At 69.8% G+C, this 55,083-nt stretch carries 59 protein-coding genes and 1 tRNA gene (2 of these 60 running past the window's edge); 30 read left to right on the top strand and 30 right to left on the bottom strand.

Going from position 1 to position 55,083, the window contains the following annotated elements; all coding sequences use genetic code 11:
* The 11 genes from tilS to B7L05_RS12830 all read right to left on the bottom strand — a co-directional run.
* Positions 1-67: the beginning of a tRNA lysidine(34) synthetase TilS gene (tilS, locus tag B7L05_RS12880; protein ID WP_085810677.1), read on the bottom strand. It extends 917 nt beyond the left edge of the window; 67 of the gene's 984 nt are visible here — the first part of the coding sequence; it begins with the start codon at positions 65-67; its stop codon lies beyond the left edge, outside the window.
* A 4-nt stretch (positions 68-71) separates the two neighbouring features.
* On the bottom strand, positions 72-1,016 hold the full coding sequence (locus B7L05_RS12875) for a tetratricopeptide repeat protein (protein WP_085810676.1): 945 nt from the start codon (positions 1,014-1,016) through the stop codon (positions 72-74).
* 82 nt (positions 1,017-1,098) lie between these two features.
* Positions 1,099-1,962: a helix-turn-helix domain-containing protein gene (locus B7L05_RS12870; RefSeq protein WP_085810675.1), complete on the bottom strand. Its 864-nt coding sequence runs from the start codon at positions 1,960-1,962 to the stop codon at positions 1,099-1,101.
* A gap of 105 nt (positions 1,963-2,067) precedes the next feature.
* Positions 2,068-4,341, bottom strand: coding sequence for a phosphoenolpyruvate--protein phosphotransferase (gene ptsP / locus B7L05_RS12865; protein WP_085810674.1), 2,274 nt, complete (start codon positions 4,339-4,341; stop codon positions 2,068-2,070).
* Between the two features lie 71 nt (positions 4,342-4,412).
* Complete coding sequence (locus B7L05_RS12860; protein WP_085810673.1) at positions 4,413-4,772, bottom strand: hypothetical protein; 360 nt, start codon at positions 4,770-4,772, stop codon at positions 4,413-4,415.
* 103 nt (positions 4,773-4,875) lie between these two features.
* Positions 4,876-5,898 (bottom strand): Holliday junction branch migration DNA helicase RuvB, encoded by a 1,023-nt coding sequence (gene ruvB, locus B7L05_RS12855; protein ID WP_085810672.1) that lies wholly within the window; start codon positions 5,896-5,898, stop codon positions 4,876-4,878.
* Positions 5,895-6,635 (bottom strand): ParA family protein, encoded by a 741-nt coding sequence (locus B7L05_RS12850; protein WP_085810671.1) that lies wholly within the window; start codon positions 6,633-6,635, stop codon positions 5,895-5,897. The genes ruvB and B7L05_RS12850 overlap by 4 nt, the downstream gene beginning before the upstream one ends.
* A gap of 17 nt (positions 6,636-6,652) precedes the next feature.
* A complete protein-coding gene (locus B7L05_RS12845; RefSeq protein WP_085810670.1) occupies positions 6,653-7,051 on the bottom strand; it encodes a GFA family protein in 399 nt (132 codons plus the stop codon).
* On the bottom strand, positions 7,048-7,644 hold the full coding sequence (ruvA, locus tag B7L05_RS12840; RefSeq protein WP_085810669.1) for a Holliday junction branch migration protein RuvA: 597 nt from the start codon (positions 7,642-7,644) through the stop codon (positions 7,048-7,050). Before ruvA ends, B7L05_RS12845 begins: the two co-directional genes overlap by 4 nt.
* A gap of 71 nt (positions 7,645-7,715) precedes the next feature.
* Positions 7,716-8,222 carry a crossover junction endodeoxyribonuclease RuvC gene (ruvC, locus tag B7L05_RS12835; RefSeq protein ID WP_085810743.1) on the bottom strand — a complete coding sequence of 169 codons (507 nt, stop codon included), beginning with the start codon at positions 8,220-8,222 and terminating at the stop codon, positions 7,716-7,718.
* Complete coding sequence (locus tag B7L05_RS12830) at positions 8,219-8,962, bottom strand: YebC/PmpR family DNA-binding transcriptional regulator (RefSeq protein ID WP_085810742.1); 744 nt, start codon at positions 8,960-8,962, stop codon at positions 8,219-8,221. Before B7L05_RS12830 ends, ruvC begins: the two co-directional genes overlap by 4 nt.
* 77 nt (positions 8,963-9,039) lie before the next feature.
* Between B7L05_RS12830 and B7L05_RS12825 the strand changes: the two genes are divergently transcribed.
* Positions 9,040-10,500, top strand: coding sequence for an ATP-binding protein (locus B7L05_RS12825; protein WP_085810668.1), 1,461 nt, complete (start codon positions 9,040-9,042; stop codon positions 10,498-10,500).
* A gap of 42 nt (positions 10,501-10,542) precedes the next feature.
* Here the strand turns inward: B7L05_RS12825 and B7L05_RS12820 are convergent, their stop codons facing one another.
* From B7L05_RS12820 to B7L05_RS12805, 4 genes are all read right to left on the bottom strand, one after another.
* Positions 10,543-10,944, bottom strand: coding sequence for a hypothetical protein (locus B7L05_RS12820; RefSeq protein ID WP_085810667.1), 402 nt, complete (start codon positions 10,942-10,944; stop codon positions 10,543-10,545).
* Positions 10,945-10,975: 31 nt separating this feature from the next.
* Positions 10,976-11,242 carry a DUF2312 domain-containing protein gene (locus tag B7L05_RS12815; protein WP_085810666.1) on the bottom strand — a complete coding sequence of 89 codons (267 nt, stop codon included), beginning with the start codon at positions 11,240-11,242 and terminating at the stop codon, positions 10,976-10,978.
* Positions 11,243-11,402: 160 nt separating this feature from the next.
* Positions 11,403-12,761 carry an amidohydrolase family protein gene (locus tag B7L05_RS12810; RefSeq protein WP_144037268.1) on the bottom strand — a complete coding sequence of 453 codons (1,359 nt, stop codon included), beginning with the start codon at positions 12,759-12,761 and terminating at the stop codon, positions 11,403-11,405.
* Positions 12,762-12,895: 134 nt separating this feature from the next.
* A complete protein-coding gene (locus B7L05_RS12805; RefSeq protein ID WP_085810665.1) occupies positions 12,896-13,186 on the bottom strand; it encodes a DUF1244 domain-containing protein in 291 nt (96 codons plus the stop codon).
* 73 nt (positions 13,187-13,259) lie between these two features.
* On the opposite strand from B7L05_RS12805, the gene pyk reads away from it, so the two are divergent.
* Positions 13,260-14,714 (top strand): pyruvate kinase, encoded by a 1,455-nt coding sequence (gene pyk / locus B7L05_RS12800; protein ID WP_085810664.1) that lies wholly within the window; start codon positions 13,260-13,262, stop codon positions 14,712-14,714.
* A gap of 21 nt (positions 14,715-14,735) precedes the next feature.
* Here the strand turns inward: pyk and B7L05_RS12795 are convergent, their stop codons facing one another.
* Together B7L05_RS12795 and ykgO are read right to left on the bottom strand one after the other, a co-directional pair.
* On the bottom strand, positions 14,736-15,350 hold the full coding sequence (locus B7L05_RS12795) for an HAD family phosphatase (protein ID WP_085810663.1): 615 nt from the start codon (positions 15,348-15,350) through the stop codon (positions 14,736-14,738).
* 16 nt (positions 15,351-15,366) lie between these two features.
* Positions 15,367-15,492: a type B 50S ribosomal protein L36 gene (ykgO, locus tag B7L05_RS12790; RefSeq protein WP_003046794.1), complete on the bottom strand. Its 126-nt coding sequence runs from the start codon at positions 15,490-15,492 to the stop codon at positions 15,367-15,369.
* 135 nt (positions 15,493-15,627) lie between these two features.
* On the opposite strand from ykgO, the gene B7L05_RS12785 reads away from it, so the two are divergent.
* The 3 genes from B7L05_RS12785 to B7L05_RS12775 are packed head-to-tail and all read left to right on the top strand — an operon-like array spanning position 15,628 to position 17,803.
* Positions 15,628-16,227 carry a DUF4136 domain-containing protein gene (locus B7L05_RS12785; RefSeq protein WP_085810662.1) on the top strand — a complete coding sequence of 200 codons (600 nt, stop codon included), beginning with the start codon at positions 15,628-15,630 and terminating at the stop codon, positions 16,225-16,227.
* Entirely contained in the window at positions 16,224-17,333 is a 1,110-nt protein-coding gene (locus B7L05_RS12780; RefSeq protein ID WP_085810661.1) for a M14-type cytosolic carboxypeptidase, read from the top strand. Before B7L05_RS12785 ends, B7L05_RS12780 begins: the two co-directional genes overlap by 4 nt.
* A gap of 14 nt (positions 17,334-17,347) precedes the next feature.
* Entirely contained in the window at positions 17,348-17,803 is a 456-nt protein-coding gene (locus B7L05_RS12775) for a GNAT family N-acetyltransferase (RefSeq protein WP_085810740.1), read from the top strand.
* 54 nt (positions 17,804-17,857) lie between these two features.
* Here the strand turns inward: B7L05_RS12775 and B7L05_RS12770 are convergent, their stop codons facing one another.
* Positions 17,858-18,937, bottom strand: coding sequence for an alkene reductase (locus B7L05_RS12770; protein ID WP_085810660.1), 1,080 nt, complete (start codon positions 18,935-18,937; stop codon positions 17,858-17,860).
* Positions 18,938-19,000: 63 nt separating this feature from the next.
* On the opposite strand from B7L05_RS12770, the gene B7L05_RS12765 reads away from it, so the two are divergent.
* The 6 genes from B7L05_RS12765 to B7L05_RS12740 all read left to right on the top strand — a co-directional run bounded on the left by B7L05_RS12765 (position 19,001) and on the right by B7L05_RS12740 (position 24,980).
* Positions 19,001-19,915, top strand: coding sequence for a DMT family transporter (locus B7L05_RS12765; protein WP_085810659.1), 915 nt, complete (start codon positions 19,001-19,003; stop codon positions 19,913-19,915).
* 41 nt (positions 19,916-19,956) lie between these two features.
* Positions 19,957-20,652, top strand: a complete 696-nt coding sequence (locus tag B7L05_RS12760; RefSeq protein WP_085810658.1) for a COQ9 family protein — start codon at positions 19,957-19,959, stop codon at positions 20,650-20,652.
* 74 nt (positions 20,653-20,726) lie between these two features.
* Complete coding sequence (locus tag B7L05_RS12755) at positions 20,727-20,978, top strand: FeoA family protein (protein WP_256926722.1); 252 nt, start codon at positions 20,727-20,729, stop codon at positions 20,976-20,978.
* 1 nt (position 20,979) lies between these two features.
* Complete coding sequence (locus B7L05_RS12750) at positions 20,980-22,833, top strand: ferrous iron transporter B (RefSeq protein ID WP_179187211.1); 1,854 nt, start codon at positions 20,980-20,982, stop codon at positions 22,831-22,833.
* Positions 22,834-22,860: 27 nt separating this feature from the next.
* Positions 22,861-23,406 (top strand): single-stranded DNA-binding protein, encoded by a 546-nt coding sequence (gene ssb, locus B7L05_RS12745; protein ID WP_085810657.1) that lies wholly within the window; start codon positions 22,861-22,863, stop codon positions 23,404-23,406.
* 83 nt (positions 23,407-23,489) lie between these two features.
* Positions 23,490-24,980, top strand: coding sequence for a sensor histidine kinase (locus tag B7L05_RS12740; RefSeq protein ID WP_085810737.1), 1,491 nt, complete (start codon positions 23,490-23,492; stop codon positions 24,978-24,980).
* Here B7L05_RS12740 and B7L05_RS12735 read toward each other — a convergent pair.
* Genes B7L05_RS12735 through B7L05_RS12720 form a run of 4 tightly spaced genes read right to left on the bottom strand, consistent with a single transcriptional unit; the run spans position 24,958 to position 27,532 of the window.
* Positions 24,958-25,350 (bottom strand): response regulator, encoded by a 393-nt coding sequence (locus tag B7L05_RS12735; protein ID WP_179187210.1) that lies wholly within the window; start codon positions 25,348-25,350, stop codon positions 24,958-24,960. The genes B7L05_RS12740 and B7L05_RS12735 overlap by 23 nt on opposite strands.
* A gap of 18 nt (positions 25,351-25,368) precedes the next feature.
* Positions 25,369-25,971, bottom strand: coding sequence for a methionine biosynthesis protein MetW (metW, locus tag B7L05_RS12730; RefSeq protein WP_085810655.1), 603 nt, complete (start codon positions 25,969-25,971; stop codon positions 25,369-25,371).
* Complete coding sequence (locus B7L05_RS12725) at positions 25,968-26,414, bottom strand: GNAT family N-acetyltransferase (RefSeq protein WP_085810654.1); 447 nt, start codon at positions 26,412-26,414, stop codon at positions 25,968-25,970. Before B7L05_RS12725 ends, metW begins: the two co-directional genes overlap by 4 nt.
* Positions 26,414-27,532 carry a homoserine O-acetyltransferase gene (locus B7L05_RS12720; RefSeq protein ID WP_085810653.1) on the bottom strand — a complete coding sequence of 373 codons (1,119 nt, stop codon included), beginning with the start codon at positions 27,530-27,532 and terminating at the stop codon, positions 26,414-26,416. Before B7L05_RS12720 ends, B7L05_RS12725 begins: the two co-directional genes overlap by 1 nt.
* A 96-nt stretch (positions 27,533-27,628) precedes the next feature.
* Between B7L05_RS12720 and hisC the strand changes: the two genes are divergently transcribed.
* Both hisC and B7L05_RS12710 read left to right on the top strand, forming a co-directional pair.
* A complete protein-coding gene (hisC, locus tag B7L05_RS12715; RefSeq protein WP_085810652.1) occupies positions 27,629-28,726 on the top strand; it encodes a histidinol-phosphate transaminase in 1,098 nt (365 codons plus the stop codon).
* Positions 28,727-28,832: 106 nt separating this feature from the next.
* A complete protein-coding gene (locus B7L05_RS12710) occupies positions 28,833-29,738 on the top strand; it encodes a prephenate/arogenate dehydrogenase family protein (protein WP_085810736.1) in 906 nt (301 codons plus the stop codon).
* On the opposite strand, the gene B7L05_RS12705 is transcribed toward B7L05_RS12710, so the two are convergent.
* The 4 genes from B7L05_RS12705 to ftsE are packed head-to-tail and all read right to left on the bottom strand — an operon-like array spanning position 29,735 to position 32,572.
* Positions 29,735-30,448: a 1-acyl-sn-glycerol-3-phosphate acyltransferase gene (locus B7L05_RS12705; RefSeq protein WP_085810651.1), complete on the bottom strand. Its 714-nt coding sequence runs from the start codon at positions 30,446-30,448 to the stop codon at positions 29,735-29,737. The genes B7L05_RS12710 and B7L05_RS12705 overlap by 4 nt on opposite strands.
* The gene (locus B7L05_RS12700) at positions 30,445-30,981 is read right to left on the bottom strand and encodes a YdcF family protein (RefSeq protein ID WP_085810650.1); all 537 of its coding nucleotides are present in this window, start codon (positions 30,979-30,981) and stop codon (positions 30,445-30,447) included. Before B7L05_RS12700 ends, B7L05_RS12705 begins: the two co-directional genes overlap by 4 nt.
* Positions 30,978-31,871: an ABC transporter permease gene (locus B7L05_RS12695; RefSeq protein WP_085810649.1), complete on the bottom strand. Its 894-nt coding sequence runs from the start codon at positions 31,869-31,871 to the stop codon at positions 30,978-30,980. Before B7L05_RS12695 ends, B7L05_RS12700 begins: the two co-directional genes overlap by 4 nt.
* Positions 31,868-32,572: a cell division ATP-binding protein FtsE gene (ftsE, locus tag B7L05_RS12690; protein ID WP_085810648.1), complete on the bottom strand. Its 705-nt coding sequence runs from the start codon at positions 32,570-32,572 to the stop codon at positions 31,868-31,870. The genes B7L05_RS12695 and ftsE overlap by 4 nt, the downstream gene beginning before the upstream one ends.
* A gap of 155 nt (positions 32,573-32,727) precedes the next feature.
* On the opposite strand from ftsE, the gene B7L05_RS12685 reads away from it, so the two are divergent.
* Both B7L05_RS12685 and B7L05_RS12680 read left to right on the top strand, forming a co-directional pair.
* Positions 32,728-33,537 (top strand): MJ0042-type zinc finger domain-containing protein, encoded by an 810-nt coding sequence (locus B7L05_RS12685; protein WP_085810647.1) that lies wholly within the window; start codon positions 32,728-32,730, stop codon positions 33,535-33,537.
* 121 nt (positions 33,538-33,658) lie between these two features.
* Positions 33,659-33,745 (top strand) — tRNA-Leu (locus tag B7L05_RS12680).
* A gap of 126 nt (positions 33,746-33,871) precedes the next feature.
* Here the strand turns inward: B7L05_RS12680 and tpiA are convergent.
* Complete coding sequence (gene tpiA / locus B7L05_RS12675; protein WP_085810646.1) at positions 33,872-34,606, bottom strand: triose-phosphate isomerase; 735 nt, start codon at positions 34,604-34,606, stop codon at positions 33,872-33,874.
* 87 nt (positions 34,607-34,693) lie between these two features.
* Between tpiA and B7L05_RS12670 the strand changes: the two genes are divergently transcribed.
* The 4 genes from B7L05_RS12670 to B7L05_RS12655 are packed head-to-tail and all read left to right on the top strand — an operon-like array spanning position 34,694 to position 39,990.
* Positions 34,694-36,631, top strand: coding sequence for a peptidylprolyl isomerase (locus B7L05_RS12670; RefSeq protein ID WP_085810645.1), 1,938 nt, complete (start codon positions 34,694-34,696; stop codon positions 36,629-36,631).
* Entirely contained in the window at positions 36,615-38,120 is a 1,506-nt protein-coding gene (gene trpE / locus B7L05_RS12665) for an anthranilate synthase component I (RefSeq protein WP_085810644.1), read from the top strand. Before B7L05_RS12670 ends, trpE begins: the two co-directional genes overlap by 17 nt.
* 45 nt (positions 38,121-38,165) lie before the next feature.
* Positions 38,166-38,804, top strand: coding sequence for a glutathione S-transferase family protein (locus tag B7L05_RS12660; RefSeq protein ID WP_085810643.1), 639 nt, complete (start codon positions 38,166-38,168; stop codon positions 38,802-38,804).
* A 58-nt stretch (positions 38,805-38,862) separates the two neighbouring features.
* Positions 38,863-39,990, top strand: a complete 1,128-nt coding sequence (locus B7L05_RS12655) for an alpha/beta fold hydrolase (RefSeq protein WP_085810642.1) — start codon at positions 38,863-38,865, stop codon at positions 39,988-39,990.
* 133 nt (positions 39,991-40,123) lie between these two features.
* Here B7L05_RS12655 and B7L05_RS12650 read toward each other — a convergent pair whose 3' ends face one another.
* On the bottom strand, positions 40,124-40,627 hold the full coding sequence (locus tag B7L05_RS12650) for a hypothetical protein (protein WP_085810641.1): 504 nt from the start codon (positions 40,625-40,627) through the stop codon (positions 40,124-40,126).
* A gap of 194 nt (positions 40,628-40,821) precedes the next feature.
* On the opposite strand from B7L05_RS12650, the gene B7L05_RS12645 reads away from it, so the two are divergent.
* Genes B7L05_RS12645 through moaC form a run of 4 tightly spaced genes read left to right on the top strand, consistent with a single transcriptional unit; the run spans position 40,822 to position 43,656 of the window.
* Complete coding sequence (locus B7L05_RS12645) at positions 40,822-41,400, top strand: aminodeoxychorismate/anthranilate synthase component II (RefSeq protein ID WP_085810640.1); 579 nt, start codon at positions 40,822-40,824, stop codon at positions 41,398-41,400.
* Positions 41,397-42,386, top strand: a complete 990-nt coding sequence (gene trpD, locus B7L05_RS12640; RefSeq protein WP_085810639.1) for an anthranilate phosphoribosyltransferase — start codon at positions 41,397-41,399, stop codon at positions 42,384-42,386. The genes B7L05_RS12645 and trpD overlap by 4 nt, the downstream gene beginning before the upstream one ends.
* A gap of 8 nt (positions 42,387-42,394) precedes the next feature.
* On the top strand, positions 42,395-43,192 hold the full coding sequence (gene trpC, locus B7L05_RS12635) for an indole-3-glycerol phosphate synthase TrpC (RefSeq protein WP_085810735.1): 798 nt from the start codon (positions 42,395-42,397) through the stop codon (positions 43,190-43,192).
* Entirely contained in the window at positions 43,189-43,656 is a 468-nt protein-coding gene (gene moaC, locus B7L05_RS12630) for a cyclic pyranopterin monophosphate synthase MoaC (RefSeq protein ID WP_085810638.1), read from the top strand. Before trpC ends, moaC begins: the two co-directional genes overlap by 4 nt.
* Positions 43,657-43,800: 144 nt before the next feature.
* On the opposite strand, the gene B7L05_RS12625 is transcribed toward moaC, so the two are convergent.
* Positions 43,801-45,195 (bottom strand): M24 family metallopeptidase, encoded by a 1,395-nt coding sequence (locus B7L05_RS12625; protein ID WP_256926721.1) that lies wholly within the window; start codon positions 45,193-45,195, stop codon positions 43,801-43,803.
* An 80-nt stretch (positions 45,196-45,275) separates the two neighbouring features.
* Here B7L05_RS12625 and B7L05_RS12620 point away from each other — a divergent pair, with 80 nt between their 5' ends.
* Together B7L05_RS12620 and lexA are read left to right on the top strand one after the other, a co-directional pair.
* Positions 45,276-46,460, top strand: coding sequence for a molybdopterin molybdotransferase MoeA (locus B7L05_RS12620; RefSeq protein WP_085810637.1), 1,185 nt, complete (start codon positions 45,276-45,278; stop codon positions 46,458-46,460).
* A gap of 56 nt (positions 46,461-46,516) precedes the next feature.
* Entirely contained in the window at positions 46,517-47,179 is a 663-nt protein-coding gene (lexA, locus tag B7L05_RS12615) for a transcriptional repressor LexA (RefSeq protein ID WP_085810636.1), read from the top strand.
* 149 nt (positions 47,180-47,328) lie between these two features.
* On the opposite strand, the gene B7L05_RS12610 is transcribed toward lexA, so the two are convergent.
* A complete protein-coding gene (locus tag B7L05_RS12610; protein ID WP_256926725.1) occupies positions 47,329-49,569 on the bottom strand; it encodes a ComEC/Rec2 family competence protein in 2,241 nt (746 codons plus the stop codon).
* A gap of 37 nt (positions 49,570-49,606) precedes the next feature.
* Between B7L05_RS12610 and gltX the strand changes: the two genes are divergently transcribed.
* The 5 genes in view from gltX to B7L05_RS12585 are tightly spaced (at most 37 nt apart) and all read left to right on the top strand, a layout consistent with a single transcriptional unit that may run on beyond the window.
* Entirely contained in the window at positions 49,607-51,067 is a 1,461-nt protein-coding gene (gene gltX, locus B7L05_RS12605; RefSeq protein ID WP_375601261.1) for a glutamate--tRNA ligase, read from the top strand.
* Positions 51,064-52,344: a citrate synthase gene (locus B7L05_RS12600; protein WP_085810634.1), complete on the top strand. Its 1,281-nt coding sequence runs from the start codon at positions 51,064-51,066 to the stop codon at positions 52,342-52,344. Before gltX ends, B7L05_RS12600 begins: the two co-directional genes overlap by 4 nt.
* Before the next feature lies 1 nt (position 52,345).
* Positions 52,346-52,546 (top strand): hypothetical protein, encoded by a 201-nt coding sequence (locus B7L05_RS12595; protein WP_085810633.1) that lies wholly within the window; start codon positions 52,346-52,348, stop codon positions 52,544-52,546.
* Positions 52,547-52,583: 37 nt separating this feature from the next.
* A complete protein-coding gene (locus B7L05_RS12590) occupies positions 52,584-54,461 on the top strand; it encodes a copper resistance system multicopper oxidase (RefSeq protein WP_085810632.1) in 1,878 nt (625 codons plus the stop codon).
* On the top strand, positions 54,458-55,083 hold the 5' portion of the coding sequence (locus tag B7L05_RS12585) for a copper resistance protein B (protein ID WP_085810631.1). 472 nt of this gene lie beyond the right edge of the window; the window shows 626 of its 1,098 coding nt (coding positions 1-626); the start codon lies at positions 54,458-54,460; its stop codon lies beyond the right edge, outside the window. The genes B7L05_RS12590 and B7L05_RS12585 overlap by 4 nt, the downstream gene beginning before the upstream one ends.

Below are 55,083 nucleotides of genomic sequence, written 5' to 3'. Positions count from 1 at the left end.
CGGGCGGCGTGTCGATCAGCGCCAAGACGTCGTCGCGGAAGCGCCCGACGTCAGCGGCGTCGATCACCCGGTCACTTGCACTTGTTGGACGTGCGGGCACGCGCGACGTCGTCCTTCATGCCCTGGCCGATCCGGTCGCCGTAGACGTCGATCAGCTCGCCATAGACCTTGCAGGCGTCGGCCGGCTTGTTGAGCTTGGTCAGCGCCTGGCCGAGATAATAGAGGCTCTCCGGTGCGCGCTCGCCGTCGGGCATCTTCTTGTAATTGTCGTAGAAGGCAATCGACGCGAGGCTCGGCTTGCCATCGTCGAGATACGATCGGCCGAGCAGGTTCTGCGCGTAGCTCGCGCGGCGCGACTTGGGATAGGCGGCGACCACCTTCTTGAGCTGCTCCGCCGCCGCCGGGTAGCGCTTGGCGGCCCACAGCCGGTAGCCGTAGATATATTCGTCCTCGTCGGGCTGGCCGGTCGAGGGCTTCTCGACCCCGCCAGTCGACGCAGTCGCGGTAGCGGTCGCCGCGCCGCCGCCGAGCTGCCCTTCGAGGCTGCCCGCCGGACGCGTGGCGGGCCGCGACGTGCCCGATCCGGCGGTGCGCGGCGGCGGCGGCACGACGGGGCCGGCATCCTCGTCACCGCTTGCGGCGGCGGGAGCCGGCGCACCACTCGCCAGCCGCGCGTCGGTTGCCCTCTTGTAGGCGGCGAACTGATCCTCGAGCTGGCGCATGCGATACTGCGTCTGCTCGATCTGCCCGGTGATCGAGGCGATCTGCGCCTCGAGCGAGGAGACGCGCTGCGTCAGATCGTCGACCGCGCTCGACGAGGGCGCACCGATCTCCTCGCGCGGCGCCTCGGACGCGCGCACCTGCGGCTCGACGTACGCGGCCCCGCCGGGGAACACCTTACGCTGTACGGCGCGCATCTCGCTCTCGAGCTTGCCGACGCGGCCGTCGAGGCCCGATTGCGCGAGGGCGGGCGTGGCGGACCCCACCAGCAGAACGGCAAACAGCAACTTACGCATCAACGACACCCCCCGGTGCGGAAACAGAAGGACGCTATAGCTACAACGCCGCACCTGTCGCCAGCCTTAAGGACGTGCGCGCTCACTGCTCGGCGGGGGCGGTCGCGAAGGCGGGCGGTACGTCGCGCCGCGTCGTCAGCGCGGGCGCGGCGGCGGGCGTCGGGGTTGCGCCGGGCTGCGGGGTCGTGCGGCCAGCAAGCGCGGCGGCGCCGACCGGCACGTCCTTGATCGCGCGCTCGCCCGTGCCGAGCGGCGGCAGGTTCGATCCGTTGAGCGTCACCTGCAGCTTGTCCGGCCGACCGACGTTGATCATCGGATTGTCGGCAGTCGGCGGCACGTCGAAACGATCGCCGGGCTTCATCGTGCCGAGAAACAGCGTCTTGTTCGTGGCGTCATAGACGCGCAGCCATACCTCGCCCGTCGCGACGAGCGTCACCTGCCCGTTGCCGGCCGGCGTCGGCGCGGCGGTCGGCCGAGCGGCGGGCACGGCGACCGCCACCGACGGCGTCTCCGCCGGGGTGCCGCCGCGCAGCAGCCCGGTGGCAAACCACAAGATCGCGAGGATGACGACCGCCAGACCAAGCCCCGCGGCGCCGATCACCAGCCCGCGGCTCGGTACGCGCGCTGGATCGGCGATCTCGTACGGCTGATACTGCGGCTGCGCACGCGGCGCCTTAAGCGCCTCGACGCGCACCTCGCTCGCCAGTACCACCTCGTTCGCGCCGAGCGCGCGGGCATAGGCGCGCACGAAGCCGACGGCGTAGGTGGGGGACGGCAGCGCGCCGTAGTTCGACGCCTCGATCGCTTCCAAATGGCGCAGCGGCACGCGCGTGCGCGCGGCGATTTCCTCAAGCGACATGCCCTGCCGCTCGCGTTCGGCCCGCAGCTTGTCACCGACACGTTGCGGCAGTGGCGTCGCGTCGTCGCTGCGACCGGCGTCAGTCATTCGGATCTCCGCTTCGGACGGACCGACCCCGTCCGACGTTGCCGGCAACGTCTCCCAGAGCGCGCCATGGGTGTCAATCGAACCGCGCCGCTTTTGGTCGGCGGTTCAGCCCAGTTCAACGCCTTGCGCGGTCGCCCAGGCCGCCAATGCGCCGCGCAGATCGCGCGGCGGGGCGGCGAGCAGCCGCGCCATTTCCGCGCGCACCGCGGCGTGATCGAGCGAGCGGACCATCGCCTTGATCGGTCCCACCGCGGCGGGCGTGATCGAAAAGCGATCGATGCCGATCCCGATCAGCGCCAGCGCCTCAAGCGGCCGCCCGCCCATCTCGCCACACACCGCGAGCGGCACGCCCGCCTCGGCGCACGGCGCGACCAGCGCGGCGAGGAAGCGCAGGATCGAGGCCGACAGCCAGTCGTAGCGTTCGGCGAGCTTGGGATTGGCGCGATCGGCGGCGAACAGGAATTGCGTCAGATCGTTGGTCCCGATCGACAGGAAATCGACCTGCGGCAGCAGGAGGTCGAGCTGATAGGCGAGGCTCGGTACCTCGAGCATCGCGCCGTAGCGGATCTCGTTCGGCAGGCGGCGGTTGCGCGAGGCGATCCAGTCGCGCTGCTGCTCGAACAGCGCGCGCGCCTCGGCGAATTCCCACGCCTCGCTGACCATCGGGAACATGACGCTGAGCGTGCGTCCCGCCGCCGCCTCGAGCAGCGCACGCGCCTGCGCCTTCATCAGCCCGTCGCGCTCCAGCGCAAGCCGCAGCGCGCGCCAGCCCATTGCGGGATTCTCCTCCTCGGCGGCGTCCTGCACGAGGTACGGCAGTGCCTTGTCACCGCCGATGTCGACGGTGCGGAAGATCACCGGACGATCGCCCGCGACGTCGAGCACCTCGCGGTAGAGCCGCTGCTGGCGCTCGCGCTGTGGCAACGTAGCGGAGACGAGGAATTGGAATTCGGTGCGGAACAGCCCGATGCCGTCGGCGCCCGTCACGTCGAGCGCGGCGGCATCGTCGCGCAGGCCGGCATTGACCATCACCGTCACGCGGTGGCCGTCCTTGCTGACTGGCGCGACGTCGCGCAACGCGGCATAGGCGGCCTTACGCTTCTGCCGCAGCAGCAGCTTGGCGTCGAACGCCTCCTCCATCGCGGTCGACGGGCGCACGACGACCGAGCCTTCGTTGACGTCGAGCAGCAGCAGATCGCCCTCGCCGATCGCGCGGCGCACGTCGCGCACGCGGCCGAGCACCGGCACGCCCATCGCGCGCGCGACGATCGTGACGTGCGCGGTAAGCGAGCCTTCCTCGAGCACCACGCCCTTCAGCCGCCGGCGATCGTATTCGAGCAGCTCCGCCGGCCCAAGGTTGCGCGCGATCAGGATCGTGTCCTGGCGGAGCCCCATCTGCGCCGCGGTGCCCATCTGGCCCGAGACGATGCGCAGCAGCCGGTTCGACAGATCCTCCAGATCGTGCATGCGATCGGCGAGCAGCGGATCGTCGATCTGACGCATGCGCTGGCGGGTGCGCTGCTGCACGCGCTCGATCGCCGCCTCCGCGGTGAGGCCGCTGTCGATCGCCTCGTTGATGCGCCGCGACCAGCCCTCGTCATAGGCGAACATCTTGTACGTCTCGAGCACTTCCTCATGCTCGCCGCCGACGCCGAACTCCGCCTCGCGCGTCATCTTTTCGATCTGGTCGCGCATCTTGTCGAACGCGGCGTAGACGCGGTGGCGCTCGGCCTCGGTATCCTCCGCGACGGTATGCTCGATGTGGATGCGCGGCTGGTGGAACACCGCGCAGCCCGCGCCCATCCCCTCCACCAGCTTCTGCCCGATCAGGCGCACGCTCGCGGTCGACTGCTGCGGACGATCCTTCGGCCCGCCCTGGTCGATCAGCCCGGCGTTGGCGATCAGCTCGCTCAGCACCATCGCCACCGTCTGCAGCGCCTCGATCTCGATATCGGCGTAGCGCCGGGGATCGGCATGCTGCACCGCGAGCACGCCGACCGAGCGCTCGCGTCGGATGATCGGCACGCCGGCGAAGCTGTGGAAGCGATCCTCGCCCGTCTCGGGCTTGTAGGCGAAATCCGGGTGGCTCGCCGCCTCGTCGAGGTTGAGGATCTCGCCGCTCTCGGCGATCGTCCCGACCAGTCCCTCGCCGAGCACGAGCTTGGTGACGTGCACCGCGTCCGCCGCCAGCCCGCGCGTGGCGTAGAGCTCGAGCACGCCCTCGCGCAGCAGGTAGATCGAGCAGACCTCGCTATCCAGCGCCTCGCCGATGATGTCGACGACTTGGTTGAGCTTGGCTTGCGCGTTCGATCGCGCCGCCATCACGTCGTGCAGGTTGACGAGGATCTCGCGGGCGGAGGCGGCGGCGGACACAGGCATGGGCCGTGGCTAGCAGGCAGGTGCCGTGGGTGCCACGCAACATTTCCTGCGCGGCACCGCGGCAATCGCTGTCACTTGCCCGACTTCGGCTTTCGCTTGCCGCCGGACTTCGGCTTGGTGCTCGCCGCGCTGTCACGCGGGAAGAGGATCGCCGCGACGCCGATCGCGATCGCGCCAACGCCTGCCGCCGCGCCGACGATCGTGCCGACTGACCAGCGGGCAGGCGACGGCGAGGGCGCCCATTCCTCGCGATCGTCGTCGTTCGCGATGGCGGGTGCAGCGGGCGTGTCGGAAGACCCCTTCGTGGCAGCAGGTGCGGTCGTGGCAGCAGGCGACGCCGTGGCGACCGGCACCGCATCCGCGACGTGCGGCGGCTCCTGGATCGGATAGGGTGATTGGTTGCCCGGCGGCACCGGCGGCGTATGCGTCATGACTCGTCCCTCTTTTCAGGTGCTTCGCCCAACGTCGCTGACGGCGCTTGGCTCCGCCGGCGCCGCTCGGCACGGATAGCCCGCCGCCGTGCGGCACGAATGATCAGTCGAACAGCCCGTCCTGGCTGCCCGCGGGCGGATTGAGCCCGAGATGCTTCCACCCGCCCGCGTTGAGCACGCGTCCGCGCGCGGTCCGCGCGACGAGGCCGAGCTGGATCAGATACGGCTCGATCACCTCCTCGATCGTGTCGCGCGGCTCGCTGAGGCCGGCGGCGAGCGTTTCCACCCCCACCGGTCCGCCGCGATAGATGTCGGCGATCATCGTCAGATAGCGGCGATCCATCGCGTCGAGCCCGAGCGCGTCGACCTCGAGCCGATTGAGCGCACGATCGGCGGAGGCGGCGTCGACCACCTTGACGCCCGCCACGTTGGCGAAATCGCGCACGCGGCGCAGCAGCCGTCCCGAGATGCGCGGCGTCCCGCGCGAGCGGCGCGCAATTTCCGCCGCGCCGTCAGGCGAGACGTCGAGATCGAGCAGCGACGCCGCGCGCGTCACTACCCGCGTCAGTTCCTCGACGGTGTAGAATTGCAGCCGGATCGGGATGCCGAAACGGTCGCGCAGCGGCGTCGTCAGCAAGCCCTGCCGCGTCGTCGCGCCGACCAGCGTGAAGCGCGGCAGATCGATGCGCACGCTGCGCGCCGACGGCCCCTCGCCGATCATCAGGTCGAGCGCGCGATCCTCCATCGCGGGGTAGAGCACTTCCTCCACCGCGGGCTGAAGGCGGTGAATCTCGTCGATGAACAGCACGTCGCCGTCCTCGAGATTGGTGAGCAACGCGGCGAGATCGCCCGACTTGGCGATCACCGGGCCGGACGTTGCGCGAAACCCCACGCCCATCTCGCGCGCGACGATCTGCGCCAGCGTCGTCTTGCCGAGCCCGGGGGGCCCAAAGAACAGCACGTGATCGAGCGCGTCGCCGCGACCGCGCGCGGCCTCGATGAAGACGCGCAGGTTCTCGCGCGCCGCGGCCTGGCCAACAAACTCGTCGAGCCGCTTGGGGCGCAGCGCCGCGTCGGCATCCTCGGTGCGGCGCGCAGGCGTGATCAGGCGGTCGTCGTCGGTCATCGCATGCCCGATAGCGCGTTTTCGACGCGGCGCCACAGCGCGGCGATCGCCTCCACCCCCGGCGACGTGCGCGACGCGAAGCCACCCAGCGGCGCGCGGCGCTCGGTCATCGCCTCGAACGCGCTCGCCATCGGGATCGCTGGCCAATCGGGATGCTGCGCCAGCGCTTCGCGATGCAGCAGGCGGCGGCGATCGACCATCGAGAAGACCGGTGCGAGCGTGACCTTGGGCCCCTTCTTCTTCTGCACGTGCGCGGTGATCGTATCGAGCGCGCGGCGCGACAGTGCGGAGGGGATGACGGGGACGACGACGAGATCGGCGGCACGCATGATTTGGTCCGACGTGTCGGTGAGCCCCGGCGGGCAATCGATGACGATCCGGTCATAGTCGCCGGCGAGATCGTCCACGAGGCGCGCGAGCCGCTTCTTCTTGTCGAGCGTATGGAAAGCGACGTCGAGCTCGCGCAGCGAAGCGTCGGCGGGCAGCAGATCGAGCCGTTCGAACGCGGTCGGGCGGACGAGGCGCTTCGCCTCCACTTCGCGCCGGATCGCCGCCCCCGCCTCGCGCCCGCCGGCGTCGTGGCCGAGGATCCAGGTCGCTGCGGCCTGCCCATCGAGATCCCACAACAGCGTGCGCCGCGCCGACAGCGTCGCCGCCGCCCAGGCGAGATTGACCGCGAGCGTCGTCTTTCCCACGCCACCCTTCAGACTGTACACCGCGATCGTCTGCGCGCTCATCGCTCCAGCCCTACCGCTCAGTCGTAATGCTCGATCGCGTCGCCGACGATCGCGACCCACGATCGCTTGCGCGACTCATAGACCGAATAGACCGGCGGCGGCAGCGGCGCGTCGCCGAACCCGCCAATCGGGATCGAGACGATGCCGGGCTCGGCCGCGACGTGGTAGAACAATGTCGGTCCGCAGGTGCGGCAGAAATGATGGTCGGACACGCCGCCGCGCGCCGAGGTGCGCCGCCAGTGCGCGAGATTGCCGGTGATGCTGACCGACGCGTCACGGAACCGCGCCTGCGCGGCGAACGGTGCACCGCTGCGCCGCTGGCAATTGAGGCAGTGGCATACTGAGACGCGGATCGGCTCGCCCTCGCAGTCGATCGCCGCCGCGCCGCACTGGCAGGTGGCGCGGCGGTGGATCATTTCGCCGCCTTGCGCAGTGCAAGCCGGACAAGCGCGTCGAGCGTCGCGCCCGGCCCAAGGTCTTCCTCGGCGGCGGCGACCGCTGCAGTCGCTTCAGCAGGGCGAAAGCCGAGGTTGAGCATCGCCGATACCGCGTCCGCCCCGGCGCCCACGGGGATCGCCTGCGCTGCGGCCGAGGCGCCGAGCACGATCCCGCCCGCCTTGTCCTTCAGCTCACGCACGATCCGCTCGGCGAGCTTGGGGCCGACGCCGTTGGCGCGCGCAACCATCGCCTTGTCCTGCGCGGCGACCGCGCGGCTGAGCTCGGCGGGTTCAAGCGCGGAGAGGATCGCGAGCGCGACGCGCGCGCCCACCCCCTGAACGCTGGTGAGCAGCCGGAACCAGTCGCGCTCGTCGGCGCCGGAGAAGCCAACCAGCCGCTGAAAATCCTCGCCGACGAGGAGTTCGGTGTGAACGTGCACCGCCTCACCGACAGGCCCAAGCGCGGCGAGCGTGCGCGACGAAGCACCGACGAGATAACCGACGCCGTTCACCTCGATCACCGCATGTTCGACGCTGGTGCTCGCCAGCACGCCCTTGAGATATGCGATCACCGTTCAACACCCAGCATGATCGCGGGCCTAGCAGGTCGCGATTCGCCGGCCAACTCTGTGACGTGGGCGCTTCAGGAGGTCGCGCGCGCGCGCCGCATCATGCCCGCGGCGCTCGCCAGATGGTGTGCATGGCAGATCGCCACCGCCAGCGCGTCCGCGGCATCGGGCCCGGCGAGCTTCGCGCCGGGGAGCAGCACGCCCATCATCGCCTGGATCTGCCGCTTCTCCGCGCCGCCGGTGCCGACCACCGCCTTCTTGACCGTCGAGGGATGATATTCGTCGACCGCCAGCCCCGATCCCGCGGCGGCGAGCAGCACCACGCCGCGCGCCTGCCCCAGCTTCAGCGTCGACTGCGCGTTGGTGTTGCCGAGCACCTCCTCGACCGCCGCGCTCGCCGGCCGCTCAGCGCGGATCACGTCGATCAGCGCGGCGTGGAGATTGGCGAGCCGCCGCGGCAGCGCCATCGACGGATCGGTCCTGATCTGCCCGTTGGCGACGTGCCGCAGCCGGTTGCCCTCGGCGGCGATCACGCCCCAGCCGGTCGTGCCAAGCCCCGGATCGAGCCCGAGGATGATCAGCCGAGCTTCTCCATCACTTCGTCGGAGACCTCGTAATTGCCCCACACCTGCTGAACGTCGTCGTCGTCGTCGAGCGCATCGATCAGCTTGAACAGCGTCGCCGCGTCGCTCTCGTCGACCGCGACCATCGTCTGCGGGCGCCACGCGAGCTTGGCGCTCTCCGCCTCGCCCAGCACCGGCTCGAGCGCTTTCGCGACTTCGTGGAGATCGGCCTGCGCGGTCCAGATCTCGTGGCCGTCGTCGCTCGACGTCACGTCCTCGGCGCCCGCTTCCAGCGCCGCCACGAACACCTTTTCCGCGTCGCCGACGCTGGCGGGATAGTTGATCAGGCCGAGCCGGTCGAACGCGTGGCTGACCGAGCCCGACGCGCCGAGGTTGCCGCCGTTCTTGCTCACTGCGGTACGCACGTTGGTGGCGGTGCGGTTGCGGTTGTCGCTCAGCGCCTCGATGATCAGGCTGACGCCGCCGGGGCCGAAGCCCTCGTAGCGGATCTCCTCGTAATTCTCCGCGTCGCCCCGGCTCGCCTTGTCGATCGAGCGCTGGATATTGTCCTTGGGCATCGACTGCGCCTTGGCGGCGTTGACCGCCGCGCGCAGCCGCGGGTTCATGTCGGGATCGGGAAGCCCCATCTTCGCCGCGACGGTGATCTCGCGCGATAGCTTCGAGAACATGCCCGAACGCTTCTTATCCTGCGCACCCTTGCGGTGCATGATGTTCTTGAATTTGGAATGACCTGCCATGCCGCCGCCCATAAGCGTGCGCCGGGGCGTTCATCAAGCCTTGCACCGACTCCCGCGCATGCGGCATCTGCGGCGCCATGACGATAGCCGTGGACATGGGCGCCGATGCCTCGGGCGCGCCGGTCCTGATCGACCTCGAGGAACTGCTGGCCACCCGATTGCTCGTGCAGGGCAATTCGGGATCGGGAAAGTCGCACCTGCTGCGCCGCCTGCTCGAACGCTCGGCGGGGCAGGTGCAGCAGGTGGTGATCGATCCCGAGGGCGATTTCGTCACCTTGGGGCCGACGTACGGCCACGTCGTGGTCGAGGCGACCGACTATTCGGAGCGCGAGATCGCGCGAATCGCCGGGCGGCTGCGCGAGCATCGCGCGTCGGTGGTGCTAAGCCTCGAAGGGCTGGAGGCGGAAGGGCAGATGCGGTGCGCCGCGACCTTCCTGTCGGCGATGTTCGATGCTCCGCGCGAGCATTGGTATCCGGCGCTGGTCGTGGTCGACGAGGCGCAGCTGTTCGCCCCCACAACGGGCGGCGAAGTGGCGGAGGACGTGCGCCGCGCGTCGCTCTCGGCGATGACCAACCTGATGTGCCGCGGGCGCAAGCGCGGCCTCGCCGGGGTGATCGCGACGCAGCGGCTGGCGAAGCTCGCCAAGAACGTCGCCGCCGAGGCATCGAACTTCCTGATGGGGCGCACTTTTCTCGACATCGACATGGCGCGCGCCGCCGATCTGCTCGGCATGGAGCGCCGCCAGGCCGAGGCGATCCGCGATCTGCCGCGCGGCACGTTCCTCGCGCTCGGCCCCGCGGTGTGCCGCCGCCCGCAGACGGTGAAGATCGGCGCGGTCGAGACGAGCGCGCGCTCGGGCAGCCCCAAGCTCACCCCGCTCCCCTCCGCAGCGTCGCCCGCCGACCTCAAGGACCTGATCTTCGCCGAGCCCGAGCCCGAGGCGGCGCCGCAGCTGCCGATGACGTTCGAGGCACGGCCGCGCCGCGTGCCGGCAGAGGAGTTGATCTCCGACATGGCGCGCCCCGCCCCGCTGCCGCCCGAACCCGAGCGGTCGGACGCGGAAGTCGCCGCGATCGTCGCCGACGTGCTGCGCGCGATCGTCGAAGATCCCGAATCGGCCGGCCGCCCCGCGTCGGTGCTGTTCCAGGATTTCCAGGTCCGCTGCCGCATGCAGGGGCTCGCCCGCTCGGGCATCGAGCTCGGCGACTTCACGCGCCGCCTGTCGTCGGCGCGCGCGGGCATCTTCGACACCGCCGATCCGGCATGGGCCGATGCAGTAGCGCTCGCCGGCGCGCTGCCCGACGAGATGGTCGGCCCGTTCCTGCTTGTCGCCAAGGCCGCGAAGGAAGGCGCCCCCTGCCCGAGCGACGCCGCGCTGGCGGAAACCTACGGCACGTCGTCGCTCGGCCGGGTACGGCGCCTGATGGGATATATTGAGAGCCGCGACCTGATCGTCACGCGCACCGATCTGTCGGGCAAGCGCTCGATCACCATCGCGCGATTGGGCTGGACGACCGCGCCGGCGGAAGCCGCGTAACGACTGAGCGCGGTCGCCGCGTCAGCGCTCCTCGCAGCGGATTCAGTTCTTCGCCATGCTGACCTCGGCGCTCTCGCCGTCGCGTACCTCGGTCGGCGCGATCTGCGCACCAACCGCCATCTCGAACACGGCGGGGCCGGTGACGGCGCAGGCGATGCGGTTGGCCGCCAGCGCGCAGGCGTCGCCGAAGCGCGCAAGATCGCCCGTCGGGCCGCTCGCCGGCGGCTTCAGCGCCATGCTTACCATCGTCGAGCCGCCGAACAGCGCGACGCCCAGCCCCTTCAGCGCGCGCGCCTCATAGGCGGGCTTGCCGCCCGCCGCCTTGACGGGCTTCATCCCGAACTGGCTTGCCATGCGGGCACAGAAGCCGCCCGCCGCGCCGGGCGCCTGCGCGCCGGCCGCGGCAGGAACGAGCAGCAACGCGGCGACGATCGCGATCCTCATCCTATCCCCCCGGATATCGTGATCGTGCCGGTTACAGCATGCCCAGCGCTTGCATGTACGTCTCGAGGATCATTTCCTCTTCCTGATATTCCTCGCGCTTCTTCTTGCGGATCGACATGATCTTGCGGATCGCCTTGGGATCGTAGCCGCGCGATTTCGCCTCGGCCATCACGTCCTTGATGTCGTCCGAAATGCCCTTCTTCTCTTCCTCGAGCCGCTCCGCGCGCTCGATCAGCAGGCGCAGCTCGTCCGCCGCGACCTGCCCGCCGCCCATGCCTTCGCCGCGTTCCTCAGCCATTTCAAATACCCCCAAAAGATGAAGCACCGCCGCCCACACGAATCGCGCGCGGGGGACGGTGCGGTTACCGTGAATCCGGTTGCGGCGGCGGCCTCTACGTGGCGCCGCCGCCCCGATCAAATGCTATTCGGCGAAGCGCGGCGCGCGTCCGCCGACCGGCTTATTCGCCGACGCGGCGGGCGATCGCCCCCTTGTGCATCACGAAGCGCACCCGCTCGAGCTGGCGCACGTCCTGCAGCGGCGATGCGTCGACGGCGATGATGTCCGCCGTCTTGCCCGGCTCGATCGTGCCGATCGTGTTGCCCTGATTCAGCACCTCAGCCGCCGTCACCGTGGCGCTGCGGATCGCCTCCGTCGGGGTCATGCCGATCTTGTCGACGAGCAGCGCGAACTCCTGCGCATTGTCGCCGTGCTTCGACACGCCGCTGTCGGTACCGAAGGCGAACTTGACGCCCTCCTTGTAGGCACGGCGATGGCTGTCCTGCATCGCCGCGGCGGCGGCTTCGGCCTTGGGGATCGTCGCCGGCGGCAGCGCGCCCGCGCGCGCCTGCGCCAGCGCGGCGACGGGCGCGATCTCAGTCGGCACCAGATAGGCACCGGTCTTCTTGAATAGCGCGATCGTCTCGTCGGTGATGAAGCTGCCGTGCTCGATCGTGTCGACGCCCGCCGTCAGCGCCGCGTTGCTGCCCTCGGCTGCGTGGCTGTGCGCGGCGACCTTGCGGCCGAGCCCGTGCGCGGTGTCGACGATCGCCTTCATCTCCTCGGGGGTGAAGGCGCGGCCGAGCCCGCCCGATACGTTCGACAGGACGCCGCCCGTCGCGGTGATCTTCACCACCTGCGCACCGAGCCCGATCTGCCGCCGCGTCGCGCGCACGCAATCGGCCGGCCCGTCGCAAGTGTTCTCGACCGTCTCGGCGACCGCGTGCGCGTACGGCTCGGCGAGGCCGTTGAGCGGATCGCCGTGCCCGCCCGTCACCGAGATCGGCGCGCCGGCGTTGACGATCGTCGGTCCCTCGGCGTCGCCACGCTCCATCGCATCGCGCAGCGCGCGGATGCCGCGCGGATCGCCGCCCAGATCGCGCACCGTCGTAAAGCCTGCGCGCAGCGTCGCGCGTGCATTGCCCGCGCCGTACATCACATCGTCGGCCTGTTCGGTGTTTAGCGCGGAGAGGCGCGCGCGCATCGGATCGCCGCCGATGCCGAGCAGGTGGACGTGAAGATCGATCAGCCCGGGCAGAACGAACTTGTCCTTCAGATCGACCAGCATCGCGCCGGCATCGGGCGCGGCGAAGCCGTCGCGCACGTCCGCAATGCGGCCGTCGCGCACCACGATCGTGCTGTTGCCGCGCGGCGACTGGCCCGGCCGGTCGAGCAGCGCGCCGGCGTGAATGAAGGTGACTTTGGAAGCACTGGGCGACGTTGCGGGCGAGGCCGCAGGTGCGGTCTGCGCGATCGCCGGCGCGACCAGCGCGGGCGCCGCCACGGTGATCATCATTGCGGTCAGAAGCGTCTTCGTCATTGCCGTCCCCCGGTGTTCGCGCGCGGCTGTGCCGCCGCGCGTCCTGTGCGGCGAGCGGTAGAAGAAAGCGGCGCGGTTCGACAAGCGCCGTACGCCAAATGTCGATCAAACCCGCGCCGGTCGGAGCGCCGGCCTCAGGCGTTGCGCGCGACGCTCGCCTTCATCCGCGCGAGCTGCTCGGGCGTCGCCTCGTGCTGGTGCGCCTGCTTCCACGCGTCGTACGGCATGCCGTAGATCGCGGTGCGCGCCTCCTCCTTCGGCAGCCCGCCCGCCTCGCCGATCCAGTCCGACAGGCAGTTGCGGCAGAAACCCGCGAGTCCCATCAGATCGACGTTCTGCGCGTCGTCGCGGTGGCGCAGATGGTGCACCAGCCGGCGGAACGCCGCCGCCGCCGTCGCATCGTCGATCGCGTCAATCGGGTCCATTCGTCTGCTCCAAGGTTGATCGCTCGCAGATAGGCGCTAGGGCAGCCGCGGCAACGCCCGAGGAATCCTTTTCATGACGAGAGCGATCAGCCCCCGCAGCCGCAAGGTCCGCGTGCTCGCGACGCTGGGGCCCGCCAGTGCGACGCCCGAGATGATCGCGACGCTGTTCGAGGCGGGGGCGGACGCGTTCCGCATCAATATGAGCCACGGCGATCAGGCATCCAAGGTCGGCGTGATCCAGGCGATCCGCGCGCTGGAGAAGAAGTTCGGGCGCCCCACCACGATCCTCGCCGATCTGCAGGGCCCTAAGCTGCGCGTCGGGCGCTTCGCCGACGGGCGGATCATGCTCGAACAGGGCGCAATCTTCACGCTCGATCGCGATGCGACGCCCGGCGATGCGACGCGCGTCGAACTGCCGCACCGCGAAATCTTCGCCGCGATCGAGCCGGGCGCGCGGCTGCTGCTCGACGACGGCAAGCTGGTACTGCGCGTGATCGAGCATGATGATGCTCGGATTGTGACCCGCGTCGAGGTCGGCGGAGCGCTGAGCAACAACAAGGGGCTGAACGTGCCCGACGTCGTCGTGCCGATGGCGGCGCTGACCGACAAGGACCGATCCGATCTCGCCTTCGCGATCGACGAGGGGGTGGACTGGATCGCGCTGTCGTTCGTCCAGCGGCCGGAGGATCTGGCGGAAGCGCGCAAGCTGATCGGCGGCAAGGCCGCGCTGCTCGCCAAGATCGAGAAGCCGGCGGCGATCGACCGGCTCGAGGAAATCGTCGAGATGTGCGACGGCGTGATGGTCGCGCGCGGCGATCTCGGCGTCGAATTGCCGCCGCAGTCGGTGCCGCCGTTGCAGAAGCGCATCGTCGAGACGTCGCGCCGGCTCGGCCGGCCGGTGATCGTCGCGACGCAGATGCTCGAATCGATGATCACCTCGCCCTCGCCGACGCGCGCCGAAGTGTCTGACGTCGCCACCGCGATCTACGACGGGGCGGACGCGATCATGCTGTCGGCGGAGAGTGCGGCAGGCGCATGGCCGGTCGAATCGGTCGCGATGATGAATGCGATCGGCGAGGCGGTGGAACGCGATCCGATGCACGGCGATCGCATCCGCTTCACCGTGACGCGGCCCGATCCCACCACCGCCGACGCATTGGCGGAGGCCGCCAAGAACATCGCCGTTACCGTCTCCGCCAAGGCGATCATCTGCTTCACCACGTCGGGCTCGACCGCGCGGCGCGTCGCGCGCGAGCGGCCGTCGGTACCGCTGCTGGTGCTGACGCCGCGCGTCGAGACAGCGCGCCGGCTCGGGCTGCTATGGGGCACGCACGCGGTGCACACGCGCGACGTCGATTCGTTCGAGGAGATGGTCGCCAAGGCGAAGCGCGTCGCGCTGCGTCAGCGGATCGTCGAGGCAGGTGACCGGGTGATCATCATGGCCGGCGTCCCGTTCCGTACGCCGGGGTCGACCAACGTCATTCACGTGGTGCGGATCGTCGGCGACGAGCTCAAGAACTACGGCTGACGCCTGGCGCCGCGTCGCGGTTCAGCCGAGCAGGCCGTAGCGCGCGAGGTCCGCGCGCAGCGTCGCGGCATCGGTGAAGCGCACCGCGTGCATGCCCACCGCCAGCGCGCCGTCGACATTGTCCTGCCGATCGTCGACGAACAGCGCCTCGTGCGGTGCCAGCCCGAAGCGCTCGAGTGCGAGGCGATAGATCGGCGCGTGGGGCTTCATCAGCCGTTCGGCGCCCGAGACGACGATGTCGCGGAAGCGATCGAACAGCGCCGCTTCCTGCGCACGGAACGGCGCGAAGAATTCGTCGCTGAAGTTGGTGATCGCGAACAGCGGCACGCCCGCAGCGTCAAGCTCGGCGACGAGCTCGGGCATACCGGCGATGGGGCCGGGAATCTGCTCTGAGAAGCGCGGCCCCCATTCGGCGATCAGGTGCGCGTGCTCGGGATGGCGCGCCGACAGTTCGGCCGACGTTTCGGCGAACGGCCGCCCGGCATCGTGCTGGAAATGCCATTCGCGGGTGCACACGTCGCGCAGAAACGCATCCAGCGCCGCATCGTCGGGGATGAGGCGCCGGTAGAGGACCCGCGGGTCCCAATCGTAGAGGACGTGGCCGACGTCGAAGACGACGGCGCTCGGCCCCGGCATCACGCGCGCGGCAGGATCAGCCCTGACGCGCCTTGAAGCGACGGTTCGTCTTGTTGATGACGTAGGTCCGGCCGCGGCGACGGATGACGCGGTTGTCGCGGTGGCGGTCCTTGAGCGACTTCAGGCTGTTGCGGATCTTCATGGCGGATTCGCTTCTTTATATGGGCGTGATCGGAAAGCGTGCGCGCCTAGTGGCAGCCCCCTTGCAAGTCAAGCCGGAGCCGTCGACGAACCGGTGCGTTATAGCGGCGTAACGACCACGGGGAAACGACCAGCCATGCGCACCTTTCTGACGATCGCCGGCCTTGCTGTCGCGCTGGCGGGCTGCGCCACGGGCCCGTCGCGCTTTCCCGTCCAGACGACGCGCTTCCATTTCAACGCAATGACCGATCGCGGCACGATCGCGGTCGAGCCATTGGCCGGCGGCGGCAGTGCGAGCATCGAGTACAAGACCTATGCCGCCGCGGTGCAGAGCGAATTGCTGCGGCTCGGCTACTCCAATCCCGCGCCGGGCGCGAAGGCCGATTTCCTTGCCACCGTCGGCTTCACCCGCACCGCCCGCCCGCTGCCCCCGCGTCGCTCGCCCGTCTCGATCGGGATCGGCGGCGGCGGGATCAGCGGCGGGCGCGGCGGCGGGGTGGGCCTCGGTGGCGGAGTGAACTTCCCCGTTGGCGGCAGCGGCGGGCGCGAGGGGATCGTCACCGAACTGTCGGTGCGCATCCGCCAGGGCGCCGACGCGGTGTGGGAGGGCCAGGCGCAATCGCTCACCGACGCGCAGGCGTCCGATGCCGACGCTCCCGCAATCGCCGGGCGGCTGGCGCGCGCGCTGTTCGCCGGCTTCCCCGGCGAGAGCGGGCGCACTATCGAGGTGCCATGACCCTCAGCATCAACGCCGCGTTCGACAGCGGCAACATCCGGCTCGTCGCGATCGACGGTGACCGCGTCGACCTCGAGATCGTCAACGATCACCAGTCCGATTTCTATCAATGGTTCTACTTCCGCGTCGCCGGCGTCGAAGGGCGGCCGCTTACCCTCCGCATCCTCAACGCCGCCGGCGCGGCCTATCCGTTCGGCTGGCCGGGCTATCGCGCGCGCGTTTCGACCGATCGGCGCAGCTGGCGCCAGATCGAGACGCGCTACGCCGACGGCGTCCTCGAATTCGACTGGCCGGGCGACGCCGCCGTCGCCTGGTTCGCCTATTTTGCCCCCTATACGATGGAACAGCACGCCGATCTGATCGCGCGCATCGCGGCGCGACCCGGGATCACGCATCGCGCGCTCGGCACCACGCTCGACGGGCAGGCGATCGACTATTTCCGCATCGGGACGGGCGCCAAGCAGGTGTGGCTCTACGCGCGCCAGCACCCCGGCGAATCGATGGCCGAATGGTGGATGGAAGGCGCGCTCGACTGGCTGACGAGCCCCGCCGCCGCGCCGCTGCTCGCCGCTGCAACGGTCCACGTCGTCCCAAACATGAACCCCGACGGCACCCGCCGCGGCCACCTGCGCACCAACGCCGCCGGCGTGAATCTCAACCGCGAGTGGCACGCGCCGACGCTGGAGAAGAGCCCCGAAGTCTATCACGTGCGCGCTGCGATGGACGAGACGGGCGTCGACTTCGCGCTCGACGTTCACGGCGACGAGGCGATCGCGGCGAACTTCATCGCCGGGTTCGAGGGCATCCCTTCGCTGCGCGCCGATCGCGCGGCGCTGTTCACCGAATTCGGCCGGCGACTGGCGGCGCATACGCCCGATTTCCAGACTGAACTCGGCTATGCCAAGACGCCGGCGGGCCGCGCCAATCTGTCGATGTCGACCAACCAGCTTGCCGAGCGGTTCGGCGCGGTGTCGGTCACGCTCGAGATGCCGTTCAAGGACCACGATCCCAACGCCGATCCGGTTCACGGCTGGTCGCCCGAGCGATCGGCGAAGCTCGGCGTCTCGTGCCTGGAGGTGCTCGCCGAGATGATCGGCGACGTGTGATGGAGCGGCGTGCGATGGAACTGCGCGAGGGCGGGCTCGACGATCCGCGCGTCGACGCGCTGATCCGCCATCATCTTGCCGAAGCGCGCGCCTCTACGCCGCAGGACAATGCGCACGCGCTCGGCCCGGAGGCGTTGCGGGCACCCGACATCAGCTTCTGGTCGGTATGGGAAGGCGACGCGCTGCTCGGCTTCGGTGCGTTACGGCAGCTCGCCCCCGATCACGCGGAAGTGAAGTCGATGCGCACCGCGCCCGCGCATCTGCGCCGCGGCGTCGCGCGCCTGATCCTCGACCACCTGATTGCGCTCGCGCGGACGCGCGGCTGCACGCGGATCAGCCTGGAAACTGGGACCGCGGCGATGTTCGCCGCGGCCAACCGGCTCTACGAGGCGAGCGGCTTCGTCGATGGACCGCCGTTTGGCGGCTACCCGGAAAGCCCGCACAACCGCTTCATGACGCGGCAGCTGTAGCCGGCGACGGCGGCGCCCCCATCGACGAAACGGGAACGCCGCCGGCCGTCATCGTCAGGCCGCCGCCTGCGCCTGATAAGGCGGGTAATCGATATAGCCCTCGGGGCCCGACGAATACCACGTCTTGGGATTGTCCTTCGCCAGCGGCGCACCGGTGCGCAGCCGCTCGACGAGGTCGGGATTGCCGATGAACGCGCGGCCGAAGGCGATCGCGTCGGCCAGCCCCGAATCGAGATCGGCCTGGGCCTGCTCGAGCGTGTAATCCTGGTTCAGCACCAGCGGGCGGCTGAATGCCTTACGGATCTGCGGGCTCAGCTTGGGCACGCTGCTCGCGCCGAACGTGCCGTCGGGGCTCTGCTCGCGCAGCTCGAGGAAGGCGATGCCGAGTTCGTCGAGCGCCTTCGCCGCGGGCACGAACACCGCTTCGGGATTGCTGTCGTCGGCACCCTGCGTCTCGCCGTTGGGCGACAGCCGGATCGACGTGCGCTCGCCGCCTGCCACCGCGATCACCGCCGACACCACTTCCTTCATGAAGCGGATGCGGTTCTCGGGCGAGCCGCCGTAATCGTCATCGCGCAGGTTGGTGTTGTCGCGCAGGAACTGGTCGACCAGATAGCCATTGGCACCGTGCACCTGCACCCCGTCGAACCCGGCCTCGAGCGCGTTGCGCGTGGCCTCGGCATATTGCTCCACCGCTTCCTTGATCTCAGCCAGCGTCGCGGCGCGCGCCTCGCCATAGGGGTTCTTGTCGGGATTGTGGTACGGCGCACGCGTCGCGGAGGCGGACAGCGGCTGCAGCTTGTTGACGTCGGGGCGAGCGAGCCGGCCCTGGTGCCACAATTGCGCGATGATCTTGCCGCCGGCCTCGTGCACCGCCTCGGTCACCGGCTTCCACGCCTCGACCTGCGCGTCGCTCCACAGCCCCGGCGCGTTGGGCCAGCCGAGCCCCTGCGGGCTGATCCCGGTCGCCTCAGAAATGATCAGCCCGGCGCCGGCGCGCTGGCGATAATATTCAACCATCATCTCGGTAGGCACGTGCGCGTCGGTCGCGCGGGTGCGCGTCAGCGGCGCCATCAGGACGCGGTTCGACGCGCGGATCGCGCCCAGTTCGATCGGATCGAAGAGGCTTGGCATTCAATTCCCTTTCCGTTTCGCATTGCTACGGGACTTCGCCGATCTAGGCGGTTACGGGGCGCCATGCACGAGGGAAGCTACGCAAGAAAAGCTACGGCGCGGCAAAGCGGCGGCGCGCTGGCGTTCGCCGCGCTGCTCGCCGGCAACCTCGCACTCGCCTTCGGTCCGTGGTTCGTGCGGCTGACTGATGTCGGCCCCGTCGCCACCGGCTTCTGGCGGATCGCGCTGGCGACGCCGCTGCTCCTTCTTCTCGCCGCGCTCACGGGCGGACGACCGCTCCGCAGCGCGCGCGGGCTCGGCTGGGTGCTGGTCGGTTCGGGCGTGCTGTTTGCCGGCGATCTCGCCAGCTGGCACGTCGGCATCCACCATACCAAGCTCGCCAACGCGACGCTGTTTGGCAATGCGGCGACCTTCGTCTTCCCGCTCTACGGCTTCCTCGTCGCGCGCGCCTGGCCGACGCGGATGCAGGGCCTCACGCTCGCGCTCGCCGCCGTCGGCGCGGCGCTGCTGATGGGGCGATCGTACCAGCTCGATCCGCAGAATTTCATCGGCGACCTGCTCTGCCTGCTCGCCGGTATCCTCTACGCCGGCTATTTCATCCTGATGGCGCGCGCGCGGGCGACGATGGCGCCGCTGCCCGCGCTTGGCCTGTCGTCGGCCGCGGCGGTCGTGCCGCTGCTGGTGGCGGCGATAGCGCTGGGCGAGCGCGTGCTGCCGGGCGACTGGACGCCACTCGTCGCGCTCGCGCTGCTCAGCCAGGTGATCGGCCAGGGACTGATGATCTACGCGCTCGGCCGGCTGCCGCCGCTCGTCATCGGCCTCGCGCTGCTCACCCAGCCGGTCGTCGCGGCGATCGTCGGCTGGCTCGCCTATGACGAGCGACTCGGCGCGGCCGATCTCGTCGGCGCCGTGCTGGTGGCGATCGCGCTGGTGCTGGTGCGGATCGCGCCCGAACGGCGCCTCGCCGCTGCATCGTAACCGGTGGCGCGGCGTTGGGGAAAAACGCTAAGGAACGTGCCATGATTAATACCGTGACCTACACTGCCGCAGGCGCGGGCGCCGACCCGCAGGACATGACCCTTGACGAGGTGCGCGCCGCGCTGGCGCCGTTGATCGCCGAGAATGCCGCGTTCGACGGCTGGGGCGATGCGGCGCGCGACATGGCGGCGGAGCAGGCGGGCGTCGATCGCGATGTCGCCGCGCTCGCGTTCGACGGCAGCGCGGCGGCGATGATCGACGCGTGGTTCGCCAGCATCGACGCGGCGATGATTGCGTCCTTCGCCCCCGGTGATCTAGCCGCGATGAAGATCCGCGCACGCATCACCGCGCTGGTCGAGCGCCGGCTGGAGATCGTCGCGCCGCATCGCGAGGCGCTGCGCCGCGCGCTCGCGATCCTCGCGCTGCCGCAGAACGTCGCCACCGCCGCGCGGCTCGGCTGGCGCAGCGTCGACGTGATGTGGCGCGCGGCGGGCGATACCGCGACCGACTACAATCACTATACCAAGCGCGCGATGCTGCTGACGGTGTACGGCGCGACGGTAACGGTGTTCCTCGACGACGACAGCGAGGATTATCGTGACACGCGCGGCTTCCTCGCGCGGCGGATCGAGGGGATTATATGGTTCGAAAAGGCCAAGGCGGGGTTCGTCCAGCGCACCCGCCATCGTCCCAGCCTTAGCCGCTTCGTCGGTCGGCTGCGCTACCCGGTGGGCTGATCGCGCGACCCGCGACGGCATTGTTGCCGTCAGCAATTGATAATCGTTCGCAGCATCTGTATGTCGGGGGCGTGTTGGCCCCTGCTCCCCTGCCGCTCGAAGCCCTGCCGCTCGGCCGTCCCGCGACGGTGACGATGATCGCGTGGGAGCGGATGGCGGCGCCCGAGGCGCGGCGACTGCGCGAATTCGGGTTCGACGAGGGCGTCCGCGTCGAAATTCTACATCGCGCAACGCTGTTCCGCGGGCCGGTCGCGTGCCGCATCGGCCGAATGACGGTGGCGCTGCGCCGCAACGTCGCCGCCGCGATCACGGTGACGACCGACTGAGATGAGTGTGCTTCCGCTCGTGGCACTGGTCGGCAATCCCAATGCCGGCAAGTCGGCGCTGTTCAACGCGCTGACCGGCGCGCGGCAGAAGGTCGGCAACTATCCCGGCGTTACGGTGGAGCGGCACTCGGGGCGGCTCGCGCTCGACGACGGCCGCCCGATCGAGCTGGTCGATCTGCCCGGCACCTACAGCCTCGATCCCTCCTCGCCCGACGAACGGGTGACGCGCGATGTGCTGCTCGGCCGCCAGGCGGGCGAGCGGCGACCCGACGCGCTGGTGATCGTCGTCGATGCCGCCAACCTCGATTTGCACCTTCGCTTCGCGCTGCAGCTGATCGCGCTCGATCTGCCCGTCGTCGTTGCGCTCAACATGGTCGATCTCGCCGAGCGCGACGGGCTCGTCCTGTCGCCTGAGGCGCTGGCGCGCGAACTCGGCGTGCCCGTCGTCCCGACCGTCGCGGTGCGCCGCCGCGGGCTCGACACGCTGCGCGCCGCACTAACCGAGGCGGTCGAGAGCCACGCCCGCGTCGCGCGCGGCAGCGACGCGGCGGAGCAACCGATCGCGGTGCTCCAGCGCCGCGCCCGCGCGATCTCCGCCGCGGCGACCGTATCGGAAACGCCGATGCGGCGCTGGAACCACGTGCTCGACAAGGTCGCGCTGCACCCGTTCGTCGGGCCGGTCGTGCTCGTCGCGCTGATGTTCGTCATGTTCCAGGCGGTGTTCAGCTGGTCCGAAGCGCCGATCGGCTGGATTGAGGGCGGCTTCGCGGCGCTCGACGATGTCGCGCGCAGTGCGCTGCCCGATTCGCTGCTGCGCTCGATGCTTACCGACGGGATCATCGCCGGTGTCGGTGCGGTGGTCGTCTTCCTGCCGCAGATCCTGATCCTGTTCACCTTCATCCTCGTGCTCGAGGCGTCGGGCTATATGGTGCGCGCGGCATTCCTGATGGATCGATTGATGGCGGGTGTCGGCCTATCGGGCCGCGCCTTCATCCCGCTATTGTCGAGCTTCGCCTGCGCGGTGCCCGGGATCATGGCGACGCGCACGATCAGCGACGAGAAGGACCGGCTGACGACGATCCTGATCGCGCCGCTGATGACCTGCTCGGCGCGGCTGCCCGTCTACACGATCATCATCGGCGCGTTCATTCCCAATGCGCGCGTGCTGCCCGGCGTCGGGCTGCAAGGCCTCGTCCTGCTCGGGCTTTATCTCGCTGGGATCGTCGGTGCGTTCGTCGCCGCGCTGGTGCTTCGGCGCACGGTGACGCGCGGCGATTCGTCGGGCTTCATGATGGAGATGCCCAAATATCAGATGCCACGGCTGGGCGACATCGCGATCGGGCTATGGACGCGCGCGTGGATCTTCCTGAAGCGCGCGGGCACGATCATCGCGCTCACCACCGTCATCCTGTGGGCGCTGTTGAGCTTTCCGCAGGCGCCCAACGGGCAGAGCCAGGTCGATCATTCGATCGGCGGGCGGATTGCCGGCGGGATCGAGACGGTGGTCGCGCCGATCGGCTTCAACCGCGACATCGCGCTGGCGCTAATCCCGGCGATGGCCGCGCGCGAAGTGGCGGTGGCGGCGATCGGCACCGTCTACGCGGTCGACAATCCCGACGACGCGGCGGGCGAGCGCACGATCGTCGACAATCTGCGCCACCGCTGGTCGCTGCCGACCGCACTCGCCTTCCTGATGTGGTTCGTCTTCGCCCCGCAGTGCATCTCGACGATCGCCGTCACCCGGCGCGAGACCAATGGCTGGAAGTGGCCATTGTTCATGGTTGGCTATCTGTTCGCCGCCGCCTACATCATGGCCGGAATCACTTATTGGCTCGCCGTCGCGCTGGGCCTCTAGCTTTCAAGGTTAGGACACGAACGAACCATGGCGGGCAGCGTCAACAAGGTCATCCTCGTCGGCAATCTCGGCCGCGATCCGGAGAGCCGCAGCTTCCAGAACGGCGGCAAGGTGGTGAACCTGCGCATCGCGACGAGCGAGAGCTGGAAGGACCGCAATTCGGGCGAGCGCAAGGAAAAGACCGAGTGGCACTCGGTGGCGATCTTCAACGAAGGGCTCGCCAACGTCGCCGAGCGGTTCCTGCGCAAGGGCTCCAAGGTCTACATCGAGGGCCAGCTGCAGACGCGCAAATGGCAGGACCAGAACGGGCAGGATAAATATTCGACCGAGATCGTGCTGCAGGGCTTCAACAGCGTGCTGACGATGCTCGACGGCCCGGGCGGCAATAGCGGCGGCGGCGGTGGCGGCCGCGACGACTTCGGCGGCAGCGACGATTTCGGCGGCGGCGGTGGCGGCGGCTATTCGGGCGGTCGCGGCGGCAGTGGCGGCGCCGGTAACAAGAGCGGCGGCGGCGGGTTCGGCCAGTCGCGCGGCGGCTTTGCCGACGATCTCGACGACGACGTGCCGTTCTGACGCATCCCTCCGCCCCGACCGTTTCAGGAGCCGTTACGTCCCACGACCTGCCTTTGCTCGACGAGGCCGATCGCGCGCGCGTGATGGCGCTGCACGATCTTGCCGGCGCACGCGCGGAAGGCGTGCTCGACGATCTCGCCGCGTTCGCCGCCGAATTGTGCGGCGCACGGATCGCGCTCGTCAGCCTCGTCGAGGAGAAATTCCAGACGTTCCTCGCCCGCGTCGGTACCGACCTCGCGCAGACGCCGCGCTCGCAATCGTTCTGCGCGCACGCGATGCACGGGCTACAGGTGATGGAAGTGCCCGACGCGACGCGCGACGCGCGTTTCGCCGATAATCCGCTCGTCACCGGCGCGCCCCATATCCGCTTCTACGCCGGCGCGCCGCTCGTCACGCGTGAAGGCGTACCGCTAGGCGCGATCTGCGTGATCGACGATCAGCCGCGTGCCGGGCTGACGCCGTTCCAGACGCGCGGCATGACGATCCTCGCCGCCGCCGCGATGGCGCGGCTAGATGCGCGCCGTGTCGCGCGCGAACGGCGCGAGCAGAACGCGCGGGTTGAACAGACGCAGGCAGCGCTGGTCGACAGCGAGACGCGCTTCCGAACGCTCGCCGACACGATGCCGCAAATGGTGTGGTCGACGCTACCTGACGGCTATCACGACTATTACAATGCGCGCTGGTACGAATTTACCGGTGCGCCGGCGGGGACGACTGACGGCGAAGGGTGGAACGACATGTTCCATCCCGACGATCAGGCGCGCGCCTGGCAAGTCTGGCGCCAGTGTCTCGCAACCGGCGAGCCGTATCAGATCGAATATCGGCTGCGGCATTTCGACGGCACCTATCGCTGGGTGCTCGGCCGCGCGCTGCCGATCCGCGACGATGCCGGCACGATCCAGCGCTGGTTCGGCACCTGCACCGACATCCATGAGCAGAAGCTCGCGCTGGATGAGCGTGAGATTATCAGCCAGGAACTGTCGCACCGGATCAAGAATATCTTCGCGGTGATGGGCGGGCTAATCCAGCTTGCCGCTCGTACTCGGCCGGAAATCGCGCCGCTGGCGGGCGATCTGCGCCAGCGCATTGCCGCGCTTGGTCGGGCGCATGATTTCGTTCGCCCGCACAGCCCCAATTCGCGCCCCTCGGCGCAACAGGACAGTCTTTGTGGGCTGCTGGAGCAGTTGTTCGCGCCCTATGAGGCGAGTCCAGGCGAGCGGGTGACGATATCGGGCGTCGATCTCGGCATCGACGATCGTGCCGCGACGCCGCTCGCCTTGCTGTTCCACGAGCTGGCGACCAACGCGAGCAAGTATGGCGCGTTGTCGAACGCCGATGGGCGGGTGGCGGTCGACATCGCGCGGCAGGGCGACGTGGCACGGATCACGTGGCGCGAGCAGGGCGGGCCGATAGTCACGCCCGACGACGAGAAGGGCGGGTTCGGCACGCAATTGATCGAGCTTAGCGCAGTGCGGCAGCTCGGCGGCACCGTGTCGCGCGACTGGCGCCCCGAGGGGCTACATCTTACGATCGAAACGCCGATCGCTTCGCTCAGCCGAGCGCGTCTAGTCTGATAACCTCGTCGTTGGCGGCCTCTTCGGCGCCGCTGGCGAGCGCCGCGGCGGCGAGGATCGCCCTGTCGCTAAACGGCTTGCGCACGTAGCCGAGCGCGTCGGACGGCACCCCGATCTGCGCGGGATTGGCGGTGACAAACACCACCTTCACGCCATAGTCGCGCGCGATGCGCTGCGCGATCTCGGGCCCGGTCGCGCCATCGCGCAGGTTGATGTCGACGAATGCGATCTCGCAGCCGGGGGCCGCCGCCAGCGCCTGCTCGCTATCTGCCGCGATCCCCGCGACGCTATAGCCAGCGTCGAGCAGGATCCGCTCCAGATCGAGCGCAACGAAGATCTCGTCTTCAATGATGAGTGCAGTTTTCGCCATGATGTTCGCAAGCCAACACTATTGATCTGGATCGGTTCCCCGCAGCAGGAAGATCGCATGCTCGGCGAGGAAGTTTGCCGCCGCCGATGTGGTTTCCGTACCACGCGACAGGAACCACGTTCCTTCGACGGTGATGCCGCGGTCTTTGAGGTGCGCGCGAAAGTCGTCGATCGTCAGATGGTGGATGTTGGGCGTATCGTACCAGCGCTCCGGCAACAGCCGCGTCACCGGCATGCGCCCGCCGCACAAAAGTGACAGGCGCACGCGCCAATGCGCGAAATTGGGAAAGCTGACGAAGGCGCGCCGCCCGATCCGCAGCAGCTCGCCGAGCACCGCGTCGGGCGCGCGGCAGGTCTGCAGCGTCTGGCTGAGGATCGCATAATCGAAGCTCGCGTCGGGGTAGCCGGCGAGATCGACGTCGGCGTCGCCCTGGATCACGCTGAGCCCGCGCCCAACCGCGGCGGCGACGTTGCGCGGATCGATCTCCAGCCCGCGCGCGTCGGCCTGCTTGCCGTCGCGCAGCGCCGCCATCAGCGCGCCGTCGCCGCAGCCGATGTCGAGCACGCGCGCACCCCGTGCGACATGGTTGGCGATGATCGCGAGATCGGCGCGCAGGCTCACGACGCAGCCTTCAGCATGGCGAGGAACGCAGGGTCGAGCCGCTCCATATAGCGTTCGGGCCGCAGCAGCGGGGTGAAGCCGAGCGCGGCATAGACGCCGTGCGCGTCCGCGGTGGTCAGCCCGATCCGGCGGATGCCGGCAAAGTCCGGGTGATCGAGGAACCACCTGACCATGCGCCGACCGAGCCCTTGCCCACGGACCGCCGCGTCCACCCATACGTCGGCGAGCCAGGCGAAGGTCGCGTGATCGGTGATCATCCGCGCAAAGCCGATCTGGCCGTGATCGCGGTGGTAGGCGCCGAGACAGTGCGACCCGGCGATCGCCCGCTCGACCACGCCGCGTTCGATCCCGGGCGACCAGTAGCTCGACGCGAGCCAGCCATGCACGCGCGCAACGTCGAGCCGCGCATGATCGTCGTTGAGCTCGATGGCATCGTCGCACATCACTGCCCCGTCCCCAGAAAGCCCGCGACCACGCGGTTCATTTCGGGCGAATCGAGCAGAAAGGCGTCATGGCCGTACGGGCTCGACAGTTCGACGAAGCTGACGGGCGCGCCCGCCGCGTTGAGCGCCTGGACGATGCTGCGCGATTCGCGCGTCGGATACAGCCAGTCAGTATCGAAGCTGATCAGCGCGAAGCGTGCGCAGGTGTGGCGGAAGGCGTTGGCGAGCAGCCCGCCATGTTCCTCCGCCAGGTCGAAGTAATCCATCGCGCGCGTGATATAGAGATAGCTGTTGGCGTCGAAGCGATCGACGAAGGCGATTCCCTGGTACCGCAGGTAGCTTTCGACCTGAAAATCGGCGTCGAAGCCGAAGCTCTTGGCGTCGCGTGCTTGCAGCCGGCGGCCGAACTTCTCGGTAAGGCCCGCCTCGGACAGATAGGTGATGTGCGCCGCCATCCGCGCGACGGCGAGGCCAGCCGCCGGTCCCTCGCGCCCGTAATAGTCGCCGCGGCGCCAGTTGGGATCGGCCATCACCGCCTGGCGACCGACCTCGTGAAACGCGATGTTCTGCGCGGAGTGACGCGGCGCGGAGGCGATTACCACCACCGCCTCGACGCGATCAGGGAAGGTCGCGGGCCAGCTGAGCGCCTGCATGCCCCCCATCGATCCGCCGATCACCGCCTTAAGCCGCGAGATGCCGAGGTGATCGAGCAGCAGCGCCTGCGCGCGCACCATGTCCCGGATCGTGATGACGGGAAAAGCCATCGCGAACGGCGCGCCCGTCGCGGGGTTGATCGTCGCCGGGCCCGACGATCCCATGCAGCTGCCGAGCACGTTGGCGCAGATGACGAAGAAGCGGTCGGTATCGACGGGGCGCCCCGGCCCCACCATCTGCGTCCACCAGCCCGGCTTGCCGGTGCGCGGATTGGCGCCCGCGACATGCTGGTCCATCGTCAGCGCGTGGCAGATCAGCACCGCGTTGCCGGCATCGGGTGCGAGCGTGCCGTAGGTCTCGTACGCGATCTCAACCGGCGCGAGCTGCCCCCCGCCGTCGAGCGGCAGCGGGCCGGGCAGGATCACGTGGCGCTGGAAGCCGAAGCGCTGGTCGTCGCCGAGCATCGCGCGCCGCTAGCAAAGTGCAGGTGGCGGGGGAAGCGACCTGTCGCTGGTGCCAAGCGTTGCCCCCCTCCGCCCCCGCCGCTACACGCCCGCGCCATGACTGGCCCTACCCCCAAGCCGTGGATCATGGCGATCGCCCCGTACATCCCCGGCCGCTCGACGACCGACGACGGGCGCAAGGTCGCCAAGCTATCGTCGAACGAGAACCCGCTCGGCACCAGCCCCAAGGCGCGCGAAGCCTTTGCTACCGCCGCGGCCAACCTCGAGCGCTATCCCGACGCGAGCGCGACCGAGCTGCGCGATGCGCTCGCCGCCAAACACGGGCTCGATCCGGCGCGGATCATCTACGGCAATGGATCGGACGAGGTGCTCCACCTCGCCGCCGGCGCGTTCGCCGGGCCGGGCGACGAGATAATGTACGTCAATTACGGCTTCGCGGTCTATCCGATCGCCGCGCGTCGCGTCGGCGCCACCCCCGTAATCGCCCCCGACAAGGATTACGCGACCGACGTCGACGCGATCCTCGCCGCGGTGACCGAGCGGACGCGCGTGATCTTCGTCGCCAATCCGAACAATCCGACAGGCACCTACGTGCCGCGTGCCGAGATCGAGCGGCTGCACGCCGCCCTGCGCGACAACATCCTGCTCGTTCTCGATCACGCCTATGCCGAATATATCGAGGGCAGCGACGACGACGGCGGCATGGCGTTGGCGCAGAGCGCGCCCAACGTCCTCGTCACGCGCACCTTTTCCAAGATGTACGGGCTCGCCGCTGAGCGGATCGGCTGGGGCTATGGCGCGCCGACGATCATCGAGGCGATGCACCGCATCCGCCTGCCCTTCTCGATCACCATCGCCGGCACCGCCGCTGCGGTCGCCGCGCTCGGCGACACCGAGTTCGTCGCGCACACCGCAGCGCACAATGCGCGCTGGCGCACGTGGTTCGCCGACGAGATCGGCAAGCTGGGCAACGCCGGGCTGCGCGCGGTGCCGAGCCAGGCCAATTTCGTCCTCGTCCTGTTCGAGGGCGAGCTCACCGCCGAGGCCGCGTACAAGGGGCTGATGGACGCCGGCTATATTGTCCGCTGGCTGCCGGGCCAGGGTCTGCCGCACGGGCTGCGCATCACGATCGGCACCGAGGACGAGACGCGCGGCGTCGTTGCCGCGCTGCGGGCGCTGACCGGCGCCGCGTGATCGCGGCCGGGGCGCGCGGTCGGGCTTGCCGAAGCGCCGCCGGTCCGCGACACGCGCGGCGGACAGTAACGGCCCGCTGGCAGGCGCGGAGCGAACGGAGGTAGATGTGCTCCCCTTTTCCCGCGTCACGATCGTCGGGCTCGGCCTGATCGGCTCCTCGGTCGCACGCGCGGTGCGCGAGCAGATGCCGACGGTGCGCCTGACGGGGCATGACGCCGACGCCGGGGTGCGCGCGCGCGCCGACGCGCTCGGTATCGTCGACGACATCACCGATACGATCGGTGCCGCGGTGACCGACGCCGATCTGGTGATCCTGTGCGTCCCGGTCGGCGCGATGGGCGGGGTCGCCGCCGACATGGCGGCCGATCTGCCCACCGACGCCGTGATCAGCGATGTCGGCAGCTGCAAGGCGGAGGTCGCCCGCGCGCTATCCGCCGCGCTGCCGGGCCGCACGATCGTTCCCGCGCATCCCGTCGCCGGCACCGAGCGCAGCGGCCCCGAGGCGGGGTTCGCCTCGCTGTTCCACGGCCGCTGGTGCATCGTCACCCCGCTCGACGGCGGCGATCCCGCCGCGACCGAGCGCGTCGCCGAATTCTGGCGGCGCCTCGGCAGCCAGGTCGAGACGATGGCGCCCGAGCACCATGATCGCGTGCTGGCGGTGACGAGCCATCTGCCGCACCTCATCGCCTATACGATCGTCGGCACCGCCAACGATCTCGCCGAAGTGACGCAGTCCGAGGTGATCAAGTTCTCCGCCGGCGGCTTTCGCGATTTCACTCGTATCGCCGCGTCCGACCCGACGATGTGGCGCGACGTCTTCCTCGCCAACAAAGAGGCGGTGCTCGAGATGCTGCAGCGCTTCAGCGAGGATCTGTCGCATCTCCAGCGCGCGATCCGCTGGGACGATGGCGACACGCTGTTCGATCTCTTCAGTCGTACGCGCACGATCCGCCGCTCGATCGTCGACCAGGGGCAGGACGATGCGGCGGCGGACTTCGGCCGCAAGCATTAGGCGGCCGGCATCGTCTCCGGGCGGTCGGGTTCAAGCGCGTTGATCGCCGCCCAGACGCGCTGCTCCGCCTCGCGCCGCGGCAGCCCGGCAGGGATCGGCTCGCCGAAGTGAAAGGTGACGACGCCGGGCCGCGCAACGCCCTTTTTTGGCAGCACCCGCCCGCTGTCGAGCGCGATCGGTATCACCGGCAGGCCAACCGCCTTGTACAGGCCGGCGAAGCCCGATCGCAGCGGCGGCGTCTCGCCCGGCGGCACGCGCGTCCCTTCGGGATAGACGACCACCGACCGGCCCTGTGCGCGCAGCGCCGCGCCCTCGCTCATCAGCCGCCGCAGTGCCTTGGCCGATGCATCGCGGTCGACCGACATCGATCCGTAGAGCTCGGTCGCCCAGCCCCACATCGGGATGCGACGCAGCTCGCGCTTCAGCACCATTGCCGGGCCGCCGAGCATCAGCTGCAGCTCGGTCGTTTCGAACATCGACTGGTGTTTCGACACGAACAGATACTGGCCGGGCGGCACTTCCCCTTCGATCTGCGTCGTGATGCCCAGGATGACGCGCGTGCACCAACGGTTGAGCTTGGCCCACAGATGCGCGTGGCGGATCACCGCGCGCTGTCCGAACGGCGCGACAAAGGCGATGCCGACGACGATCGGCACCGATCCGGCGTAAAAGACGCAGCGGTACAGCAGCATCCGCAACCACGCGATCATCGTCCCACCCCACTCCAAAGCGCCGCGCGGCGCAGCAGCAGCTTGTTGTATTCGTTGACGAGCTGGCCCAGCCGTTGCTCTGCGGGCACGCCGTCGCGCACGATCACGACATCGTCGTCGAGCGCCACGCCCAATTCCATCCGCGCCCGCGCCATGTGCCAGTTCGACGTGACGAGACGCACCGAGCGGTAGCGATGCTCGCGCACCCAGCGCGCGGTCTCCTCTGCGTTGGATCGGGTGTCGACCGCCTCGCGACCAAGATCGACGCAGCATTCGATCGCCGGCGCGTGGCCGTTCGCCACGACGAGATCGATCTTGCGCAGCCCCGGCGCGACACCGCTGACCAGCATGCGGCGGGCGCGTCCCGCCTCGATCAGCGCCAGCCCGCGCCCGATCCGCCCCGCGCCCCCGGTCGGCACGACGATCGCGTCCGTCGCACGCATATCGTCGGCGGGCTCGGCCAGTGTCAGCATGAACACCGCGAACCCCAGGGCCCAGGCGATCGCTACGAGCGCGAACAGCCGCACGATCACAGCACGCGCCCCAGCGCACGGGTGATCGCGAAGCGCGCCGCGACGGCAGCGAGGACGACGAAGCCGAACGGCAGCAGCGCCAGCGTCATCCACCCGCCGGTGCCGAGCGTCGCGCCGCCGAGCAGCTCGGAGCCGAGCGCGTCGGCACGGTTGCCGATCAGCGCGACGAGCGCGAGCGCAGTGACGGTGCCGATCGCGCTGCCGATCACCGCGTCGCGCGCGATGCGGCGCTGGAACAGCCGCGCGACCTGAACGTCGGTCGATCCCAGCATGTGCATCACCTCGATCGTCGGTCGGTGCGCGTCGAGCCCGGCGCGCGCCGCCAGCACGACGACCGCGCCCGTCGCCGCCGCCATCAGCGCGACCAGCAGCAGCGCGATCAGCGTGACCAGATCGAGGAAGCCGACCACCGGCGTCATCCACGCCTCATGCGCGTCGACGCGCGCGTCGGGCGCGGCGGATCGCAGCGCCGCGCGCACGCGCTCGATCGCCGCCGGGTCGCCGCTGGCGAGCTCGACGTCGATCATCGCCGGCACCGGCAGCTCGGGATCGGCGCCGTCGCTGCCGAGCCACGGGCGCAGCAGCGCGGTCAGCGCCGCGCGGCTCACCGCGGTCGCGCGGCGCACGTCGGGAGCGCCATCGAGCACGGCGAGCGCACGGCGCGCCTGTGCATCGCGGCGCGCGGGATCGGCGACGACGATCTGCACCGTCGCGCGACCGACGAGCTGCGTCTCCAGCGTGCCCGCGGCGTTGCGCGTCGCGATGCCGAGCGCGGCGCCTAGAATCGTCAGGAACAGCATGATCGCGATGACCCACGTCATCGCGCGCACCCCGCGCGCCTCGTCGAGCACGCGGCGCGTCCGCTCCGCCGTCTTATCCCCCCGCCTCATTGCGCGCGCGCCGGCGGGTGGCGCAGCATCCCCGTCGGATCGAGCAGCCGCCCCTTGTCGAGCCGCATCATCTGCGCGCTCGGGATGCGGTTCATCAGGTGCAGGTCGTGCGTCGCGACGACCACCGTGGTGCCCAGCCGGTTGAGCGAATCGAACAGCAGCAGCAGCCGCTCCGCCATTTCTGGATCGACGTTGCCGGTCGGCTCGTCGGCGACGAGCATCTCGGGCCGCGCGATCACCGCGCGCGCGATCGCGACGCGCTGCTGCTCGCCGCCCGACAGCGTCGCGGGCCGCGCATCGGCGCGATCGGCAAGCCCGACCCAGGCGAGCATCTCGCCCACCGGCTCGGCGATTTCCGCCTCGGGCATGCCCGCGATGCGCAGCGGCAGCGCGATATTGTCCGCCGCCGACAGGTGGGGCACCAGCCGGAAGTCCTGGAAGACGACGCCGATGCGGCGGCGGAACCCCGGCAGCCGGCTGCGCGGCATCATCACCGCGTCCTCGCCGAACAGCCGGATCACGCCGCGGCTCGGCCGCTGCGCGAGGTACAGCAGCCGCAGCAAGGACGTCTTGCCCGCGCCGCTCGCCCCGGTGAGGAAGTAGAAGGACCCCGCGGCGAGCGAGAAGCTCAAGTCCGTCAGCGTCTCGGCCCCGGTGCCATAGCGCAGCCCCACGTTATCGAACTGCACGATGTTCGCCATTATCCGGCGCCGCTGCCCTTGCCCAATGTTACCCCGCCCGATGCCATCGCACGACGACGCCCGCTGCTTCAACCACCGCTTGCATGGAACGCAAGGGGCGTGTTTAGATTCGCGATGGTCGCAATTCCAGCTCCAGCCGTCGGCAGCCTCGCGCAATGATCCTCGAATGCCCCGAATGCCGCACCCGCTATCTGGTGCCCGACGCGTCGATCGGGGCCGAGGGGCGCACCGTGCGCTGCGCCAATTGCCGCCACAGCTGGTTCCAGACCCCTGACGCGCGCGCCGCGCAGAGCGTCGCCGCGCAGGCCGACGCCGCCGCGGACACCGGGGCGGATACGTCGCTCTCGGCACCTGCACCTCCCGCTGCCGCCACAACGGCAGCGGCACCGGCATCGTTCGCGCCGTTCCCGAGCCCGGCCGCCGCGCCGCCGATCGTGCCAATCCCTACGCCGCAGCCGCGGATCGATCCAATCGCCGCCCCCGCGCCGGCGACGGACGACGATCTGCTCGCGCCGCGCGCGCCGTTCCGGCCGCGGATCAATCCGGTGCGCCGCTGGACGATCGCCGCCGTCGTCGCCGCGCTGCTGATGCTTGTCGCGGTCGCCGCGATCCTGTGGACCAGCGCGCCGGGGCTCGCCTCGCAGCTCGGCCTCGCGTTCGGCCCGGAGGAATCACCACTGCGGCTGATCGACAATCCGATCGAGCGACGCGAGATCAACAACGGCAGCGAATTGTTCGCGGTCAGCGGCAAGGTGCTCAACCCCTCGACCGAGCGGCAGCGCGTGCCAGACATCCGCGCCGATCTGCGCGACGCGCAGGGCCGTATCGTGTTCAGCTGGACGATCATCCCGCAGCAGCGCAGCCTGTCGCCGAAGAGCGCGATCGACTTCAATTCCGCCAAGCTCGACGTGCCGGCAAGCTCGAAGCGGCTCGAGCTCAGCTTCGTTGGCGAGGACGACAACTGACGACGCGGACCGGCGCCGCGAATCTTTTCGCGCCGCCGCGACACGGGCATTGCCAGCCCCCCAAACGCTTGCTAGTGGCGCGCTCCTGCCAGCCACCGGGCCAGCCCGGCGGACATCACGTGCGGTCGTGGCGGAACTGGTAGACGCGCAACGTTGAGGTCGTTGTGGCCGAAAGGCCGTGGAAGTTCGAGTCTTCTCGACCGCACCACTCCTGTCCTGCGGACAGGTTTTTCCGATATCGCTGGAGTGAAACGCCCGTTCAGGGCGCAGGTTTTTCATGCACGGTTCGATCGCGTCCGGACGATCCGAACGCGATCGGTAACGACAGGCTGGATCAGCCGATCGCGGCAGTAATGATCGGCACGAACTTCGCCGCGGTTAGGCTCGCTCCGCCAACGAGCGCGCCATCGACCTCGGCGGCGTGGAGCAGCGCGGCGGCATTCTCCGCCGTGACGGATCCGCCGTAGAGCAGCCGGATGCCCGATCCGGTTTCATCGCCGAGCACGTCGACCAGCGTCGCGCGGATCGCGGCATGCATCGCCTCGACGTCGCCGACCGTCGCGACCTTGCCGGTGCCGATCGCCCAAATCGGCTCGTAGGCGATCACCAGCCAGCCGCCGTCCGCATCCTTGGGCAACGAGGCGCGGATCTGCGCCGCGACCACCTTTTCCGCCTCGCCCGCCTCGCGTTGGTCCAGCGTCTCGCCGACGCACAGGATCGCGTCTAGGCCGCCGGCGTGCAGCGCCTCGGCCTTCGCCTTTACGTCGGCGTCGGTCTCGCCCTGCGCCTGGCGCCGCTCCGAATGGCCGACGATCGAAAAGGCGGCGCCGGCTTCCTTGATCATCGCCACCGATACGCAGCCGGTATGCGCGCCGCTCGCCGCGCCGTGCACGTCCTGCGCGCCGATCGGAAAGCCGGCGCGCGCCGACGCGGGCTGGATCAGCGTCGCGGGCACCGCCACCGCCACATCGACGCGCGGATCGACCGCCGCGCCGATCGCGTCGAGCTCGGCCAGCGCCGCCAAACTGCCGTTCATCTTCCAGTTCCCGGCCACGAACTTGCGCCGCATGGTTCCTCCCTCGTCATTGGGTTGCGGCCGTTGCGGTAACGAAGAGGGCCCCCTAAAGCGAGCGCCGTTCAATCAGATTGGCGCACCATGCTGGGTTTCTTCCGTCGCATCATAAACTCGCGCATCGGCGTGATCGTCTCGGGCGTCGTGCTCGGTGTCATCGCGCTCGCCTTCGCGCTCGGCGACGTGACGGGACTGAGCGCGGGCGGGGTGACGGGCGGCACGGTGGCGCGCGTCGGCGACCAGACGATCAGCGAGGCCGAGCTCACGCGCCGCGTGCAGGACGAGCTGCGCGGCGTGCAGCAGCGCAACCCCAACGTCGACATGGCGCAGTTCATCGCCGCCGGCGGCGTCGAGAGCGTGCTCGACCGCATGCTCAACGGCATCGCGCTGCAGGAATATGGCGAGGATCAGGGGATGGTCGTCAGCCGCGCGCTGGTCGGCAGCGAGCTGCGCAACATCCCCGCGCTGAAGGGTCCGACGGGCAAGTTCGACCAGGCGATCTACGAGCAGGTGCTGGCGCGCAACCGCCTCACCGATGCGCAGGTCCAGTCCGATATCGCGCGCGAGACTATGGTGCAGTTCCTCGTCCGCCCGCAGATCGGCGCTAGCCAGGTGCCGCAGACGCTGGCGCTGCCCTATGCCTCGCTGCTGCTCGAGAAGCGCGCCGGCCAGGTCGCGCTGATCCCGGCAACCCCGGGTGGCCCGGCGCCGACCGACGCCGAACTCCAGGCGTGGTACGGCCGCAACCTGCAGCGCTACACGGTGCCCGAGCGCCGCGTGATCCGCTACGCGCAGGTGACGCCCGACAGCGTCAAGGCACGCGCGACGCCAACCGATGCGGAGATCGCCGCCGCCTATGGCCGTGACAAGGCGCGCTGGGCGGCGCGCGAGACGCGCAGCGTCTCGCTAGTGACGGTGCTCGACCAAGCTGCCGCCAACACGCTCGCCGCCAAGGTGCGCGGCGGCGCGTCGATCGCCGATGCGGCACGCGCCGCCGGGCTTGAGGCGCGGAAGCTGGAGGGGCAGGATAAGGCCGCGCTGACCACCGCCGCGTCCGCCGCGGTCGCCGACGCGCTGTTCGCGGCGCCGAGCGGCGGCGTCGTCGGGCCGGTGCGCGGCGCGATCGGCTTCGTCGTCGGCAAGGTCGACGGCGTCGCGCAGGTGCCGGGCAAGACGCTCGCCGAGGCACGCCCGACGATCGTGACGGAACTGACCAAGACCAAGACGGCGGACGCGCTCAATTCGATCCGCGACGCGGTCGAGGGCGCGATCGGCGACAATTCGACCTTCGCCGAACTCGTCGCCGACCAGAAGCTCGCCGCCGAAGCGACGCCGCCGATCTCCTCGGTTGGCATCAACCCGCTCGATCTCACCTATCGCCCGCAGCCGTTCCTCGCCAACATCGTCGCCGCCGGCTTCCAGGCCGAGGAAGGCGACGATCCGCAGGTCGTGCAGACGGGCGACGACGGCAGCTTCGCGCTGGTCGCGCTCGACCGCATCGTGCGCGCCGCGCCGCGCCCGCTGGCGCAGGTGCGCGATCAGGTGGCGAAGGACTTCGCCGCGGACCGCGCGCGCCGCGTCGCGCGCACCGCCGCGGCCAAGGCGCTCGCCGCACTCAACCGCGGCACCGCACTGCCGCAGGCGCTGTCGAGCGCGGGCGCGGGCAATGCCAAGGTGCAGCGGCTCGTCGCCGCGCGCTCGCAGATCAACGCCGGCCCCAACGGCCCCAATCCGGTGCTCGCGCTGATGTTCAGCATGAAGGGCGGCACCGCCAAAATGATCGAGGCGCCCGACGGCCAGGGCTGGCTGCTCGTAAAGCTGGAGCAGATCCAAGCGGGCGACGCCGCCAAGGTGCCACCGGTGATCGCCGCGACGCGTCGCGATCTGGGACAAGTGATCGGCGGCGAATATGCGCAGCAGTTCACCGATGCAGTGAAGGCCGCGCTCAAGGTGTCGCGAAACGCTGATGCGATCGCGCGGGTGAAGGCCAGCCTCGCCGGCGCCGGTGGCTCCGATCAGTAATCCCGCTACCAGCGCGCTCGCCCACGGGCGCCCGGCGCTCGTCTGGCGCCGCCGCATCGCCGATACCGAGACGCCGGTCGCCGCCGCGCTCAAGTTGATCGAGCCGGGGCGCGGCGATTTCCTGCTCGAATCGGTCGAGGGAGGCGCGGTGCGCGGCCGCCACAGCATGATCGGCCTCGCGCCCGATCTGGTGCTGCGCGCGCACGGCAACGACGCCGCGATCAACCGCCACTGGCTCACCGATCGCGACGCGTTCGCGCCCTGCCCCGTCCCGACGCTCGCCGCGATGCGCGATCTCGTCGCCGCCTGCCGGATGGACGTGCCGCCCGAGCTTCCGCGCGCGCTCGCCTGCCTCGTCGGCTATTTCGGCTACGAGACCATCGGGCTGGTTGAACGGCTGCCGCAGCCGTCGGTCGACGCACTCGGCCTACCCGACATGATGTTCGTGCGGCCGACGGTGATCCTCGTTTTCGATCGCCTCGCCGACGCGCTGTTCCTCGTCGCGCCGGTGTGGCCCGATGCGGACCGCGATCCGCACGCGATCGTCGCGGACGCCGACGAGCGGCTCGACGCGATCGAGGCGCGGCTGGAGGCGACGGCATTGCCCCCGCGCGTGCGCGGCGAAGCGGCGGAGATTGCGCTCACGCCGACGCTGCCCGCCGGCCGCTATGCCGAAATGGTGCGCGCGGCGAAGGACTATATCGTCGCGGGGGACGTGTTCCAGGTCGTCCTCGCGCAGCGCTTCACCGCGCCCTTCGCGCTGCCCGCGTTCGAACTTTACCGCGCGCTGCGCCGGATCAATCCGTCACCGTTCCTCTACCATCTCGACCTGCCCGGCTTCGCGCTGACGGGATCGAGCCCCGAGATCCTGGTGCGCGTGCGCGACGGCGAGGTGACGATCCGCCCGATCGCCGGCACCCGCCCGCGCGGCAAGACCGCGAGCGAGGACGAGGCGAACCGCGCGAGCCTGCTCGCCGATCCCAAGGAACGCGCCGAGCATCTGATGCTGCTCGATCTCGGCCGCAACGATGTCGGCCGTGTCGCCGCCGCAGGCTCGGTCAGCGTCACCGACAGCTACACCGTCGAATTCTACAGCCACGTCATGCACATCGTGTCGAACGTCGTCGGCGCGCTCGATCCCAAGCACGACGCGATCGACGCGTTGTTCGCGGGCTTTCCTGCCGGCACTGTCAGCGGCGCGCCCAAGGTGCGCGCGTGCCAGGTGATCGCCGAACTCGAAGGCGAGAAGCGCGGCGCCTACGCGGGCGGGGTTGGCTATTTCTCGCCCGACGGATCGATGGATTCGTGCATCGTGCTGCGCACCGCGGTGGTGAAGGACGGGACGATGCACGTTCAGGCGGGTGCCGGAATCGTTGCCGACAGCGATCCTGCCTATGAGCAGCGCGAGTGCGAGGCCAAGGCCGGCGCGCTGCTCGCCGCCGCGCGCGAGGCGATCGCGCAGGCGAGCGGGGGCGGCTTCGGCCAGTAGTCGAGACAATTGTCGCCGCGCGTGCGGTCAACGGGAGTGGATAGGATGCTGACCGTTCATCACCTCGGCCTGTCGCAGTCCGAGCGCGTCGTGTGGCTGTGCGAGGAACTCGGCCTCGACTATGCCTTCAAGCGCTACGATCGCCGCGCCGACAACCGCCTCGCGCCCGACGAGTACAAGGCGCTGCATCCGATGGGAATCGCGCCGGTGATCACCGACGGCGATCTCGTGCTCGGCGAGAGCGCAGCGATCTGCGAGTATATCAACACCGTCCACGGCGGCGGGCGGATGGCGCCGCCGCCGGGCGATCCTGACTATGCCGATCACCTGTTCTGGTTCCACTGGTCGAACGCGACGTACATGGCGACCAAGATGATGATCGGCGTGATCGGCTATGGCGGCGGCGACGCGCAGCGCGTGCCGTTCGTGCTTGAGCGCGCGCGGCGTGGAGCCGAGATGATGGAGGCGCGGCTCGGCGCGGCGCCGTTCTTCGGCGGGCGCAACCTGACGCTCGCCGACATCATGATGGTCTATTCGCTCACCACCTCGCGCGCGTTCGGCGCGGGCGCGGCGCTGGACGACCTCCCCAACACACGCGCCTATCTGCGCCGCATCGCCGAGCGCCCGGCCTATCAGCGCGCGATGGCGAAGGCGGAGCCGGGCATGGCGCCGATGATCGACTGATCCGGCGCGCGAGCCGGCCGGGCTTCCCACCGGCCGGCGCGCACGATACGCATCGGCAATGCGCTTCCTCACCCTGCTCGCCCTCTCCGCCGCCGCGCTGCCCGCTACGGCGCAGACCGCACGGCCCGCCCCGGCCACCCAGACGACGCAGCCGGTCGCAACGCCCGCCAATCCAGCGCCGGCCGCCACCACCTGGCCGACCAAGGAAGGTGACGTCACCCTCACTGCGTTCCGCTTCAAGACCGGCGACACGATGGACGTGCGGATGCACTACACCACGCTCGGCACGCCGCATCGCGGGCCGGACGGGCGGATCGACAATGCGGTGATGGTGCTGCACGGCACCGGCGGCACGGGGAAGCAGTTCCTCCAGCCGCAATTCGCCGACGAGCTCTACGGTCCCGGCCAGCCGTTCGACATCCGCACCACCTACGTCATCCTGCCCGACAACGTCGGCCACGGCGCGTCGTCCAAGCCGTCCGACGGCAAGCGCATGGCGTTCCCGAAATACGATTACGACGACATGGTCGCTGCGCAGAAGGCGATGCTCGAGAAGATCGGCGTCACCCGGCTGAAGGTTATCCTCGGCACCTCGATGGGCTGCATGCACGCCTTCGTCTGGGGCGAGAGCTATCCCGGTTTCGCCGAGCGGCTCGCCCCCTTCGCCTGCCTGCCGGTGCCGATTGCGGGGCTCAACCGCATGTGGCGCAAGATGACGATCGACGCGATCCAGGCCGATCCGGCGTGGAACGGTGGCAATTACACCGCACAGCCCGCGCAGGGGCTGCGCACCGCCGCCAGCCTGTCGATCATCGCCGGCGCCAACCCGCTCGCATTGCAGAAGCTGTATCCGACGCGCGCCGCCGCCGAGGCCTTTCTGGCGCAGGCGTTCGCGCGCAACAGTGCAGGGCGCGACGCCAACGACTATATCTACCAGCTAGACGCGTCGCGAAACTACGATCCCTCGCCCGCGCTCGAGAAGATCACCATGCCGGTGCTGTGGATCAATTCGAGCGACGACTTCATCAATCCGTCGGGCTACGGCATCACCGCGCCCGCCGCCAAGCGCATGCCGCGCGCCACCTTCCGCTTGATTGAGGCGACGCCCGAGACGAAGGGGCATGGCACGCACACCTGGGCGAAGTTCTGGAAGGCGGATCTGACGCGGCTGCTCGGCGAGCGGTAAGCCGATTGGCGGCTGCCTTCCGTCTAGCGCGGCGGCTCGGTGGAAAACGCTGCCCCTTCGCGGGGTAGCGGGCCAGCGCCCTTCCTTCCGCCCTATTGATCCGGCCGGCTCTTACAAGCCGGCTGGCCAGCGTTCAACGGCCGCCGTCGTCGTTGGGGTCGGTCAGCGGCGCCGCCTGCTCGGCCTCGCGCTTCGCCTGCCGCTTCTCTGCCGCATAGTTGCGCGCGGCAACGATCGCACAGCCCGTCTGGCCGCCGGTACCGACCGGCGAGCAGGTGTTCGGCAGCCCGCCCGCGACCCGCCCGACCTGATCCACCGCCGCGGCACGGTTCACCCAGCTCTGATTCTGCGCCGGGATCTCGGGCGGCGTGCGCAGTTCCTTGGGCACACGATACTGTTCGTTGGGATTGATCCGGCTGCACACCACGATCTCGTCCGCCGCCGCCTTGGGACATTGCTCGGCTCCCTGCAGCGTCACCTGCCGGATACGCTGCGGCGGCTGCCCGGTCTCGGCCTGCGAGAAGTCCTGCATCGGTGCGTCCTGCGCCTGGGCAGATGCGGCGGCGGGAAGCACGAACGCCGCCGCGAGCAGCGGCGCGAGAACGGAAGCACGAACGGCGATGAGCGGGCGGAACATGGGGGCGACCTCCTGGGGTGATTCGGTAACGATCACCACGCGCGCTTTATCCCTCCCCAACATATCGTCACAATTGCGGCGATCGCACGACGCCGCGCAGTTCCCTACGTCGGCTCCTTATGCCGGGGGTTGCGGGCAGGACATTGCGGGCTGAACATTGCGGGCTGGGCGCATTCGGCTATGGCGGACGCGCCATGATCCTGGTCATCGACAATTACGACAGCTTTACCTGGAACCTCGTCCATTACCTGATGGAGCTGGGGGCCGAAGTGCGCGTCGAGCGCAACGACGCGATGAGCGCGGCGGACGCGCTCGCCTCCAACGCCACTGGTTTTCTGGTGTCGCCTGGGCCGTGCACGCCGAACGAGGCGGGGATCAGCCTCGATCTCGTCGCCGCCTGTGCCGAGAGCCGGCGGCCGCTGCTCGGCGTGTGCCTCGGCCACCAGGCGATCGGCCAGCATTTCGGCGGGCGCGTGGTGCGCGGCGGGCTGATGCACGGCAAGACCAGCGCGATCGAGCATGACGCGACCGGCGTGTTCGCCGGCCTGCCCTCCCCCTTCACCGCCACGCGCTACCACTCGCTCGTCGTGGAGGACGTACCCGACGTGCTCGTCCCCAACGCCACGGCGGCGGACGGATCGGTGATGGGGCTGCGTCACCGCGAGCTGCCGATCCACGGCGTGCAATTCCATCCCGAGAGCATCGCCACTGAGCACGGGCACGATCTGCTCGCCAATTTCGTCGCGCTCACCGGCGCCAAGGGCACCAGATGACGACGATCGCGCTGCTGCCGGACCCGTCCACCCCGCTGTCGCACGAGAGCGCGCGTGCCGCGTTCGCCGACATCCTCGACGGCCGCGCGAGCGAGGAGGCGATCGCGACTTTCCTCGTCGATCTGTCGGCACGCGGCGAGACGTCGATCGAGATCGCCGAGGCGGCGCGCGCGCTGCGCGAACGGCTGGTGCCGATCAGCGCGCCGGCGGGCGCGATCGACGTCTGCGGCACCGGCGGCGACGGGCACCACACGCTCAACGTGTCGACCGCGGTCAGCCTCGTCGTCGCGGCGTGCGGCGTACCGGTGGCGAAGCACGGCAACCGCGCCGCCTCGTCGAAGGCAGGTGCGGCCGACACGCTCGAGGCGCTCGGGCTCGACATGGATCGCGCCGGCGCGCTCGCCGAGGAGACGCTGAACGAACTCGGCATCTGTTTCCTCTTCGCCGCCAACCATCATCCCGCGATGGCGCGGATCACGCCGATCCGCCGGCGCATCGGCAAGCGGACGATCTTCAATCTGATGGGCCCGCTTGCCAACCCGGCGCACGTCACGCGCCAGCTGATCGGCATCGCCCGGCCCGATTACGCCCCCGTCTATGCCGAGGCGCTCGAACAGCTCGGGACCGAGGCCGCGCTGGTGGTGTCGGGCGAGGAAGGGCTCGACGAGGTATCTGGCGCCGGGCCGACGATCGCCGTGTCGATCGGCGACGTGTCCTTGCCCGGCCGCATCGCGCCCGAGGATGCCGGCGTTTCGCGTCATCCGATCGCGGCGATCCGCGGCGGCGATCCGGCGCACAACGCCGCCGCGCTCCACGCGCTGCTTGGCGGGGAGAAGGGCGCGTATCGCGACGCGGTGCTGCTCAACGCCGCCACCGCGCTCGCGCTCGTCGGCGAACCGCTAGAAACTGGCGCGCAGCGCGCCGCCGAGGCGATCGACAGCGGCGCCGCACGCGATCTTCTCGACCGTTGGATTCGATGGGCATGAGCGGCGGGATGACGATCCTCGACACGATCCTCGCGACGAAGCGCGAAGAGGTCGCCGCGCGGCGGCAGATGCACTCGTTCGCCGATCTTGACGCGCGCGCCGCCGGACAGACGGCGCCGCGCGGGTTCAAGGCTGCGCTCGATCGCGTGATCACCGCTGAGGGCACGGCGCCCGCCTATGCGCTGATCGCCGAGATCAAAAAGGCAAGCCCGTCGAAGGGACTGATCCGCGCCGATTTCGATCCGCCCGCGCACGCCCGCGCCTATGCGGAAGGCGGCGCGACCTGCCTGTCGATCCTCACCGACCGCAACTATTTCCAAGGACACGAGGACTATCTGATCGCCGCCCGCGCGGCATGCGACCTGCCCGTGATCCGCAAGGACTTTCTGGTCGATCCCTGGCAGGTGGCCGAAGCGCGCGCGATCGGCGCCGACGCGATCCTCGTCATTATGAGCGCGCTCGACGCCGCCGCCGCGGCGGAGATCGAGGCGGCGGCGATCGAGCGCGGCATGGACGTGCTGGTCGAGGTGCACGACGCCGACGAGCTCGAGCGTGCGCTTCGCCTTCGCTCGCGCCTGATCGGCGTCAACAACCGCAATCTGCGCGATTTCTCGGTCAGCTTCGATCGCACCTATGAACTCGTCGGGCACGCGCCGGCGGGCTGCACCTTCGTCGCCGAAAGCGGGCTCAACACGCGCGCTGATCTCGATGCGATGGCGGCGCATGGCGTGCGCGCCTTTCTGATTGGCGAATCGCTGATGCGGCAAGACGATATCGCCGCCGCGACGCGCGCGCTCGTCGCATGAGCCGCCTCACCCACCTCGACGACGCGGGCGCCGCGCGGATGGTCGACGTCGGCGGCAAGGTGGAGACGGTGCGCGAGGCTGTCGCCGAGGGGCGGATCACGATGGCACACGAGGCCGCGCGCGCAATCGCCGACGGCGCGGTGGCGAAGGGCGACGTGCTCGCCGTCGCGCGCGTCGCGGGGATCATGGCGGCGAAGCGCACCAGCGAGCTGATCCCGCTGTGTCACCCACTACCGCTGACCAAGGTGTCGATCGATCTCACCGTCGAGACGGACGGGGTCGCCGCGACCGCGACGGTGGCCACCGCCGGGCGCACCGGGGTGGAGATGGAGGCGCTCACCGCGGTCTCCACCGCGCTGCTGACGATCTACGATATGGGCAAGGCGATCGACAAGCGGATGACGATCGGCGGCATTCGCTTGCTGACCAAGACGGGCGGCAAATCGGGCGACTTCATCGCCTGACGTACCGGCAGTCGGGTGACGCTATACGCCCGGCGGCGACGTCCGCTGTAAGTTTGGAGAACAAGCGGGTGCGTGACCCGCCCGTCGTCCGCCTTCGCCTCATCGTCACCCACCGACGACCGGCGGCCCCGACGCATCTAGCCGTCAGCGCCGGCGCCGGCCCCCCGCTGGCGCCCCGATCAGGTGGAAGCGCGTCTGCCGCCCGTCGATGTAGCGCACTTGGCGGCCGTCGAACCACGCGTCCTCCTCCAGCCGGAACGGCACGTCCTGCCCGCCCCACTCGGGCACCTTGTGCATCGCCAACAGCTCGATCGACCATGCCGTCATGGGCCGCACCGGATGGTCCCCGCGCGGCGAGGGCTGCTGATCGTCCCAGAAACCGATCGCGCTGCCCGCGGCGTGGCCGTGATAGCCGATCGGATGCGAGTAGATCGTCGGCCGCAGCCCCTTCGCGATCGCCGCGCTGCGCGCCGCCGCGAGGATCTGATTGCCGGTGAGGCCGGTGCGATACGCGCCGGTCACCGCATCCTGCACGCCGTTCGCCGCCGCCAGCCCGTCGCGCAAGCCCTGCGGCGCCGCTCGCTCGCCAGGCCGCAGGACATAGGCGAGGTGCTGCGTATCAGTGTTGAGCCCCATGTACGTGATGCCGAAATCGACCCACAGCATGTCGCCCGACCGGATCACCTCGTTGCCGCCGAGTCCCCCTGAGCCGCGCCGGAAGATCGCGACCGACGGCTGGAACCAGGTGGCGAGCTTCAGCCCCGCGATCCGCTCGCGATACCACCAGACGAGGTCGGCGGCGGTGGTGCGCCCCGGCGTCACCGCCTGCGTCGAGAAGCCCTGCGCGATGATCGCATGCGCCAACCGCACGATCTCGGGATAGCGTGCCATCTCCGCCGGGGTGCGCGTCTCCAGCCAGTTGATCGCCAGCGCCCCCGCCGGCACGATCCGCTTCGCATCGTCGCCGAGCGCGGCAGCGAGTTCGTCATACTGGCTCTTGGTCAGCCCATCGCCGAACGCGCTCGCGGGCGAGACGTTTACGGCGATGCGGCGCGGCCGCCGCTCGCGCACGATCTCGGCGAGCCGCTGCCACTGGTCGGGCTGCGTCTCGGGCTTCCACGCCGCCTCGAACAGCCCCGCGAGCCCGTAGCGGCTGACGGTGAAGCGCTCGACCGGCCGGCCCTGCCCCGGATCGAAGAACACCAGGATCGTACGCCGCCGGGCGTGGAAACTCTCCGCGTCGAGCATCGTCGAGAGCACTGGATCCTCGGCATATTCGCGCGCGACGAGGATCCACATGTCGACCTTGTTCTCGCGCATCAGCGCCGGCACCAGCCGGTCGAGCCGCTCGCGCAGCCAGCCGTCGCGGATCCGCGCCTGCTCGCGCAGCGGCAGCACCGCGGGAGCGACCGGCGACAGCGTCTCCGCCTGATCGAACGCCGGCGGTGCACCCGCCGACCGCCCGCCGGCCATCTGCGCCCCCGCCCCTGCCGCTACCAGTCCCGCGAGCGCCGCCGCCATCCACCGCCGCATGTCCATGTCCCCCGTTTTCGTTCGTTGCTTCCGGCCTAGCCGATCAGGCTGTCACTCGCGCGTCGAATCTGTCACCCCGCGCGGTGATGACCGAGCTTCTTCCCGTTGCCGAAGCGCAGGCGCGCCTGCTCGCCGGCTTCGCCCCTGTCGCCACCGAAACCCTGCCGATCGTCGCCGCCGCCGGCCGCTGGTGTGCGGCTGATCTTCACGCGCGTCGTACGCAGCCCGCGCGCGACCTGTCGGCGATGGACGGCTATGCGCTGCGCTTCGCCGATCTGCCCGGCCCGTGGCAGGTGATCGGCGAGAGCGCTGCTGGGCGGCCGTTCGACGGCAGCGTCGGCGCGGGCGAGGCGGTGCGCATCTTCACCGGCGCCGCGCTGCCCGACGGGGCCGATACGGTGATGGTGCAGGAGGAAGCGGTGCGCGACGGCGCGACGCTGATCCTCGACGGCGAAGGGCCGCTGCGCCAGGGCGGCAACGTCCGCCGCCGCGGGCTCGACTTCGCCGAGGGCGACGTGCTGGCGACCGGCGGCGAGCGGCTGACGCCCGCCCGCCTCGCCGTCGCGGCGACCGGCGGAGTCGACAGTGTCACCGTGCACCGCCGCGTCCGCGTCGCGATCGCCGCCACGGGCGACGAGCTGGTCGATCCGGGCAGCGATGCCGGCCCTGACGCGCTGCCCGAATCGAACCGCCTGCTGCTGCGCGCGCTGCTCGCCGATCTGCCGGTCGAGATCGTTGACCTCGGCATCCTGCCCGATCGGCTCGACGCCCTCACCGCCGCCTTCGCCGCGGTCGGCGCCGACCTCCTCGTCACCACCGGCGGCGCGTCGGTCGGCGATCACGATCTCGTCCGGCCCGCGCTGCTTGGCGCCGGGGCGACGATCGACTTCTGGCGCGTCGCGCTGCGCCCGGGCAAGCCGCTGATGGCTGGCCGGCGCGGGCAGATGGCGGTGCTCGGCCTACCGGGAAATCCGGTTTCCGCGTTCGTCACCGCGCTGCTCTTCGTCAAGCCGCTGATCGCGCGGCTTGGCGGCGCGGCAAATCCGCTTCCCGCGACGACGCACGCGATCCTGGGCGAGCCGCTGCCCGCCAACGGCCCGCGCACCGACTATATGCGCGCGGGGCTGCGAGACGGGCGCGCGTTCGTCGCTAGCATTCAGGACAGTTCGATGCTGCTGACGCTCGCGCGCGCCGACTGCTTGGTCGTGCGTCCGCCGCACGATCCCGCGCGCGCGGTGGGCGACTCGGCGGAAATCCTCATGATCGCTTGACGCCGACTGATACGTTCCATAAAGGTTCTTCGTCTGTTCACGGCGGAGAAGGTGCGATGCTTACTAGGAAGCAGCACGAGCTGATCTGTTTCATCAGCGATCGGTTGGAAGATACCGGCGTATCGCCGTCGTTCGAGGAAATGAAGGAGGCGCTCGACCTCAAGTCGAAGTCGGGCGTGCACCGGCTGATCTCGGCGCTCGAGGAGCGCGGTTTCCTTCGCCGCCTGCCCAACCGCGCGCGCGCGCTCGAAGTGCTCAAGATGCCCGAACGGACCGATGGTAAGCGTACCGCCGCCGCCCCGTCGACGCGGCGCATCCTGCCTGAACCTGCCAACGACGTGGTCGAGGTACCGCTGCACGGCCGGATCGCCGCGGGCGTACCGATCGAGGCGTTCGAGGGCGCGACGTCGCTTCCCGTCCCCGCCGCGCTGCTCGGCTCGGGCGAACATTTCGCACTTGAGGTCGCGGGCGATTCGATGGTCGAGGCGGGCATCCTCGACGGCGATTTCGCGCTAATTCGCAAGCAGGACGTGGCGCGTGACGGCGAGATCGTCGTGGCGCTGATCGAGGACAGCGAGGCGACGCTGAAGTATTTCCGTCGCGAGGGCGCGATGATCCGGCTCGATCCTGCCAACCGTGCCTACGATCCGCAGCGCTACGCCCCCGCGCAGGTCCGCGTGCAGGGCAAGCTCGCCGGTATCCTGCGCCGCTATTCCTGATCGTCCGCTCGCTGCGAGTTCCGCTCGATTGCGGAAGCTCGTACGCACGTAACGTCGAGATCTGCGGCCTGCAGCGTTCGCGTCGCGGCCGTCGCTCGCCATAATCCAGCGCGTTGAGGCGCGCTATGATCGTTCTATCGAGGACGAGCTTACGGCACAGGCGCCGTGTCTGGTTCTCGCGGTGCGTGATCAATCGGATCGCGCGCCGGGCGCCTTTCTCCAAAGCGCTTCGACCGCTCGCGATAGCCGCCTTTCCGCGACGGACCTGCGTCTAACGCAAGCGCCGCCGCCGTCACCCACGGGTGGCGATCCCCCGCCTGCCGCACCGTCACCACTCGGCCGCTCGCCAGTGTCAAGGCGACGCCGCCGGTCCGCGCCAGCGTCGCCCGGTCGAGGCGAAGCCAGCGCGGCGTGCAGCCGCGCAGTAGGCGGCGCTCGCTAATCACGATGTCCGCCGAACGGCACGCCGCAATCAGCTCGCCCGCCGGAACGAGATAGGCGCTGCGCGTCGCCAGGATGCGCCAGCGCCGTCCGCCCCGGATCACGTCCGCGCGGCACAAATCGCGCGAGCATTGCGCCTCGCGCTGCGCCGATAGCAGCACGGGCTCGTCGTCGCTTCCGCCATTCTCTGCCAGCATGTCGCGCGCGTAATCCCCCGCGCGGTCACGCAACAGCGCCACCCGCCCGCCGTCGACGCGCAGCGCGACATGACGGCCGTCGCCCGTCACCAGCAGATCGGGCGGCGGGGTCGCGAGCGCCCATGCCGCGCCGACTGCCAGCGCCAGCAGCCCGAGCCGCCGCCAGCGCGTGCGCCACAGCTCGAGCCACAGTCCGCCCGCAACCATCAGCGCGAACGCGCCGTGCGGCATCGCGGGCAACGCGGCCACTGCGCCCGGCGCCGCGGCGACGGTGCGCGCGATCCACAGCAGCGCGCCGAGCGCGTGACCCGCGAGCCACCACGCGGGCGCGCCGGCGCCGACGACGTCGAGCGCGAGCGCCGCCGCCTCCAGCGGCATGGCGACGAACGTCGTGAGTGGGATCGCGACGATGTTGGCGAGCGCACCGTAGATCCCGGCCTTGTGGAAATGGAACACCGCGATCGGCAGCAGCGCGAATTCGACCGCGACGCCGGTGAGCAGCAGCGACCCGGGTCCGCGCAGCATCCGTGCGATCAGACCTTCCTCGCGCGGGCCGAACCAGCCGCGCACGCGCGGATGCTCGGCAAGCGCGATGATCGCGGTCACCGCCGCGAACGACAGCTGGAAACTCGGCCCCGCGAGCGACTCGGGCCAGAGCAGCAGGACGATAAGCGCGCCCGCGGCGACTAGTCGCAGCGTCAGCGCCTCGCGGCCCAGCGCCAGCGCGACGAGCACCAGCAGCGCCGCGACGCAGCTGCGGATCGTCGGCACCTCGCTGCCCGTCAGCCAGGTATAGCCGACCGCCGTCGCCGCGGCGATCGCGGCGGCGAGCAGCGGCACCCGCCCCGTCAGCGCCAGCCGCGTGTTGAGCGCGAGCAGCCGGGCGGCGAGCAGCATCGTCAGCCCGACGACGGCGGTGATGTGCAGCCCGCTCACCGACAGGAGGTGCGCGAGCCCGGAGCGGCGCATTGCCTCCTGGTCCTCCTCCGCGATCCCGCCGGTGTCGCCGGTGGCGAGCGCCGCCGCGATCCCGCCCGCGCTTCCCGCCAATTGTGCCTGGATGTGGCGCGACAGCCGCGCGCGCAGCGGCTCGCCGTTCGTGCCCCCCGATACGATCGCCGGCTTGCCCAGCGCGCGTCCGGTTGCGCCGATGCCGTCGAACCACGCGACGCGCGCGAAATCAAAGGCGCCGGGAACCGCTGGCGGCGGCGGCGGCATCAGCCGCACGCGCAGCGCGATCCGTGCGTCGGGTGCAAGCGCAGCGGGTGCGTCGGTGAGCGCGATGTTGACTCGGATGCGCGTCGGTGTTGGGCGCGGCGTGTGGCCCTGCCATGCGAGGTCGGTCAGCCGCACGCGGACGATCTCTCTCGCCGGCAGCCGATCGACGCGCTCGACGCGTGCCGTCAGCCGCGCGATCGCGGGGCGCGTGAGGACCGGCGCCGCCGCACGCTCGGCACGCCACCAAACGAGCGACAGCCCGAGTGCGAAGGCGAGCGCCCCGATCGTGACCGCCCGCCCGGCGCGCCCGCCCCGCCCCAGTGCCGCCGCGAACAGCGCGGTCGCCCCCGCCGCGAGCAGTGCGGCGCGCCAGGTCACTGCATCGGGCAGCAGGAACCACGCCGCCACGCCGGCGCCCAGCGCCACCGGCAGCCACAGCACCAGCTGATCGCGCTCGGCCTCCAGCCACGCCTCGAGCCGCGCCCGCGCGGTTTGAAGCCCGCGAAGGTGCATGCTAGGGGGCTGCGCGGCCATCGTCGCCATCTCGAATCCAGCCTGGGAGCAAGCGCGCTTGAGCGCAACCACCGATCCTGCCGGCACCCCTGCCGCTCCTGTAGTCACGCGCTTCGCCCCGTCGCCGACGGGCTTCCTGCATCTCGGCGGCGCGCGCACCGCGCTGTTCAACTTGCTCTACGCCCGCCACCACGGCGGCAAGTTCCTGCTTCGGATCGAGGACACCGACCGTGCGCGCTCGACGCAGCCGGCGATCGAGGCGATCCTCTCGGGCATGCGCTGGCTCGGCCTGGATTGGGACGGCGACGAGGTCTATCAGTCGACCCGCGCCGATCGCCACGCGGCGGTCGCCCACGCGATGGTCGAAGCGGGCGCTGCCTACCGCTGCTACATGACCGCCGCGGAGATCGACGCGATGCGCGCCGAGGCGCAGGCGAAGAAGCAGCCGCTGCGCATCCGCTCGCCGTGGCGCGACAAGACCAACGACGATCCCGCCGCCTCCTATGTCGTCCGTCTGAAGGCGCCTACGGAAGGCGCGACGACGATCGACGATCGCGTGCAGGGCAGCGTCACCGTGCAGAACGCCGAGCTCGACGATCTCGTCCTGCTCCGCTCGGACGGTACGCCGACCTACATGCTCGCGGTGGTAGTCGACGATCACGACATGGGCGTCACGCACATCATCCGCGGCGACGATCATCTCAACAACGCCTTCCGCCAGCTGCCGATCATCCGCGCGATGGACGCGATCGAGGGCAATTGGCCAGATCCGGTCTACGCGCACATCCCGCTGATCCACGGCAGCGACGGCGCCAAGCTGTCGAAGCGCCACGGCGCGGTCGGCATCGAGGCGTATCGCGACGAGCTCGGCATCCTGCCCGAAGCGCTCGACAACTATTTGCTGCGGCTCGGCTGGGGCCATGGCGATGCCGAGATCATCAGCCGCGCGCAGGCGATCGAGTGGTTCGATCTGGCACATGTCGGCAAGTCGCCGTCGCGCTTCGACCTGAAGAAGCTCGAGAACTTGAACGGCCACTATATCCGCGCCGCCGACGATGCGCGGCTCGCCGATCTCGTCGCCGCGACGCTCGGCCTAGACGCGGGCGATCCGCGTCGCGCGCTGATCGCGCGGGCGATGCCGGCGCTTAAGCCGCGCGCGGCGAACGTCAACGATCTCGCCGACGGCGCCGGCTTCCTCCTCGCCGCGCGCCCGCTGTCGATCGCCGACGATGCCGCGCCACTGCTGGCGGGCGATGCACGCGGCACACTCACGCGGGTGCACGCTGCGCTTGACGCGCTGGACGAGTGGGATACGGAGACGCTCGAAGAAGCGGTGCGGCAGGTCGCCGAGGCGCTGGGCTTGAAGCTCGGCCAGGTCGCCCAGCCGCTCCGTGTCGCACTCACCGGCCGGCGCACCTCGCCGGGGATTTTCGACGTGCTCGTATTGCTCGGGCGTGACGAGAGCCTCGCCCGGATCGCAGATCAGACGGCCGCCCAGGGGAAGGACCAAGACCGATGACCGACGCCAAGCTTTCGATCGCCGAGAAGGACTTCGCCTACCCGGTATTGTCCGGCAGCGTCGGCCCGGACGTGGTCGACATCCGCAAGATGTACGGCCAGACCGGCGCCTTCACCTACGATCCGGGCTTTACCTCGACCGCATCGTGCCAGTCGAAGCTGACCTATATCGACGGTGACGAGGGCGTGCTGCTGCACCGCGGCTACGCGATCGGCGAGCTCGCCGAACAGTCGAGCTTCATGGAGGTCGCCTATCTCCTGCTCAACGGCGAGCTGCCGTCGGGCGACGAGCTCAACACCTTCGAGACGACGATCACGCGCCACACGATGCTGCACGAGCAGCTCGCGACCTTCTATCGCGGCTTCCGCCGCGATGCGCACCCGATGGCGATCATGTGCGGCGTCGTCGGCGCGCTGAGCGCCTTCTACCACGATTCGACCGACATCGCCGATCCGCAGCAGCGCATGATCGCGTCACACCGGCTGATCGCCAAGATGCCGACGATCGCGGCGATGGCGTACAAATACAGCGTCGGCCAGCCGTTCCTCTATCCCGACAATTCGCTGTCCTACACCGGCAACTTCCTGCGCATGACGTTCGGCGTGCCGGCCGAGGCGTATGAGGTGCATCCGGCGGTCGAGAAGGCGATGGACCGGATCTTCATCCTCCACGCCGATCACGAGCAGAACGCCTCCACCTCGACGGTACGGCTCGCCGGCTCGTCGGGCGCCAATCCGTTCGCGTGCATCGCGGCGGGCATCGCCTGCCTGTGGGGCCCGTCGCACGGCGGCGCCAACGAGGCCGCGCTCAACATGCTCAAGGAAATCGGCACGCCCGATCGCATCCCTGAGTTCATCGGCCGCGCGAAGGACAAGAACGATCCGTTCCGCCTGATGGGCTTCGGCCACCGCGTGTACAAGAATTACGATCCGCGCGCGACGGTGATGCAGAAGACGGTGCGCGAGGTGTTCGACGCGCTCAAGGTCGACGATCCGCTGTTCGAGACCGCGCTGCGGCTCGAGGAACTCGCGCTCAACGACGATTATTTCGTCGAGAAGAAGCTGTTCCCGAACGTCGATTTCTATTCGGGCGTGATCCTCTCCGCAATCGGCTTCCCGACGTCGATGTTCACCGCACTGTTCGCGCTCGCCCGCACCGTCGGCTGGGTCGCGCAGTGGAACGAGATGATCACCGATCCCGATCAGAAGATCGGGCGCCCGCGCCAGCTGTACACCGGCCCGACGCAGCGCCCGTACGTTCCGGTCGCGCAGCGCTGACATGCGGCGGCGGCGCCCGGTGCTGTTCGCGCTGGGCGCGCTGCTGTTCCTCGTCGGCATGCTGTGGGTCGGCCAGGGGCTCGGCTACGTTCAGTGGCCGCGCTCGAGCTTCATGCTCGACCAGCGCGTCTGGGCCGATCGCGGCGCGATCACCGCGGCGATCGGGCTGATCGTGATCCTCGTCGCACGCCGGCTGCGGTAAGGCGCGCGACAGCTTCCGCACGCTATAGCGCCGCCACATGACGACGACGATCGATCGCCGCGCGCTGCTGCGCGGGGCTGCCTCGCTTGGCGGCGCGGCGCTGCTGCCCGCGGTGCCCGGCTGGGCGCAACCCATGTCGGCGGGGCTCGCCGCATCCCCCGGCACGGGGCCGGCGGCGCTCACCGGCAGCGACATCCGCCTGCGCATCGCGCACCAGACGATGACGGTCGACGGCCGAAGCGGCCACGCGATCGGCATCAACGGCAGCGCGCCCGCCCCGCTGATCCGCCTGCGCGAGGGCGAGACGGTGCGGCTCCACGTCGAGAACACGCTCGGCGAGGATAGCTCGATCCACTGGCATGGGCTGCTGCTGCCGTTCCACATGGATGGCGTGCCCGGCGTCAGCTTTCCCGGCATCGCGCCGCGCAGCACCTTTACTTACGATTTTCCGGTGATCCAGTCGGGTACCTATTGGTACCACAGCCACTCGGGGTTGCAGGAGCAGATGGGGCTCTACGGCCCGATCGTGATCGATCCCGCCGGCGCCGATCCGATCGTGTCGGATCGCGAGCATGTGATCATGCTGTCCGATCACAGCCGGCTCCACCCGCACGCGATCTTCCGCAAGCTCAAGCAACAGGGCGGATATTTCAATTACCAGAAGCAGACTCTCGCCGGCGTGCTCGCCGGGCGCGATCAGTCGGCGGGCGAGCGCGCGCGCTGGGGTGCGATGCGGATGGACCCGACCGACGTCGCGGACGTGACGGGCGCGACTTACACCTATCTCGTCAACGGCCATGGCCCGCGCGATAACTGGACCGGGCTGTTCGCGGTCGGCGAGCGCGTGCGGTTGCGGCTCGTCAACGCCTCGGCAATGACGACCTTCAACCTGCGCATCCCCGGGCTGCGGCTCACCGTGGTGCAGGCCGACGGGCTCCCCGTCCGCCCCGTCACCGTCGACGAACTGCAGATCGCGGTGGCGGAAACCTACGACGTGATCGTCGAGCCTGCCGAGAATCGCGCCTATACGCTCGTCGCCGAGAGCGTCGATCGCTCGGGCATGGCGCGCGCCACTCTGGCGCCACGCCCGGGCATGGTCGGCGCCGTCCCGCCGCTGCGCCGCCGTCCGCTCGCCGACATGAAGGACATGGGGATGGGAGGCATGGGCGCCGCGGCAACCCCCGCCGCAACGACCGCCCCAGCCGGCGGCACCGCAGCTGCTGATCCCGCCTGCCCGCCCGAACATGCCGCCATGGGTCACTGCACACCCAAGGCCGGCACGATGGATCACGCGGCGATGGGCCACGCCGCGACGGCTACCGATCACGCCGCGATGGGGCACGGCGGCGGGCAGCATGCGATGGACCATTCGATGCGTGATTTCACCAACGCGCCCGAGGTGGCCAAGACCCCAACGGTGCAGACGATTTCGCCGATGCCGGTCGATCGCACCGGTGAGCCGGGCCAGGGGCTCGACGACGTCGGACATCGCGTGCTCGTCTACCGCGATCTCGTCGCGCTCGAGCGCAATCCCGACGTGCGGCCGCCGACGCGGGAGATGCGCATCCACCTCACCGGCAACATGGAACGCTACATGTGGGCGTTCGACGGTAAAAAGCTGAACGAGGTCACCGCGCCGATCGCCTTCACCAAGGGTGAACGCGTGCGGATCACGCTCGTCAACGATACGATGATGGGGCACCCGATCCACCTTCACGGCCATTTCTTCGAACTCGTCACCGGTCACGGCGATCACGCGCCGCGCAAGCATACGGTGCAGGTGCAACCCGGCGGCACGGTGACCTTCGATCTCACCGCCGATGCGGTCGGCGACTGGGCGTTTCACTGCCATCTGCTCTACCACATGCACGCCGGGATGATGCAGGTCGTCAGCGTTCGCGAGGCTGCGGCATGACGCTGATCCCCGCGCCGGTCGCCGCCGCCCTCCTCCCGCTCGCCGCGCTGGTCTGGGCCGCCCCCGCCGCCGCGCAGGCCGACGGCCCGCCGCCGCACGCCGAGCGACCCGCAGTAGCCCCCGCCTGTTCGCCCGAGCACGCCGCGATGGGCCATTGTGTCACCGCCGCGTCCGCAACCCCGCTATCCTCGACACCGCCGCCGCCGGTGCCCGCCTGCGCGCCCGAGCACGCCGCGATGGGCCATTGCGTCTCCGCCGCACCCGAAACCCGGCTGTCCCCGGCACCGCCGCCGCCCGCCCCCGCCTGTCCGCCCGAGCACGCCGCGATGGGGCATTGCGTCGTCGCCGCACCCGCCAACCGCGCACCGCCGTCGACACCGCCACCCGCTCCCTATGCCGATCGCATCTGGGGCAGCGCCGCGATGGATCGCGCGCGCGCCACGCTGCGCCGTGAGCATGGCGGCGGCACCTTCTCGATGATCATGCTCAACCTCGCCGAAGCCTCGATCGCGCGCGGGCGCGACGGCTACCGCTGGAACGGCGAGGGATGGTTCGGCGCCGATGTCGATCGCTTCGTGATCAAGAGCGAAGGGGGCGGCCAGTTCGGCGAGCGTATCGACGA

Origin of the sequence: Sphingomonas sp. TZW2008, assembly GCF_002117915.1 — a bacterium.
Taxonomy (GTDB): domain Bacteria; phylum Pseudomonadota; class Alphaproteobacteria; order Sphingomonadales; family Sphingomonadaceae; genus Sphingomonas.
This window is presented reverse-complemented; position numbering and strand designations above follow the sequence as displayed.

Coding starts and splice junctions, on each gene's coding strand:
- B7L05_RS12875 (WP_085810676.1), bottom strand. CDS start 1,016: ATGCGTAAGTTGCTGTTTGCCGTTCTGCTGGTGGGGTCCGCCACGCCC.
- B7L05_RS12870 (WP_085810675.1), bottom strand. CDS start 1,962: ATGACTGACGCCGGTCGCAGCGACGACGCGACGCCACTGCCGCAACGT.
- ptsP (WP_085810674.1), bottom strand. CDS start 4,341: ATGCCTGTGTCCGCCGCCGCCTCCGCCCGCGAGATCCTCGTCAACCTG.
- B7L05_RS12860 (WP_085810673.1), bottom strand. CDS start 4,772: ATGACGCATACGCCGCCGGTGCCGCCGGGCAACCAATCACCCTATCCG.
- ruvB (WP_085810672.1), bottom strand. CDS start 5,898: ATGACCGACGACGACCGCCTGATCACGCCTGCGCGCCGCACCGAGGAT.
- B7L05_RS12850 (WP_085810671.1), bottom strand. CDS start 6,635: ATGAGCGCGCAGACGATCGCGGTGTACAGTCTGAAGGGTGGCGTGGGA.
- B7L05_RS12845 (WP_085810670.1), bottom strand. CDS start 7,051: ATGATCCACCGCCGCGCCACCTGCCAGTGCGGCGCGGCGGCGATCGAC.
- B7L05_RS12830 (WP_085810742.1), bottom strand. CDS start 8,962: ATGGCAGGTCATTCCAAATTCAAGAACATCATGCACCGCAAGGGTGCG.
- B7L05_RS12825 (WP_085810668.1), top strand. CDS start 9,040: ATGACGATAGCCGTGGACATGGGCGCCGATGCCTCGGGCGCGCCGGTC.
- B7L05_RS12820 (WP_085810667.1), bottom strand. CDS start 10,944: ATGAGGATCGCGATCGTCGCCGCGTTGCTGCTCGTTCCTGCCGCGGCC.
- B7L05_RS12815 (WP_085810666.1), bottom strand. CDS start 11,242: ATGGCTGAGGAACGCGGCGAAGGCATGGGCGGCGGGCAGGTCGCGGCG.
- B7L05_RS12810 (WP_144037268.1), bottom strand. CDS start 12,761: ATGACGAAGACGCTTCTGACCGCAATGATGATCACCGTGGCGGCGCCC.
- B7L05_RS12805 (WP_085810665.1), bottom strand. CDS start 13,186: ATGGACCCGATTGACGCGATCGACGATGCGACGGCGGCGGCGGCGTTC.
- pyk (WP_085810664.1), top strand. CDS start 13,260: ATGACGAGAGCGATCAGCCCCCGCAGCCGCAAGGTCCGCGTGCTCGCG.
- B7L05_RS12795 (WP_085810663.1), bottom strand. CDS start 15,350: ATGCCGGGGCCGAGCGCCGTCGTCTTCGACGTCGGCCACGTCCTCTAC.
- ykgO (WP_003046794.1), bottom strand. CDS start 15,492: ATGAAGATCCGCAACAGCCTGAAGTCGCTCAAGGACCGCCACCGCGAC.
- B7L05_RS12785 (WP_085810662.1), top strand. CDS start 15,628: ATGCGCACCTTTCTGACGATCGCCGGCCTTGCTGTCGCGCTGGCGGGC.
- B7L05_RS12780 (WP_085810661.1), top strand. CDS start 16,224: ATGACCCTCAGCATCAACGCCGCGTTCGACAGCGGCAACATCCGGCTC.
- B7L05_RS12775 (WP_085810740.1), top strand. CDS start 17,348: ATGGAACTGCGCGAGGGCGGGCTCGACGATCCGCGCGTCGACGCGCTG.
- B7L05_RS12770 (WP_085810660.1), bottom strand. CDS start 18,937: ATGCCAAGCCTCTTCGATCCGATCGAACTGGGCGCGATCCGCGCGTCG.
- B7L05_RS12765 (WP_085810659.1), top strand. CDS start 19,001: ATGCACGAGGGAAGCTACGCAAGAAAAGCTACGGCGCGGCAAAGCGGC.
- B7L05_RS12760 (WP_085810658.1), top strand. CDS start 19,957: ATGATTAATACCGTGACCTACACTGCCGCAGGCGCGGGCGCCGACCCG.
- B7L05_RS12750 (WP_179187211.1), top strand. CDS start 20,980: ATGAGTGTGCTTCCGCTCGTGGCACTGGTCGGCAATCCCAATGCCGGC.
- ssb (WP_085810657.1), top strand. CDS start 22,861: ATGGCGGGCAGCGTCAACAAGGTCATCCTCGTCGGCAATCTCGGCCGC.
- B7L05_RS12740 (WP_085810737.1), top strand. CDS start 23,490: ATGGCGCTGCACGATCTTGCCGGCGCACGCGCGGAAGGCGTGCTCGAC.
- B7L05_RS12735 (WP_179187210.1), bottom strand. CDS start 25,350: ATGGCGAAAACTGCACTCATCATTGAAGACGAGATCTTCGTTGCGCTC.
- B7L05_RS12725 (WP_085810654.1), bottom strand. CDS start 26,414: ATGTGCGACGATGCCATCGAGCTCAACGACGATCATGCGCGGCTCGAC.
- B7L05_RS12720 (WP_085810653.1), bottom strand. CDS start 27,532: ATGCTCGGCGACGACCAGCGCTTCGGCTTCCAGCGCCACGTGATCCTG.
- hisC (WP_085810652.1), top strand. CDS start 27,629: ATGACTGGCCCTACCCCCAAGCCGTGGATCATGGCGATCGCCCCGTAC.
- B7L05_RS12705 (WP_085810651.1), bottom strand. CDS start 30,448: ATGATCGCGTGGTTGCGGATGCTGCTGTACCGCTGCGTCTTTTACGCC.
- B7L05_RS12695 (WP_085810649.1), bottom strand. CDS start 31,871: ATGAGGCGGGGGGATAAGACGGCGGAGCGGACGCGCCGCGTGCTCGAC.
- ftsE (WP_085810648.1), bottom strand. CDS start 32,572: ATGGCGAACATCGTGCAGTTCGATAACGTGGGGCTGCGCTATGGCACC.
- B7L05_RS12685 (WP_085810647.1), top strand. CDS start 32,728: ATGATCCTCGAATGCCCCGAATGCCGCACCCGCTATCTGGTGCCCGAC.
- tpiA (WP_085810646.1), bottom strand. CDS start 34,606: ATGCGGCGCAAGTTCGTGGCCGGGAACTGGAAGATGAACGGCAGTTTG.
- B7L05_RS12670 (WP_085810645.1), top strand. CDS start 34,694: ATGCTGGGTTTCTTCCGTCGCATCATAAACTCGCGCATCGGCGTGATC.
- B7L05_RS12660 (WP_085810643.1), top strand. CDS start 38,166: ATGCTGACCGTTCATCACCTCGGCCTGTCGCAGTCCGAGCGCGTCGTG.
- B7L05_RS12655 (WP_085810642.1), top strand. CDS start 38,863: ATGCGCTTCCTCACCCTGCTCGCCCTCTCCGCCGCCGCGCTGCCCGCT.
- B7L05_RS12650 (WP_085810641.1), bottom strand. CDS start 40,627: ATGTTCCGCCCGCTCATCGCCGTTCGTGCTTCCGTTCTCGCGCCGCTG.
- B7L05_RS12645 (WP_085810640.1), top strand. CDS start 40,822: ATGATCCTGGTCATCGACAATTACGACAGCTTTACCTGGAACCTCGTC.
- trpD (WP_085810639.1), top strand. CDS start 41,397: ATGACGACGATCGCGCTGCTGCCGGACCCGTCCACCCCGCTGTCGCAC.
- trpC (WP_085810735.1), top strand. CDS start 42,395: ATGACGATCCTCGACACGATCCTCGCGACGAAGCGCGAAGAGGTCGCC.
- moaC (WP_085810638.1), top strand. CDS start 43,189: ATGAGCCGCCTCACCCACCTCGACGACGCGGGCGCCGCGCGGATGGTC.
- B7L05_RS12625 (WP_256926721.1), bottom strand. CDS start 45,195: ATGGACATGCGGCGGTGGATGGCGGCGGCGCTCGCGGGACTGGTAGCG.
- B7L05_RS12620 (WP_085810637.1), top strand. CDS start 45,276: ATGACCGAGCTTCTTCCCGTTGCCGAAGCGCAGGCGCGCCTGCTCGCC.
- lexA (WP_085810636.1), top strand. CDS start 46,517: ATGCTTACTAGGAAGCAGCACGAGCTGATCTGTTTCATCAGCGATCGG.
- B7L05_RS12610 (WP_256926725.1), bottom strand. CDS start 49,569: ATGGCCGCGCAGCCCCCTAGCATGCACCTTCGCGGGCTTCAAACCGCG.
- B7L05_RS12600 (WP_085810634.1), top strand. CDS start 51,064: ATGACCGACGCCAAGCTTTCGATCGCCGAGAAGGACTTCGCCTACCCG.
- B7L05_RS12595 (WP_085810633.1), top strand. CDS start 52,346: ATGCGGCGGCGGCGCCCGGTGCTGTTCGCGCTGGGCGCGCTGCTGTTC.
- B7L05_RS12590 (WP_085810632.1), top strand. CDS start 52,584: ATGACGACGACGATCGATCGCCGCGCGCTGCTGCGCGGGGCTGCCTCG.